At 54.3% G+C, this 42667-nt stretch carries 33 protein-coding genes; 11 read left to right on the top strand and 22 right to left on the bottom strand.

Annotated elements, in window-relative coordinates; genetic code table 11:
* The 21 genes from RCH93_RS10215 to tssB all read right to left on the bottom strand — a co-directional run.
* A partial coding sequence (locus RCH93_RS10215) for a type VI secretion system ImpA family N-terminal domain-containing protein (RefSeq protein ID WP_306548288.1) occupies positions 1–795 on the bottom strand: 795 nt, incomplete at its 3' end.
* A 10-nt stretch (positions 796–805) separates the two neighbouring features.
* Entirely contained in the window at positions 806–4393 is a 3588-nt protein-coding gene (locus RCH93_RS10210; RefSeq protein ID WP_306548287.1) for a type VI secretion protein IcmF/TssM N-terminal domain-containing protein, read from the bottom strand.
* 1 nt (position 4394) lies between these two features.
* Positions 4395–5075: a DotU family type IV/VI secretion system protein gene (locus tag RCH93_RS10205; protein WP_306548286.1), complete on the bottom strand. Its 681-nt coding sequence runs from the start codon at positions 5073–5075 to the stop codon at positions 4395–4397.
* Position 5076: 1 nt separating this feature from the next.
* On the bottom strand, positions 5077–6465 hold the full coding sequence (gene tssK, locus RCH93_RS10200) for a type VI secretion system baseplate subunit TssK (protein ID WP_306548285.1): 1389 nt from the start codon (positions 6463–6465) through the stop codon (positions 5077–5079).
* A 1-nt stretch (position 6466) separates the two neighbouring features.
* Complete coding sequence (tssJ, locus tag RCH93_RS10195) at positions 6467–7090, bottom strand: type VI secretion system lipoprotein TssJ (RefSeq protein ID WP_306548284.1); 624 nt, start codon at positions 7088–7090, stop codon at positions 6467–6469.
* A gap of 3 nt (positions 7091–7093) precedes the next feature.
* Positions 7094–7345, bottom strand: a complete 252-nt coding sequence (locus RCH93_RS10190) for a hypothetical protein (protein WP_306548283.1) — start codon at positions 7343–7345, stop codon at positions 7094–7096.
* Between the two features lie 217 nt (positions 7346–7562).
* Positions 7563–9794 (bottom strand): tetratricopeptide repeat protein, encoded by a 2232-nt coding sequence (locus RCH93_RS10185; protein WP_306548282.1) that lies wholly within the window; start codon positions 9792–9794, stop codon positions 7563–7565.
* A 109-nt stretch (positions 9795–9903) separates the two neighbouring features.
* The gene (locus tag RCH93_RS10180; protein ID WP_306548281.1) at positions 9904–11364 is read right to left on the bottom strand and encodes a type VI secretion system contractile sheath domain-containing protein; all 1461 of its coding nucleotides are present in this window, start codon (positions 11362–11364) and stop codon (positions 9904–9906) included.
* Positions 11364–12137, bottom strand: a complete 774-nt coding sequence (locus tag RCH93_RS10175) for a hypothetical protein (protein ID WP_306548280.1) — start codon at positions 12135–12137, stop codon at positions 11364–11366. The genes RCH93_RS10180 and RCH93_RS10175 overlap by 1 nt, the downstream gene beginning before the upstream one ends.
* 74 nt (positions 12138–12211) lie before the next feature.
* Entirely contained in the window at positions 12212–12613 is a 402-nt protein-coding gene (locus RCH93_RS10170; protein WP_306548279.1) for a DUF4150 domain-containing protein, read from the bottom strand.
* Positions 12614–12637: 24 nt separating this feature from the next.
* Positions 12638–13324 carry a DUF3540 domain-containing protein gene (locus RCH93_RS10165; protein ID WP_306548278.1) on the bottom strand — a complete coding sequence of 229 codons (687 nt, stop codon included), beginning with the start codon at positions 13322–13324 and terminating at the stop codon, positions 12638–12640.
* Positions 13324–14280, bottom strand: coding sequence for a pentapeptide repeat-containing protein (locus RCH93_RS10160; protein ID WP_306548277.1), 957 nt, complete (start codon positions 14278–14280; stop codon positions 13324–13326). Before RCH93_RS10160 ends, RCH93_RS10165 begins: the two co-directional genes overlap by 1 nt.
* A 48-nt stretch (positions 14281–14328) precedes the next feature.
* Entirely contained in the window at positions 14329–16998 is a 2670-nt protein-coding gene (locus RCH93_RS10155) for a type VI secretion system Vgr family protein (protein ID WP_306548276.1), read from the bottom strand.
* Between the two features lie 27 nt (positions 16999–17025).
* Positions 17026–19686: a DUF2169 domain-containing protein gene (locus tag RCH93_RS10150; protein ID WP_306548275.1), complete on the bottom strand. Its 2661-nt coding sequence runs from the start codon at positions 19684–19686 to the stop codon at positions 17026–17028.
* A gap of 19 nt (positions 19687–19705) precedes the next feature.
* A complete protein-coding gene (gene tssH / locus RCH93_RS10145) occupies positions 19706–22360 on the bottom strand; it encodes a type VI secretion system ATPase TssH (protein ID WP_306548274.1) in 2655 nt (884 codons plus the stop codon).
* A 17-nt stretch (positions 22361–22377) separates the two neighbouring features.
* Positions 22378–23427: a type VI secretion system baseplate subunit TssG gene (gene tssG, locus RCH93_RS10140; protein ID WP_306548273.1), complete on the bottom strand. Its 1050-nt coding sequence runs from the start codon at positions 23425–23427 to the stop codon at positions 22378–22380.
* On the bottom strand, positions 23391–25121 hold the full coding sequence (gene tssF / locus RCH93_RS10135; protein WP_306548272.1) for a type VI secretion system baseplate subunit TssF: 1731 nt from the start codon (positions 25119–25121) through the stop codon (positions 23391–23393). Before tssF ends, tssG begins: the two co-directional genes overlap by 37 nt.
* Positions 25122–25142: 21 nt before the next feature.
* Positions 25143–25568 (bottom strand): type VI secretion system baseplate subunit TssE, encoded by a 426-nt coding sequence (tssE, locus tag RCH93_RS10130; RefSeq protein WP_306548271.1) that lies wholly within the window; start codon positions 25566–25568, stop codon positions 25143–25145.
* Positions 25569–25663: 95 nt separating this feature from the next.
* The gene (gene tssD / locus RCH93_RS10125) at positions 25664–26164 is read right to left on the bottom strand and encodes a type VI secretion system tube protein TssD (RefSeq protein WP_306548270.1); all 501 of its coding nucleotides are present in this window, start codon (positions 26162–26164) and stop codon (positions 25664–25666) included.
* Between the two features lie 67 nt (positions 26165–26231).
* Positions 26232–27710 carry a type VI secretion system contractile sheath large subunit gene (gene tssC, locus RCH93_RS10120; protein ID WP_306548269.1) on the bottom strand — a complete coding sequence of 493 codons (1479 nt, stop codon included), beginning with the start codon at positions 27708–27710 and terminating at the stop codon, positions 26232–26234.
* A gap of 2 nt (positions 27711–27712) precedes the next feature.
* Complete coding sequence (gene tssB / locus RCH93_RS10115; protein WP_306548268.1) at positions 27713–28210, bottom strand: type VI secretion system contractile sheath small subunit; 498 nt, start codon at positions 28208–28210, stop codon at positions 27713–27715.
* A gap of 444 nt (positions 28211–28654) precedes the next feature.
* Between tssB and RCH93_RS10110 the strand changes: the two genes are divergently transcribed.
* From RCH93_RS10110 to RCH93_RS10060, 11 genes are all read left to right on the top strand, one after another.
* Positions 28655–28939 (top strand): hypothetical protein, encoded by a 285-nt coding sequence (locus RCH93_RS10110; RefSeq protein WP_306548267.1) that lies wholly within the window; start codon positions 28655–28657, stop codon positions 28937–28939.
* A 230-nt stretch (positions 28940–29169) separates the two neighbouring features.
* Positions 29170–30540 carry a response regulator gene (locus RCH93_RS10105; protein ID WP_306548266.1) on the top strand — a complete coding sequence of 457 codons (1371 nt, stop codon included), beginning with the start codon at positions 29170–29172 and terminating at the stop codon, positions 30538–30540.
* Positions 30541–30594: 54 nt separating this feature from the next.
* Positions 30595–30957: a response regulator transcription factor gene (locus RCH93_RS10100; RefSeq protein ID WP_306548265.1), complete on the top strand. Its 363-nt coding sequence runs from the start codon at positions 30595–30597 to the stop codon at positions 30955–30957.
* 61 nt (positions 30958–31018) lie between these two features.
* The gene (locus RCH93_RS10095; RefSeq protein WP_306548264.1) at positions 31019–31612 is read left to right on the top strand and encodes a chemotaxis protein CheW; all 594 of its coding nucleotides are present in this window, start codon (positions 31019–31021) and stop codon (positions 31610–31612) included.
* Positions 31613–31663: 51 nt separating this feature from the next.
* Positions 31664–35086: an Hpt domain-containing protein gene (locus tag RCH93_RS10090; RefSeq protein ID WP_306548263.1), complete on the top strand. Its 3423-nt coding sequence runs from the start codon at positions 31664–31666 to the stop codon at positions 35084–35086.
* Positions 35083–35577 (top strand): hypothetical protein, encoded by a 495-nt coding sequence (locus RCH93_RS10085; protein WP_306548262.1) that lies wholly within the window; start codon positions 35083–35085, stop codon positions 35575–35577. The genes RCH93_RS10090 and RCH93_RS10085 overlap by 4 nt, the downstream gene beginning before the upstream one ends.
* Entirely contained in the window at positions 35574–36107 is a 534-nt protein-coding gene (locus RCH93_RS10080) for a chemotaxis protein CheW (protein ID WP_306548261.1), read from the top strand. The genes RCH93_RS10085 and RCH93_RS10080 overlap by 4 nt, the downstream gene beginning before the upstream one ends.
* Positions 36107–37396, top strand: a complete 1290-nt coding sequence (locus tag RCH93_RS10075) for a pitrilysin family protein (RefSeq protein ID WP_306548260.1) — start codon at positions 36107–36109, stop codon at positions 37394–37396. The genes RCH93_RS10080 and RCH93_RS10075 overlap by 1 nt, the downstream gene beginning before the upstream one ends.
* Positions 37397–37423: 27 nt before the next feature.
* Positions 37424–37579 carry a hypothetical protein gene (locus RCH93_RS10070; protein ID WP_306548259.1) on the top strand — a complete coding sequence of 52 codons (156 nt, stop codon included), beginning with the start codon at positions 37424–37426 and terminating at the stop codon, positions 37577–37579.
* A gap of 210 nt (positions 37580–37789) precedes the next feature.
* A complete protein-coding gene (locus RCH93_RS10065) occupies positions 37790–39949 on the top strand; it encodes a methyl-accepting chemotaxis protein (RefSeq protein WP_306548258.1) in 2160 nt (719 codons plus the stop codon).
* A gap of 56 nt (positions 39950–40005) precedes the next feature.
* Complete coding sequence (locus RCH93_RS10060; RefSeq protein WP_306548257.1) at positions 40006–41178, top strand: ABC transporter substrate-binding protein; 1173 nt, start codon at positions 40006–40008, stop codon at positions 41176–41178.
* Positions 41179–41470: 292 nt separating this feature from the next.
* Here RCH93_RS10060 and RCH93_RS10055 read toward each other — a convergent pair.
* Positions 41471–42667 (bottom strand): tyrosine-type recombinase/integrase (locus RCH93_RS10055; protein ID WP_306548256.1); only part of this gene is annotated, 1197 nt, incomplete at its 5' end.

The following is a 42667-nucleotide window of genomic DNA, read 5'->3' as shown; positions in this document are numbered from 1 at the left end:
AAGGCGATACCATGCCGGTTCCGGAGTGGGCGCGGCAAGCATGAAATCCACAAGCAGGTAATTTTTTTCTATCACCGATGCGAGGAGACTGTTGACGTCATTTTGATTTGCAAGGGTTTGCGTCGAAAATGAAGCCGCAGTTTGCGTCTGCGGTCGCGTTGGTTGTTCAGGTTGCTGCGGCAGAGGCGGTTGCTCACTTTTTGCAGCGGGTTGCGCTGTCGGCTGAGGCTCGGCTTCGGGCGGTTCAGGTTGCGCCTCAGCTTCCACCGGAATGGCTCGAACAAATTCCAGTATCCGCCGCAGGGAAGGAGCGTCAGGGCACTTTTCAGAAACAAAATCGTAAAGCGTCTCAACCGTGGAGGAAAGCTGCTGTTGCGTTTCGGCTGAAACCGGAGCCAGATCGGTGATTTCCCCTAACAGAGCCTCGGTTCGTTCCACCCACCAGCCGATGGCTTGCGCGCGTCCACGCATGCGCTTTACAGGGGGAAACATGCCCTCCCAAAACGCATGCAGGAGGTCGTTGAGTATCACCATGCCGTTTAAAAGCCCCTGCGGCACCCCTTCGGTGCGCAGCAAGCCGACAGCCAGATAACTGGCAACAAGAATATCCTTGGATCTGGTTTCCAGGATATTGGCCGCCGTCTCAACTACTTTGTTCCAATTGACTCCACCGGTCCCGGCCGATGGCTTCGCGTCAATCTCCGCCTGTAGCGCCTCGAAGAGTGGGTCATAGCGGATGTCGTCTCCAGCGGCGTTGGCGCCGTCGATGGGGGTGCGCCCCAGTTCACGAAGCATCATAGCGGCCTCAATGCTGACATGTCGCAATATTGGGCGGAACAGCCACCGGGTCGTTTTCAGGCAGATTCAACAACTCGTCGTGTCCCTCGAAAAGATAGTGAATCCGTATCTGCCGAACGTTCATCGCCCGGAGGTCGCTTTCATGTTTAGGGAAATCATCGGGAGAAAAATTGCGTTCGCCGTTTTGGAAATCAGAGAGGAAATTGATAAAGCTCAATCCTCCGCTGTACTTCCGTTCCAAAGTCAGAGCGCCGAATTTAATGTTCAAAACAGTTTCATCACAATTTTTAAAATTCCATTTGAAAAATTTCTGCACGGAGTAGTTCATGTTGTTGAGCGATTGAAGCTCATCCCCACATGCAAGGGTCAACACGACCGATTGAGGTTTCTGGGTTGCCTCCTGGTTGACGTGAATTGGATACGCTTTGATTTTGACGGTATAGTTTTCCTTGGTGTCGTCGCGACCAAGGTTCCCCTGGTTAAGAAAGTCGATGAACCGTGGATTGAATGCAATCCGCTGCCCTCTGACCGACGTCGGCTGGTAGCCTTGCGGCCCTCCCTTGACAAAAGGGGCTGCCGGGCCTTTGACATATTGCCAGACAATGCCCTGAGCGCCAAACAGCAGTTCCTGCAGCGAAGATTCGCCAACCGCGCTGGTCTCTGCCAACACCTGCGATTCCCACTGTTCCTGTAACGAACAGGCCGCCTCCTTGGCGGCAATCATGGTAATGAAATCAAGCGACGAGTTGATGATGTCCCAATAAATGTTATCGTCTCCGATGTGACGCATCTGCGCCTGAAACGATTTAAATGTTTCTTGAGCCTTGGCATATTGGGAGCTTGCCAAGCCACCCGCCTCTCCGTTCGGAGGCATTGCCGCCGCAGACGCAGAACCAGCGCTGGAAAAAATGTCCGCCGCCAGGCGGGTGGTGGCGGCATTGGTCGTTATCCCTTTGGCCATATCCTGGATGGATTTTCGAAATTCGACATAGGCATTGACTGCATCGAGGAAGGACAGGGTCTTGTCCTTGTTGGGCAGCTCAATTTTTTTCATCGAGAGTTCTTTAAGCAAGGTCTTGCTTCCTTCCATCACGTCATTTGCCGCCTTGCTAAAGCCGGCAGTCTGTTTGTTAAAATCGTCTTCATGCGCCCTTGCTCGAATTCGTTCATGCTCTATTGCCAGTTTCAACCAAGGCGGAAGCGTGTTTCCCTTTGAAAACGGCTCAAGTTCCTTAACCATTCTTTCGATAAACAGTTCGGAGGGAATTTTATTTATACCGATGGCGGCGGCTTGAGCATGCATCTCTTGCGTTGATGAAAAGGTGGCCTTCCCTTGCGGAAAATCCTTGGCAAAATTTTCCCACACCGTGATGTATTGGTTCTTGTAATCATCATTGAACAATTTGATTTGTTCATCGAGCGTCGCAGAATGAGAAGCCACTGAATAAATTTGGGCGATGAAATCATCCAGCTTCTCTTTTCCGGCTACCGTAAAACAGGGCTCGATAAAGATATCTTCAAGGTCTTCGCTTCCTTCCCAGAACGAACGCAAGGTGATGCGTTGATCCACTTCCGTGCTGTCGATCCACTCCAGAACCCAACCTAAGTCATATTGCCCGCCCTCTCCGGTCAGGATCTTGCTGAGCTGCAACGATAATTTTTGCTTGTTGATGGCGGCAGGGGTCAGGTCGTCCTGCCAAGCTGAATAGTACAGGTAAATGTCCTGATATTGTCGGGCTATTTCAGGGGTTATCCTGCTGTCGAGCAACACCAGAAAGGCTCCTGACGGCTCGGGCAGCTTTTTCATGTATTCCAGATTCTTTTTCTCCAGACGCGCGTTAACAAATTGCAATCGGCTGACGATATTGGCGACATAGGAGCCGCGTTCCCTGCCGGGCGTTTGGGGCGTGATTTTTGCGATATTTTCATCCAGTTTTTTAACGACTGTTTTATCGTAAAAATTGTCGCTAAACATGGTGCAGTAATTCTTTTTAAGCCGAGCGACCGCCACCTCGCTCTGGTTCAGTCCGAATCGGGGCACCCACCAATGTTTGTTGCTCTCCTCCATCTTCAGTATGATGGTCCGGAACCGATCCAAAATTAAAATATCCTCCAGCATGCTGCCGGTCAGATAGGTTGGCTCCTTAAATTCAGCGACATACTCGTTGATGACGTGCCGGTTGAGCATGTACGAGGTGCTTGCAAGCCCGAAACCGCCGCCCAGAATCGCCAACCAGGCGATCATCCCGATTCCCCAGTTGATGCGGAAATTTCGCACCGCTGCCCGGAGGGGCGTATGCATCCAGCGATCAGCCGCCAGTACTCCGTCAAAAAAATCGTACAAAAACAAGCTGCGTTTGGTTCCGGGAAGGACCTCCGTTAACAGCACGCCTGTGGAAGCGGCGTCGACGGCGGGTGTGAGAGGGGGGTCTTTTTCCTGCAGCGAAGCGTCGTCCGCATATTGCATGCTTTGAATGTAATGGGAGATCGAGGTTCCGCTCTGCTGGGCGCTGGAAAAAAATATCCCTCGCGCAATCGGCGATTCTTGATAGGGGTTGGCTCGAAACAATCCCTGCATAAAATGTTCAAGTCCCGACTGTACGTTGCGAATCTCCTCCGACAAGAGCAATAGACCGGTTTTGTCGCCCGGCGCCTTGTTCAGCAGCGTGAATCTCATCTCCCTCAGCCGTTCGCAGAGCGTATCCAGCGTAAGGCGAATCACATCGTTCACGGGTCGGGTGAAATCGTCATTGACGACTCCCATCGGCTGCTTGAAGAACGATTCGGGGAGATTCTTCGCCATCTGTCCCATGCCGTAAATCTGATCGCATTTGGTCACTAGGACATAGACCGGAAACTTGGCTCCCAACACCCGCATTAGTTCGTCAACCCGCAACCTGAGCGCCCGCCCCTCCTCCATCAGGGCGTCTTTGTCCGCATCTAAGAGCTGATCGGCTGCAATCGTGACCACCACGCCGTTGAGTGGTTCCTTGCGACGAGCGGCCAAAAGCAAGGTGAGCAGACGCTGCCACTCGTCATGATCAGCGACGTCTATGGATGGGGTGGCATATTTGCCGGCGGTGTCCAGGATGATGGCGTTATCGGTAAACCACCAGTCGCAAAAACGTGTTCCGGATTCGCCCGGACGCATGGCCTCTGGAAAGGGAGAGGAGAGCCGCGCGCTACGAAGGGCCGCAGTTTTGCCGCTGCCGCGCGCCCCAAGCATCATGTACCACGGCAGCGCATAGAGAGGATCGCCCTTTTTGGCCAAATGCGATGCTTTGAGAAACGATAGAGACTCGGCCCACTGTCTTTCAAGGCTTAAAAGATGCTCGGCGGAACCGCTGTCGGCAACATCCGCAAGCGATGTATCCTGTGCAACCACCTGTTTGACGAACTGCTTTTCCCGGTGCCGCACCAGCAACTTTTTCAGGCCATACCATCCAAGAACAAGCCCTAGGGCAAGCAGGATCAGCGAGGCCCCGCTCCAGAGAGGCCATTCTTTGACGTAGGTCATCCAAAACGCGCTGAAAAGCACACCGACAACGACGAGGAATATGAACAGAAACTTGAAGATTTTAAGCAGAAGTTTCATGCTATTTGGACTCCAGATGGATCATATTTTGAACCATGCCGTCAAGCAGAGCGCTGTAAGAAACATAGGACAGGGCGAGGAAAACAAGCGGAGCCAGAATCATACCCAAGGTGACGAAGGAGAAGGCGATGCGGGGCAGGCCGCGTCGACGGAGCGCGGGGGTTTTGGGATAGGATTCGGGGAAAAATCTTACCTGATCGTTGGCCGCAAGCAGGGTGTTTTCCATTTTGAATCGTGCAAACGCTTGTTTTTTGATCGCGTCCAGTTCACCGGCCGTCTCCGGCGCGAAGTAGCGGCCCTTGAAACCCAAGGCAAGGCAGTGGTGAAAAACGTCGCGCACCTGACCGTTGGCCTCAGTCAGACTATCCATCCTTGTGTAGAATTCTTCGCCCGCCTTGTTGGTGGAGTAAAACGTCCGCTGCAGCAACTCCCCCAGCCACGCCTCACGCTCCGGCAAGTTTGAGTTGAGGATGGCCTCGTCTATCCAGGCGCAGACCGCGAAACGGGCTTCGTTGTACTCCTGTTGAGCAAAACCTGCGTGATCAGCCATTTTTCCGCTCTCATCCAGCAATCTGTGGATGATGCTCGTTGCCTGCGAAATGGGGACAGGTTCGGCGCCGCCAGCGCCGACAATGTATGCCGTGTATGCAAGAGGTTTTAAGAAACAGTCAATGAGTCGCATACTATCTCCTGATGACCATGAGTTCTGCTTTGAGATCTTGGGGAGCGCCCTCCCAGTGCATGGCAAGGCACTGCTCGTTGACGATCAGCTCCCATTGTTTGTCGGTGTCGTTCAGCCTGAAGAAATAGCTGCTGGAGTTGCTCAGCGCCTCGCGTGGGGGCTGGGCCAGAAAACTGAGTTCGATCCCGGCCAGCGCCCGCTTGGTAATGGTCGGCAAATAGGACAGTGAAGTGACTCTGGCAAGGTGCGCAAGTGATTCCAAAATCTGTTTGAGATCCAGGGCCGTCCACAGCACCAGATAGTAGTGATTGCGCGGTTGGAAGACATCCGGGCTCAGATTTTCGGCGCTGAAAACGTCCCCGTCTCGTTTCAGCGGGATAATGTACTCAGGGCCGGTGATAAAATCCGCTAACGCTGTCTCTATTGAGTTTTGCACACGGCTGAAACATTCCCACAGCGCCGTGTGGTTGTAGGGCGGCACCGTCTCCCCATCCAAGGTTTCTCCCATGACGTCAACCGTCGTGGAAAAGGTGGAAAGTTCCGCCACCAATTGTCTCAGCGCCAGATAGGCGTTATAGGGGTTGGCGGCCCCGGTTTCGCACATCTGCACGAGCGTCGGGATGTGACGGTTCAGGCAGGAAAGCGCCATGATATAAGATATATATCGGGACTCTGAATCGCCTGTCTCCAGATTTTTCAGCCGTTTATATCCTTCCAGTTGTCGTCCCCGCGCGGCAATCCGGTCGCGAATGTCCCGCACCATGGCGAACAGGCGGTCTGAAGAACGTAACGACAAAACAGGAGGAATAAAACCGGGCAGCAACCGCACCCGCTCGGTTACTCTTTCCAGCCTGGCGATCGGAATGATTTCGTAATTGTCCAGCAGGGCCTTTTCGGTTTCCCAGAACAGCCTGAGTTGATATTGCATCCCCTGGACCTGCCCCGTCTGTCCGTCGAGATAGAGATCCCGCACCTCTTCCGGGGCTGAGGCGGCGACGAAACGGGTCCTGATGTCGGCAAGTCCCTTCAGTTCGTCAACGACGGTCACATTGGGCTCCATCTGGCTCATGGCGCGCAGGCCAAGATAGATCGTGACTGGCTTGTCCCAGTTTTCCCAGGCGTCAACAAACGAGCGCGGCTCTATTGCCGCGTTGCCGGGGAAGAGCGCATAAACCCCACTCGGGAAAAGGAATTTTCCACTCAAGATTTCAAACGACATCGTGGAAAGCGCCGACTCCTGAATGGTCATTTCGGCAACACCCCAGAAATAGGGCTGCAAGAACTCCCACACAGGAGCAAGGCGCGATTCCAGGAAAAGATCATTCAACTGCAAGTGCTGCGGCTGCAGGAAAAGCCCGTGTCGCCAAAAGAGTGGCCGAGTGAATTCCATATCAATTGCTCCCGTACTGTTGGATCATATTCCGTCCAGCAAAGATGTTAATATTCAATGTGCCAGGCGCAGCGAGCACCTCCTGCTTGCCGGGGGTAACCAACACAGGCACCTCAAACATCCGCGTGACCTGATCTGGATCGGATTGAAAGTACCCGGCCACAATGCCCACAAAACGGCTGTTTTCAGCTCGGTCAATCCTGATCACCCGTTCTTCTCCCGGTTGGAGGAACAACTGGTCAAACGAGGTCACGGAAGGGTCAAAGCGATGCGCCTCCATGATTTCAGACAGTTTGTCGCGATTGGCGCCATAGCTCAGGTAGACGCTGGGGTCGCTCATCTGATACACCGCAATCGCCAGGGTGTGGGGTTCGTCGTCATACGAGTTAAGGGCGGCATCCGCCTTGAAACGAATCTCAATAGCTTTGGCTGCAAAGGTCCATTTAACTTGAGGCACGGGATAATTTTTTTTGAGCTCCTCATTGGCTATTCTTGCTTTTTCATTCGCCTCCTTGGCCGCCTCCAAAGGCGTGAGCGGCGGCGGGGGAGGTTTGGAGGCAAACCAAGAGCAGCCTGACGCAACCAGGGTCAGCAAAAGAATGACGATGAAGAATATCGTCCGCATGAATTACTTGTTGTACCCCTCAGTGCAGAAGGTGCTGTAGATAAAATAGTTGTGAACGGTATATTGAATGGTGTCCGGCTTCTGCTTCAACGACGAGTCTCCAAAAGGACCGATTCCGAGGAAATACGCTGCGCATTGCTCTTCCACTTTGCGCATGACGGAGGTGTCGATCGGCCCAGGCCCGGTTATCTTTTGTGCGCATCCGGATGCAAGCAGGGGGATAAACAACACGGCTACAAGACAAATATTTTTCATTCCACTCTCCTATGGAACTCGGGCGTCAGACAAGCTACCCCTTGTGCAGATTCATGCGGGCAGCGTCTTGTCTGTCTGTCGTTCTCGGGCAGACAGGTTTGCTCTGCACTCACCGCAAACATGATCAGACTGAGCCTAAAGAAAATTGGGCGTGATGTCTATGAATTTTGGGGGGTTGGCAATTGTCGCAGAAAAATTGTCGGCCTGTTGGCCAGGCTCACCAATCCGCGCCCCTGGTCAGGAGATAATCTTTTGCCTGCTCCAGGTTCATGCGCGCGGCGCCTTTGATGTCTGTCGTTCCCGCGTCGACAAGATTCATCTGCACTCGCAGTAAACCCCGATTGAAATAGGCCTGGGCGAAATCGGGCATAATGTCGATGGCTTTGGTGTAGTCGGCAATCGCCGCAGAAGCGTTGCCGACCTGCTCCTTCAAGGCGCCGCGCCCAAAATAGGCCTCGGCTAGGCGAGGATCCAGTTCTATCGAGTGATTGAAGTCGGCCAATGCCCCATCCATATCGCCGATCAGCTGGCTTGCCGCGCCGCGTTTTGCAAAGGCCTCGGCGCTCTGGGGCTTCAATTCGATTGCCGCGCTGAAATCTTCTATCGCCGCTCGGTTGTTGCCAGACGCCATGTAGGATACGCCGCGATTGTAAGAGATGAAGAAAGGGTGAAACGCCTCCGTCGCCTCCGTCAATTTCGGATCAGGGTATTGATGACGATAGGAGGATTGGCTCTTTTCCGACTTGAGCGTCAGGGCGCGGCTGTAATCGTCGATGGCCTGAGGATAGTTGCCCATATTTTGGTACGCGTACCCCCGATTGCTGAATGTTGGCGCATAGCTGGGATCAAGCTTGGCGGCCTTGTTAAAATCGTCTATTGCCTGGGGGTATCCTCCGTTCTGCATACTGGAATAGCCCCGGTTGAAATAATCCTGCGGGTTGTCTGCCCGTAACTCGAGAGATTGGCTGAAATCCAACGCGGCGTCACGATAGCTGCCCATCATCTGCAGCGCCTTTCCCCGGTTGGAATACACGACGCCATCCTTGCCGGCGGTTTCGATGGCTTTGTTGAAATTGGTGACCGCTTCCCGGTATTGCCCTTGCTTTGTCTGAAAAATTCCGGCCTCCAGATAGGCAGTGCCGGACGCGACGGTCCCGGACGAAAGCACCGTGTTGAAATCCTTAGCCGCGCAAGTGTCGTCTCCTTTGGCGGCGCAACTGACCGCACGGCCAAGAAACGCCTGGTAATAGGTTGGGTTGGCGGCAATGGCGGCGGAATAATCCTTGATGGCGCGGTCGTACTCCCCTGCTTGGAAAAAGGCGGCGCCTCTGCCGGTCAGGTATTCCACATTGCCAGGGTCGTACTCGAGGGCCTGGGTGTAATCTTTGATTGCGTCCGCCGGGTTGCCAAGCTTCAGATTCGCTCTGCCGCGGGCCGCCAAGGCCTGCGGATACCGGTGGTCGAGGCTGATTGCCTTTGAAAAATCCTTCGAGGCATTCAGTGTGTTGACCTCTTCAAGAACGAGCCCGCGCTGGTAGTAAAAATCAGCCCGGGTTGGTTCGGCCTTGATGGCTTTCCCATACTCGACGAGCGAGTTGTTCAGCTCTTTCAGTTTGAAATGGGCATTGCCGAGATTGGCGTGAATGGTTGCCGGGTCATACCCCGCAGCCAGCGCTTGGGTGAAGTCGGCGACTGCCGCCGCCGGCTTTCCCGATTGAATCAGCACAATGCCCCTGCCAAACAGCAATCCCGCTCTTTCCGACTGTTCCTCCTGGGTGGATGGTGAAAACGACCCCGGAGCGGCGCCTTCTTTTTCCGCAAGCACCGCCAAGGCCTGGTCGTAGTCCGCCAGCGCTTTCTTATAGTCGCCGGTTTTCAAATACGAGGCCCCACGGTTATGGTACGCCTCAATCCGTTTAGGATCCATGGCGATCAGTGTGCTGAAGCGGGTAATGGCTTCGGCATAGTTTTTCTGGTTGTAACTGTCGATTCCTTTGCGGAACAGGTCCCGCATGGCGTTGCTGCGGATCACCAAAGCCAAAGCGCGGGTCGCCGGGGTGACGCCATCTGCGTGGGTGCTGGCGGAGATCAGCGTCTCCCCGCTCTCGGTGTCCAAAAACCGAGCGGAAAGTACAGCAATGGCCTCTTCGCTGTCTGCGGTGGCGTTCTGGAGGCAACTGTACGTGCCCACAACAATAATACGAATACCGAGGCTTTTTCCCAGGCTGGCAAGTTGGGCATCAGAGGGAATGTTCAACAGGTTAATCTTCGCCTTTGCCGCAGCCTGTTTTACTTTCTCCGGGCTCAGTACCGAAAAACCGATTGAGGTCAGATTGGCGGCAAAACGGCTGGTGATAAGATCATTTACGCTCTTTCGTTCGGAATTGACCAAAGGGAGCAGGGCCACAGCCTGACCCGGCTGGTAGGTGTAATGCAGGCCGAATGTCACCAGAGAACCGTGGCCGCGCAAGGTGCTGTCGCGGGCGCAGGAAGTCAGCAGAAGTACTGTGAATATAAGGAGAAAAAGCCTGATCATATGGACTGGCACAGTTACCACATCACCACATGAAAGTAAATTCAATGTTCTTGCCGCAAAACTCCCTGTGTTTCAGCGTTACGCCGAGAAGAACGCGACCCTGGGCGTCGTTGCCGACCGCCTCGATAGTGACGGCGCCTGCGGGCAGCACCCCCTTGAAGCGGGGATGCCGGGAAAACGCCTCGTTCAAAGTGTTCGCCAGGTCGTTCGGATCGTCGCTGGGGCCGGAGCTTTGGCGCAAACCGATAAGGGTGTGGATGATCGTTGAGAGGATCAACGGCGCCAGAATGGACTCTCCATTGATGGTCACGGCTTCCGCCAAGTGAATGCCTTTGCCGCGCGACTGCACCAACGGGAGTAAACCACTCTCCGCCATCTGAAGGGTGCGGTCGCCGGTGATGGCGGTTTCAAGCGGTGTCCAGCCTGCAAGGTCAGTGTCCTGGACGCGCAGCAGTTGGGAAGCAATGCCCAGCGGGCTGCCGGTTCTCGCCTGCGATTGCACCAGCAGGGCGGCAACGCCCCAGACAGGGGCCAGGAAGTTCGGTTTGCGGAGCCTAAACAAATCGGATGACGCGTCGCCATGCCTGGAAGGCGTCAAGGAGAAACGGTTGCACGCGGCTATCGTCCAGGAGGCGGCGGGCTGGGCACGGAGCGCCTTCCATCGGGCAAAGGAAAAGCCCTCCAAATGATTGGGCAGATAGGGGAGACGCTCCAGGCCGGACCAGGCGTCCAGGTGTAAAAAATCCGGGCCAAACCAGCAGACTGCCGGCGACATCTGCCGTTCGGCCAAGTTGGCGGCAGCCTCCAGCAGCAGCATGCCGACCGGGGTCGCATCAAACGGCGCATCCAGCACAATAAGATCCGGCGGGTCATCGTCCAACAGTGGTCCGCTTGATGCCAGCACTTCAGCCGCATTTTCCCGGGTCACCGGAACCAGGGCAAGGCGAAGTTGCTCCGCATCGGCCGCCTCGAACAGCAGGGCAACGCCCTGCCACGCCGCTTCCATCCGCCGGAAATCGTCATCAGCAGAAATCCGGGTCAGCACCCCAGAGACAATCGCATCAGCCTCATTCCCCTCTGTATCAGCCCGCCTGGCGCCTTCCTCCTGCTTTCCGGGAAGATCGACCATGTCGAGGATGCTGTCGAGGGTGGTTGCCGCTGCAGTTGGCTGCGCCGGTGCAGATACGCGGCTTCCATCCCTCAGCGCCTTGAGCCACGGGGTGCGCGCCACCATGGCGTCAGGGGCGAAATCTGCCAAGGAGGTGAATTCCAGCAGTATCCCCGCTTCCGGGGCGAGTGATTGGGGCAGTGGAATATACAGCGAAGGGCGGAGCAGGGCCAATCCGTGATCGGCGGATTGAATCGGGAGAGGTTGCGTGACGGCCGTGTTTGCAGCTGTTTCCGCAGGAAGAAACGGCGCAAAGGCGACAAGGGAAAAAGGTTGCTCAGGTATCTGCATGGCGCGGATTTCCAGGGACGGCATCAGACCAACCGCACCGTAAACAATTCCGGCTCATCACCCTCCGGAAACGATCCGAACACCAATGCCTCCGGCATCCCTTTGACCTTGGCATAATAGGACGTCCCGTCCGGCACTTCATTTTGCACCCCCCAGGCGAGACATTCCCGCTTGCCGAGCATGAGCTGAATACCCTGCATCGGATAGTTGAGCACCGTATTCTTCGGCAGTGTGCTCGCCGGACCCACCGCCTGAAAGCTGATTTCGCCGCCACAGGTCCCAAAGATGACCCCTTTCCACGCTCCCTGCGCCGGCCCTATCTCAAACCATTGCCCCACCTGCTGATCCCCTGCAATATCAATCCGGTAGTCAAGTCGGCGGGGAGGGGCGGGCACACTGGTTTTGGCGACAATTTTGGCGCACAGGGCCGGCTCGTCAATCGTCAGCAGATGGGCGCCGGCAAGGGGAGTGGGGAGGTCGGCACTTTTTGCTGCGGCTCCGCAAGAGATGAGGAAAAGAGGAAGGCCAGGGCGGCGAGCAGCAACGGAGAGCGCGAGCAGCGACAGGCCATAACGCACGGAAGGCTTGGCCAGCTCTTCAGGCGGCGCCACCACCAACCAGCCTGCCAGCGCCGGATTGATCAGCATGTCGCGGGAATCCTGCCAGCCCATACGTTCGACGTCGTCATTCCAGAGAGAACCGGCGACGTCGAAGCCATACGGCCCAAGCTTGGCGCTGACAGCCGAGGGTATGCTCCGATCAGAGCTCAGAGAAGTAAGCCAGAGCTGTTTTTTCATCCAGGTATCCTCTTTCTTTTCGTAGGTGGGTTTATCTCGGGCAAAGCATGGGTTATCCGGAGCTCTAAAAAACATCAACTCATGATCATTACCTTGGTTTGGCTGGGGGCGCAGTTGAGGCCGACCGTGTTGCCTTCGTTCAGCTTCATGGTGTCGGTCAGGCGCACCGCCGGATTGCCTTCGATCTTGACTTTCATGCTGGACATAATGTATTCCGCCGCCCCCATGATCTTGGCGGAGACCACGCCGCCACCGCCGGAAGCGCCGGGCTGGTCGCCGTTGGTAGGCTCTGTCTTGGAGGCCTTGGTCAGCGCAAGCGCCCCGACAACAAACACCTTGGTCGCCGTTGGCGTGGCGGAGGAAGGCACACCGAGATCCGGATAAGGGATTGGCGACACCGCAGGGCCGACGACGGTATTACAGACGTCCGGGGCGGTAATGCTCTGCATTCCGCCAGCAATGGTTGTGGCAAACATTCGGTCCTCCTGATTTTGGTTCCATCATCCCAGATGGATTTTGTCGCCGTCAATCTTGACTCCATGCCGGGCCACCAGCGAGGCGTCGCCGGCCTTCAGGTCAAGGCGGTGGTCCGCGCTGATGTTGACCTGACCGGCCTTGGTGCTGTCCGTCCGCGCCACCCAGCGGAAACAGTCTTTGACTCTCTGGGTAATCCGCTCCGCAACGGTGTCGATGGTTGCAGCCACCAACGACAGTTTCCCGGCTTTGAGGGCTGCAACGCAGGCCGTCAGCGACAGATCGGCAAAGGACGCCTCGCCCCGCAGCCCTTGCAGCTTGATCGCCGGGGCTGCAATGCATGCCGCTGCTGTTCCGACAACCTCGACCGTCTCACCGGCAAGCCGCAAGGCCCCGTCCGAGGCGCAGAGGGTTGTGTCGTCAGGCAGCATGACGCGACCGGCATGGCCGCAACGCTCGAGAACGGTCAGGATGTACACCCCTGCCGCTAGGTTGCGGACAATCAGCACGGTGTCGTTCACCTCCGGCTCCAACAGACATCCGGCGGCTTTTTTCCCCCGCAATGTTCGGGCGCCGGTGGTCACCAGCAGGAATTCGGTGTTGTCCCTTCGGATGACCCGGGCGGTGTCGATGGTTGCTCCGCTTGACGCCATATCAGGCATACCCGGCGTCTCGGGATGCCTGAACATGAGTACATTGTGCCTGTCAGCCATTATGTTGTCTCCTGTTGGATTTTCAGCGGCGACACCCAGGTCTCCCCTTCGGCCAACTCCTTGTCGGTTTCTCTGACGTCCTGCATCTTGGCGCCGGCAAGTCTGGCTTCAGAGAAATTGGCCCGGTGGAGGTTGGCTACAGACAGGTCGGCTTCGGAAAAATCGGCACCGGTGACGATTGCCTGGGAAAAATTCGCATAGGCCAGCTTGGCGCCAATTAAAACCGCTTTTTTCAACGAGGCGCCGACAAAGAGCGATTTTTCCAGGCAGGCGCGCCCAAAACCGGCCCCATCGAGAACGGCCCCCGAGAAATTGGCCATTTGCAGATCAGCTCCGGAAAAATCGGCCTTCTCTGCCCGAACATCGATAAACCCCGCAAAGCTCCCTGTTGCTCCAGTAAATTTTGCCCCGCTCAGGTTGGCGCCCGTAAAGCGGCACTTGGTCAGATCTGTAGCCGAGAAATCCGCCCCTTGCAGCGAGGCCTGCTCGAAGACAGCGAGTGTCAGCCTGCATCCTGGGAATTTCACCCCATCCAGTGCGGTAGCGGTAAAAATGGCGCTGGTGAGATTGGTGTCATTGAAGAGGGCGCCGAGCAGGGGGGTGGCAATCACCGTGAATCGTTCCAGATTGGCTTGGCTGAAATCGAGCTTCCCGGTCTCGCATTGCACCAAGGTCGCATTGTAAAGGCTTGCACCTACAAACAAGGCGTCGGCTAGACGGCACGAGGTGAAAGAGGCGTTGGTGCAGTCCGCGCCGTTGAGCAGTGCGTCGCTGAAGTCACATTCCCGGAACTGGCTAGCAACCAATCTGGATCCAGTCAAGTTCGCTCCACGCAGAGAAACCCTGGCGAATTGTTTAGCGGACAGATCGAGACCAGTTAGGGAGAGTCCGGACAGATCCACACCATCGACGACTTGTTCCGTGAGCATGATGCGGCGAGCTTCGTCACAGTTCATCCATCCTCCTGTTGCCAGTTCTAATTCAAATCCAGAGAATCTCTTTTCTTATCCGAGTTTGACAAGAGCCCCATTAATACATACGCCTGTTGCTCCATTGATATCAACATCGCCCCATGCCTCAATCGTTGTTTTACTTGAGTTCATTGTTATGCTGGCTGCTGCATCGACTGTGATTGCTCCAGTCTCAGATTTTAACGACAGCGCATTCGTAGCCGTCAGATTGTTGGTGGCACCCTTATTGGTGATGTTCACGATACCCTCGTTTACCAGGTTCACGCTAGCCTTGTTAGTAAGATTTCCAGCTGTTGATTCGTTCAATAAATCAAGACCGGCCGTGTTCGATATTTTTCCTAAAGCTGTGCATAATAAATTTTTCCCAGCATCGAGCATAACGTCGTTGGTAACTGACTTCATGTTAAGCCCTAACAGCCCAGTAATATTGACATCACTTGTGCCTTTAATGGTGACATCATCTAGAATGCTCTTTATCTCCACTCCTGGAGATTTTATCTCAATTTCCGTTAAATCCAACTCAATGGTTGATGCGTAGGTTAGCTTTTCAGCCGCCTTAAACACTGAAGAGTTTGCACACCTGCAAAGCAGAGTGTTGATCGCCAGGATGGTTTCATTGACAACGGTAATTTCAGTAGCCGATGCCTTCGAAGCCTTGCCCATGGCCGTCGCAAGTGCGCTTGAAGCCGCAGTCAGCACAAGGATGGCTGCCACCGAACCTGCAATCGCGGGTGACGCCCCTCCTGCCTTGATCAGCACCGACTTCTGTCCGGTCAACTCATTCTCCGCACAGATGGTACAAACATCACCGTTATAGTATTCAACGGTGTTGCCAGAAGTTAAGTCCATCTTGGTGCCGAGAAAGATTTCCATCGCTGCGCCTGCCGTGATCGATGTTTCCGTTCCCAGCAATATCTCGTTAGCCGCGCCGATAGTGACTTCCGTACATTCCCCAAAGGTCAACGAATTCTCCCAGGCGCTGGTTATTTCTATCCCTGCTCCGGTATAGATAGAAACGCCGGAGTTAGCTTCTTCCTCTTCCTGCTTAGCGTCTTCCTCCTCCTGCTTAGTTTTTTCCGTCTCCAGCTCAGTGTTGATCTCGTTAATTTGGTCTTGCAGTTCCTGGTTTGTTGGCGGTTCCGCCTCGCTGGTCGCACTGACAAGGCCCAACCGGAACGAGGTGTTGCTTTTCGGCGTCTGCAGCAGCATCCCTTCGCTGCCTTGCTGATCCTCCAGGTGCAGCTTGTTGCCCCCGGCCGTGGTGATTCGGCTCTGGGTGGCATTTGCCGAATTTATCGGGCTGGGGGTAATCGGATTCGGCACGGCAGCGGCGATGATAGGCCGGTCCGGATCGCCGTCGATAAAGGTCAGCAGCACCTCGGTTCCTTTATGTAGCGGAAAGTGCATGCCGTGGTTTTCTCCGGCATAGGGCTGCGCCATCCGCAGCCAGGAGGAGGCCTTGCCGCCCATGGCGCTGTTCAGGTCAAAGGGCAGGGTCACTTTGTACCGTCCCTGATTATCCACCTCGGCGTATTGCCCGCTTCCGGCCGCATCAATATGGGCGTTCATCGTTCCAGGAATCCGGGGTTTTTCGGTGATCCGCTCAGGTCGGAACTGGCTGCTGGAACTGATCGCGGTGAAACTGTTGTGGTAAGACGAGGAGCGTTCGCGGGTGGAGCCGGCTACGCCCATCCCGGAGGTAAAGAGGAAGGTCTGGTCGCCACTGTGGGTCAGGTCGGTAGTCAGATAGGTGTCGTTAAAATCCGCGCGATTATGGCCAACCAATTGAAAAAGGTATCCCGGCCGCAGGTAGGGAATTAGGCTCTCTCCCTGAAAGAGCCGCGCCCTGCAGGTGAGCGCCTCGGCGCGCATCTTCGCCAGCTGGGCGCCTTCCTCGGGTGTGGAGAAATGCTCGCCGTAAATGAAGACGTCGCCAAAACCCCGTTCGGAAACCACATGCTCCACGGACAGTTCCAGCGAGGGCTTGCGGTAGTTGTAATCCTTCAACAGCACCTTTGCCGGCAGCATCTTCTGGCTGCAGACCAGTGATTTGACAACCTCCTCTCGAGAGGCTTCATCCAACCCCGATGTCTGGGTGTAATAGACCTTCTTCCCCTCGGCCATGACCGAGTGCAGCAGGGCCGTATCGGTTATAATGAGCTTTTCGCTCTCCGCGCCCTGCTCAAAATAATAATAGATGCCCTCCCGTTCCATCAGGCGGGAGATGAAGCTGTGGTGGCTTTCGTTGTACTGGCAGATATATTCATGCGGCTGGTATTGGCCGGTCAGCCGCAATTCATAGTCAAGGCTGGTGAGACCGCCGTCTTGCAGGGCCGCCTCGATAATCTGCGGGATGGTTTTGTCGAGAAAGATCTGGTTGTGGTAGGTCAGGGACAGGCGCCAGAACGCCGGAGTCAGGACGGCACGGTACTGGGTGAGCCCCTGGGCGGTTTCCATCTGTTCAAAGGCCGACAGCATGCCGTTGAAAACGATGTTGCCGTCGTCGCGCAGAATCGAGAGAGCGGCGCGGGATTGGATCACGCTTTCAAGATCAATCACATCGTTGTCCGACACCAGGGTCACGTCAAAATGATAGAGCTTTGAAAGCCCTTCCGCTCCGGTAAAACTAACCACGTCAAAGGTGTCTGCGGGCAGCGTCCCTGCCATTGAGGCAAAGCTGAATTTTTTTCCGATTGACGTCATAGAACTGCTCCTTGGTATTCGGGCACGTTATTCGGCGGACCGTGCCTGTGCTCGCCTGAAATCCGTTCCCTGGATGTCGCTTTCCACTATCTTTGCGCCATACAGGTCCACGCCAAACATGTTTGCCTGTTTCAGGTCACAGTGTTTCAGTTGCGCATGACGGAAAGAGGACTTGAAAAAATTGACCCCACGCAGATCGCAGCTGGTCATCACAGCCTTCATAAAGTTTGCTCTCCGCGCGGTGGCGTTCACCAGGTACACCCGCTCAAGCGCAACCCTGCTGAAATCGGCGTCATCCAGCACGGCCCCGGCCATACGGGCCCCGGATAGGCTGGCGCGTTCCCAGCAGGAACGGGTTAGGTCGGCCCCGGAAAAAATGGCGCCGGCAAGGTTGGTCTCCTTGCTGGCCCGTGAGGCGACCAGGACTGCGTTGCTAAAATCCGTGCCCGTGCCCTGGACCCCGTCAAAGGTTGCCTGACAACCGTCTGTTTCGCTAAAGCAGGCGCGATCAAGGGTTGCATCTGAGAAATCAGCCGCCGTGATCACTGCCCGGTGCAGGTTGGCGCCTTTCAGGTCGGCCTTGGAAAAATTGGTTCTGACGGCGTTTGATCCGACAGCCTTGCATTCTTTGAGGGTGGCTTTGGCAAACAGCGCTCCGGAAAGACAGGCTGTGGAAAGATCGGCGTCGGCAAAATTGCACCCGGTAAAATCGCCCCCGGAAAGATTGGCCCCTTTGAGCTCCACCAGGGAAAAGCTGGCGCCAACGGCCTGAACCTGCGTCAGGTTGGCCTGGGCCATGTGCGCCCCGTTGAAATCGGCATCCGCCAACACCGCATCAGTAAACACCGCTCCGGTGAGAATCGCAGCGGCAAAGGTGGTGTTGGCTAGAATTGCTCCTGAAAAATCTGCCTGGGCAAGCTCTCGGCCGCTGAAATCCATGCCGCTCAGATCGAGCCCGCACAGCTTTTTGCCCTGGGCGTGCCGTTTCATGACCGCATCAACGGAATCAAGGGTTTCTTCAGCTTGATCAGCTTGATCAGCTGCGGGCGGCGCAATCGGCTCCGTTTTCTCTTCCGGCGGCACCGGAGCTGCCGCTTCGCCTGCGGGTGCCAGATCGGCAGCCAGGCTCGTCAACCCGGCAATGATCGTGCCGAAGTCCAGCGTGGAAGGGTCAATGTGTGGAAGCATTTTGGCTGCTGCTTCCTGGGTGTTGACGCCGGATTGTTTCAGTCGTGCTTCCGCGTTCTGAAGTGCATCCATCAAGGCTTTGATCTCTTGTTGAGGATCTTTGGGGGCCGCCAGTGAAGACAGGTATTTATCCAGCGCCTCCTCCTTGGAAATGCCCAGTTTTGCGAAAACAGCGTCGGCCTGCTGGTGGGCATCCGCAATCATCTTGTCCAATTCAAGCTGGCTTGGCGCAACCGTCGGTTCCGGCTTTGGCATGACTTTTGCCATGGCCTGCTCGCGGGTCATCCCCAATCTGGCGAAGACGGCATCGGCCTGGGCATTGGCCTGGGCAATTTTGTCATTCAGATCCGCCGTCATTTTTTCGGCTTCAGGAGACAACGGCGGCGGTTCGGGCGGTTGCGGCAGCTTTAAGGGCGCAGCGGGCGGCGCTGCCGGCGGAGGCGGTTCCGGCGCGGCAACTGGAGACGGCTCGAGCGGTTCCGCCTCGACCGGGGCTGTCGTGGCGATGAATTTATGGTAATAAAAATCAAGCGATTCCGGCGGCGCGTTCATTGGTTCCCACTCGGCCATCAGGTGCGCCACATCGTCCAGAGTCTCGTCGGTGACCTTTGCTGTCCCCCGGAAGAGCAGAACGCCGCAATCCGCCCCTGGGAAAAGCCAGACCGTCTCCGGCCTCGTCTCTATTTCGGTGAATGTTTCCTTGCCGTCAACCACGCGGTTCACGAAAAGGCGGGCGCGCAGTCCCGGCAAGGCCGAGGTGATCTCCGCCTTTTCCGGATGCATGTTCACAATCCGGAGCAACTCGTCGCCTCTGAAAAACCCGGCAAGCCGTTGATCCGCAGGCGCGGTGTTGAAATATTCCGGATCAGTATCGGTGGGATAATGGGGCCAGCGTTTTTTCAGCCAGGCGTCGTCAAAGGTTCCCAGTAATCGTTTTCGTTGCGGCCAGAAGGGGTTGAGGGCGTTGAATCCCGCCGGTTCCGGACGATCTTTGGGGGAGGTCACCAGGTGACGGGGATCCTGCACCTGCGGCAGCGGCAGCCTCCCGTCTTGATCGGGCAGCATGCCGACCCCTGTGGGGTTATGCTCCCACCCCTCGCCGCCAAAAGCCTTGGCCCAACTGACGCGCGTCTCCGTAAACGGCTCTGGGGCAGACGGCAGCCCAGCCGCGTTCCAATATCTGGCGCCGCTCACATGCAGGGTCTTGGTCAAACCGGCAACCGTCACGCTGACCTGGAGACCGGTGACCGCCTGAGGCGAGTGGCCCGCCCCATACACCAGAAATTCCCCCCGTTTTTTGGGATACCCCAGATCAAGCGCCTCTTCCTCGCCCAATTCCCCCGCCACGACCTGCCACATTTGCGCTTCCTCAAGCAGGCGGTCGTCACGCGTCGTTTCCAGAGAAAAACAGGCCATGGCGGCAATAGAGAGGCAGCTGTTTTCCCCCAGCATGCAAGGGGAAAACAGCAGGCCAAGATTATCGGGCTTGATGATCTTCACGAAATTTTCAGCCCTGTTCTCAGGAGAATTTCATGCTGAAGCAGCCGTCTGCGCCAATATCAAGCTGGACGGCCGAGGGCATGCCGCCGGTGGTCATATGGGCCAGGATCTCCTGCGAAAGCTGCGGCATGATGGTGCCGCGAACAATGTAGTCGATGTTGCGGGCCCCGGTTTCCACCTCGGTGCAGCGGGCGGCAATCGTCTCCACCACCGCTTCTGAATAGCTGAATTTCATCTTGTTGTTGTTCATCAGTTGCTTGGCCATCTTATTCAGTTTCAGCCGCACGATGCCGCTCATTGCCGATGCGTCCAGCGTCATGAACGGGACGATGTTCATCCGCGCCAGCAAAGCCGGTTTGAACCAATTGGACAGGATCGGGCGGATAGCCGGGACCAGCACGTCCATGCCGGGGCGTTGGCCGTCGCGGGTCATCTCGGTGATGATGTCGGTCGCCAGATTGCTGGTCAGGAAGAGGATCGTGTTGCGGAAATTGATTTCACGTCCCTCGCCGTCGCCCATGACCCCCTTGTCGAACACCTGATAAAAGAGGTTGAGCACATCGGGATGGGCCTTTTCCACCTCATCGAGCAGAACCACGCAGTAGGGGCGATTGCGCACCGCCTCGGTGAGCATGCCTCCTTCCCCATAACCCACATAGCCGGGAGGCGAGCCGATCAGACGGCTGACGGTATGTTTTTCCTGGAACTCGCTCATGTTGACGGTGACGGTGTACTGTTCGCCGCCAAACATCATGTCGGCCACGGTCAGGGCGGTTTCGGTTTTGCCGACGCCACTGGGGCCGACAAACAAGAATACCCCCATCGGCTGATTGGGATCGGCTATGCCCGATTTAGTTGATTTCATCACTTCGCTGACAATGGAAAGGGCATGATCCTGGCCTTTGATGCGGGCCTGCAGTTCCTCCTCCATCCGCAGAACGCTCTGCGCCTGATCACGCAGCACCTTGCCCAGCGGAATGCCGGTCCAGTCGGAAATAACCAGGGCAACCACATCCGGGTCCACCTCGAACTTGACCATCGGCTCATCCTTTTGGATGTCGGCCAATACAGCCATGGCGGCAACCAGTTCTTTCTCCAACTCTTCCGGTGAAATCGGTGTTTCACCTTCTGCCGTTGGCGCCTCTTTTTTCTTCAGTTCCGCTAGGCTGTTGCGCAGGGAGACGACCTTATCGACCGCTTCTTTTTCGCGCTTCCAGCGTGTTGTGATCTCGGCAAGTTCACCGCCGAGTTTGGTAAGCTCCACCTCAATCTCGGCCAGCCGCCCTTCATCAAGCACAACCCCATGTTCCTGGTCGCGCAGGCGCGCCGTCTTTTCCCTTTCCAGAGCTTGGATGGCATGCTCGCAATCCTCCAGCCGGGCGGGCTTGGAGGCCATGCTGATTTTGACCCGGGCGCAACAGGTGTCGATCAGGTCAATCGCCTTGTCCGGCAGGAAGCGTCCGGTGATGTAGCGGTTGGAAAGCTCTGCGGCCGCGATGACCGCGTCATCCCGCACATTGACGTTGTGGGATTTTTCGTAGGCAAGTTTGCATCCGCGCAGAATCAGAATGGAGGTTTCAACGGTCGGTTCGTCAAGTTTGACCGGCTGGAAGCGCCGCGCCAGGGCCGGGTCTTTTTCGATATATTTTTTGTATTCGGAATAGGTGGTGGCGGCCAGGGTTTTCAATTCGCCGCGCGCCATGGCCGGCTTCAGCAGATTGGCGGCATCGCCGCTTCCGGCCGCGCCGCCGGCGCCGATCAGGGTGTGCGCCTCATCGATGAACAGGATGATCGGTTTTGGGGACGCCTTCACCTCGTTGATGACCGATTTAAGGCGATTCTCAAACTCTCCTTTTACCCCGGCTCCGGCCTGCAGCAGCGCCATGTCCAGTCCCAAGATCGACACATCCTTCAGGCTGTCCGGCACATCGCCCAAAGCAATTTTCAGCGCCAGCCCTTCTATCACCGCCGTCTTGCCCACACCGGCCTCACCGACGGCGATCGGGTTGTTTTTCCGGCGTCGCCCCAGGATGTCGATGATCTGGCGGATCTCGTTGTCACGGCCAAAAACGGTGTCGACCTTGCCGTCACGGGCCTTCTGGGTGAAATCCTCGCAGTATTTGCCCAGGGCGCCGCTGGCCAGGGGGCCGGCTGCTGTGCCTGAACCCGCTTCTGCGCCTGCAGGTGCGGTGTCCGCTGTCTCGATCGAGTTGGCCAGGATCTTGAAAAACTGCCCTTCCAACCCCTCCCGGCTGATGGTTTCCAACAGGTCGGTGTAGTTGCCCCCCGCATAGATGGAAGACTTTGCCAGCAGCGCCAGCAGCAAGGCGCCGGAACGAATGCTGGCCTCACCCAGATTAACCGAGGCCAGCAGCCAAGCTTCCTGAATCCATTGCAGCAGAAGCGGCGAGAAAGCAGGCTTGCCGGCGTTGCCGGAACGCATCTCTTCCAGGGTCCGGTCAAGGCTTTTGCGCAAGGCGGCGCTGTTAATCCCGAACTGTTTCAAAATCAAATACCAGTCGGCTCCGGTTTCATCCAGCAGGCGGGAGACAAGGTGTTCAACCGTCACCTCATAATGCGAACGGGAAACGCAGAGTCCGGCAGCTCCTTCGAGCGACCGGGTGCAAAACGGGTTGAGACGTTTGAGCAATGGTTTTATTTCTACACTCAGCATGCATTTCTCCTGAAATTTCAATGATGATAGGGAGCAGAGACGCTGGCCTCGCACCGTGTTGTGACATACCCTTCGGAACCGTCGTCGGCCAGCCAGCTGTTTACCCCTAAAAGAGCGCCCGACTGTTCGCCCAGGCTGATGGCCGGTATTTCCGCGCGGTCAAAAAGCACCTCGAAATCGTAGGCAAGCGGGGAGGTGAGATACTGATTCACCAGAAAAACAGCTCGGTTCAAAACCGTTCCCCCAGGCAAACAGGCCGAAAACTGTTCCGCCGGAACCGGCCCGAGAATAATGCTGAATTTCCCCATGCAGTCAGCAATTTCGCTTCCCACGTACATGTCCGTGCCCAAGGTGGCGTTCGTTGCGCCCAGGGCATTCCGCTGGTCTGCAGGTATGGGAACCATTTGCGGAATACACTGCCTGATATGCACCGCTATGCCCTGCAACGCGTCGCTTAATATGGTTTTTAAACCGAGTGCGGAGCGCGGGTGCTGGCTCATGAGGCCGGCGTACCGTAAAAGCGATCTTCGCGCCTCTTCCTCGGCCGGCGTTCGGTCGCTTGAGTCGCCCATTCCCATCAGGCAATAAATGCGTTGCAGATACTCGCGGTCTTTCTCTTCGCATATTTGCAGGAAGAGATTGTATTTGAGCAAAGATCGGACAAAGAGCGGGTAAATCGAGGAGTTGATAATGTCTATGAAGTCGCGCGTGACGCTTTTGTCGTCTCCTGCCTCGATAAGGAGATCCTCTGTATAAAAAGACGGCAGAGGCGAGGAGGTGCCATAGAGGCCGAGAAACGTCGTGTTGACGACGAAACGATGTTCGCCGTCTGCAAGGGGAATCGCCTCAATGCCGGCAATATCCGCCGAGGGAAATCCGAGCGTCAGTTCCGGCCGGATGCGGAGAAAACGACCCTCCAGGGACGCTGCGTCCTTGAGGCCGCACGCCTCCCTTCGCCTGAGGATAAGCCGGAGGAGACGGATCGCCTGAAAGAAGGAGTATGCAGGGCCTTCCCTGAGCAGGTTTTGTTCTAAATCAGAAAATGTTTCCTGTTCCTTGCTGGCCATGTATACGTTTCCCCGGTGCTGACTTCTCTGATGGTAAGAGAAGTGAAGGAGTTTATAGGTGAGTACCAACTCAGAAAACGGTCGAGCACCGATCCGAACAGATACATGTCGCCGATGCCGGCAAAATTTTCCCTCTTGAGATGCAAGGTAATGGCGATGCCGCGTGCCATGATGCCCTGCATCAGACGATTGACGCTTTGGATGTCCACGCTTTCTATGCCTGCCACGCGCTTCTTGTTGGCAAGAATGGATGCCTTGTCCCGTCCTTCAGTAAAAATGTACAGATCGAGTAATGTTTTGAGCGCTTCAGGTCGGTCGATGGTGAGCAGGTTGATGGAGACATTGGAAAGAAGCCGCCACAGAATGCTGGCGCCAAGCGGTGGCTGGACATTCATGGTCGCAGGACGGATATTGCTGAATTCCAACAACTCGGGGGAGGTGGAAGTGTGGCGGCAGATGTCCCCCAGGCCCAGGTCCTCCGGCAACGAGGCATTGGTGCACAGCAGCTTGAGCGACAGCACTTCCTCGGCCGGAGCGATTGCCGCGCCCGGATAGGCCACCGAAATGTAGGTTTCGAGGCTGTCGTCAATAACCGATTTGGCAATGCTTACGTTGTAAACCGCCTGCGCTTCATATTGGGGGGAGAATTGTTGGAAGGAAATATATGCTTTTTCCTTCGAAGTCCCCTGCATGAACCCGGAAACTTTTTCAACAGAGATAATCTGATAATCCTTCTGTTTTGCCCCGGATGGGCGGATGAGATAGCGGCTTTTGCGATGATCGTAGCGGATCGGTTCCGCGTCATGATGAAACAAATTGATAATCGGGGTGGCAAAGAGGAGAAATGAATCCTGTTTTATCGGAACCGGAACAGTCGGCTCCTGTTTCAGTTGCAAGGAAAGCGAGAAGCTGGAACCGCGGCCCCTGTTGGTCCAGCGCTCGATCCCCTCGATATCCACGAAGAGAAATTTTTCCGGCAGCATGAAATATTCCTGCAGGAGGCGGTACGCTGGAAACGACTGCGAAGGATAATGGAGCAGCGCATCCCCTTGACCAAATCCGACAGGTTGGATGGTTGATGCGGGAAGAATGCAGGGTTTGCCATCCGGGGATGACAATTCCACCTGGGCGACATTGGTCATCAGGTGATAATAGAGGTCGCTTCCCTGGGGGATTCCCCCTGCAAGATAGAGTCGGATCCGTTTCTGATTCCAGGCGGCAAGGGGAATGCCGGCAAGTTCAAACTGCAGGGTTATTCTCGGGGGCAGGCCGGCCCGTTGTTCCATCGCCGCATTTTTGATCCTGAGCGGCAGCGCTTCGACGTCAAAACAGGTTCTGAATACGCACGAGGCGCCGTCAACCGGGACAGACGCAACCTCGGTGCCGGCGGGAACCAGCAGGGGCTCGCGCAAGGTCGGACGGGGGGTAAACACCAGAATGGAGGCGGAGGGAATCGGCCGCAGATAGTGGGGAGCCAGCAGGTTCATAACGCCATGCAAAAGCTCGGGAAATTCATCGTCCAGCTTGTGGCGGACAAGACCCGTCAGGAAGGCGGTTCCCTCAAGGAGGCGCTCGACATCGGGATCCGAAGTCTGGCCGCTCAACATGGGGGCAAGGGCGGGATGGGCTTTGGAAAACTCCGCACCCAGCTCTTTCAACAGCGTCAACTCTTCCTGGTAGTAACGATTAAACATGGAGATTGCCCCTGTCTCAGACTATGAGGTGACTTTTACCTGCCCATCGGAGTCAACGATGGTTTCAAAAACTATAGGTGTCCCTTTATCATCGAGAACCAGTTTGGCGGAGATGGAAAACCGGAGCGCCAACAGGTCGTCCTGCTGTGTCCTGAAATGAACGGCTACATCCTTGAGGCGGGGTTCATATTGAACAATGACGCTTTTTATTGCCGTTTCCAGTTCCGGGATGGACTCTGAGGAGAAGGAGCTTGAGATGTTGGTCAGATCCGGAACACCGTATTCCGGATCAATTTCCACCGATCCTTTTTTGGTGTTCAGCACCCGGATCAGGTGTTCCAACACAGAATGGACAATGGCGCCGGAATCGGCGTCAAGGCGCCTTTCCGGATTTTCCTCCATTATGCGTATCCGCTCCAGCAGCCGCTCTTTTTTTATTAGTTGCATAAAGTACGTCGTTTCTCTGTCAAACCGGCAGCGTCAGCAGTGCTGGAAAGGTTGCCCTCTCCACAGGCGTGGAGAGGGCAGGGGGTCATGGCAGCTTAGGATTTGGGTTTTGTCCAGTCATCATCGGTCTGAGCCAGGGTCGAGCCTTTTTCATCAAGGGAGATCCAGGTGATCTTGCCGTAGGTGAACATGACTTCTTCCATGTCGTGATACGGTTCATTCTCTTTGAGAAAGGTCATCGGTTTGTACGCCTTGATCGAAACGATAATCGCCTTTTCAAGCTGAACCTTGGCATAGATATATTCGTTGCCGCTGGTGCCGATGGCGGTGTAACTCAGTTCCCATTTGGTGATCTGTTCGCCTGACGTCAGCGCCTGATACAGTTTGGGTGAAGCCAGATCTTTGTGCTTGGTGATGGAGAAAGGGCCATGGACGCGCTGGCCGGTTGCAAGACCCGTATGGGTGTCGCGCGGGATGTGGACTTCATGCTCCATGGCGTAGACCAAAATCGAATCCTTGTACGCCTCCTGGGTGCAATCGCCCTTGATGTCGCTTTGTTTGGCTCCGGTCAAAGTCAAATAACTGGTGTTTGCCATCTGCTCGTTCTCCTTGTGTTGGTAGTTGAGAAACATGGTCCCTTGGGACCGGATTGATTACGCGTGCTTACTTGTCGAGTTTGCCAACCAGAGAGAGGGTGAAGGAGGATCCCATGTACTTGAAATGGGGCCTGACCATCATGGAGACCCGGTACCACCCCGGTTCTCCATCAACATCCTCTACCTTGATCTGGGCGGAACGGAGCGGTTTTTTCGCGCGGGTGCTCGCCGTCGGATTATCCATTTCAACAACATACTGCCCAATCCACTTGTTCAGTTCGTCCTCCAGTTCTCCCCGTTCCTTAAAAGAACCGATGTTTTCCCGCTGAATCACCTTGATATAGTGCGCCAAGCGGTTGACGACGAACATGTAGGGGAGTTGGGTGCCCAGCTTGTAGTTGAGTTCCGCCTCTTTTCCTTCCTTGCTGATGCCGAAATTTTTCGGTTTCTGGCATGATTGAGCCGAGAAGAAGGCGGCGTTGTTGCTCCCTTTCCGCATAGTCAAGGCGATGAATCCCTCTTCTGCCAGTTCGAATTCCTTGCGGTCGGTAATGACGATTTCGGTCGGAATCTTTGTTTGAATGGCCCCCATGGATTCGTACTGGTACAGTTCCAGGTTCTCGACCGTTCCCCCGCCCTGCGGGCCAATGATGTTGGCGCACCAACGGTAGTTGGCAAAACTTTCGGTCAGCCGGGTGGCAAAGGCGAAGGCTGCATTGCCCCATAGAAAACGATCATTTCCTGCGGAGACGCTTTCTTCGTAGGTGAAGCTTTTCGTCGGGTTGGAAGACGGACCATACGGGAGGCGGAGAAGAAAATGCGGCACGGTAAGGCCCACATAATGGGAATCTTCAGAATTCCTGAATGCCTGCCATCTGGCGTATTGAGGGCCTTCAAAGATAGATTTGAGATCCTTCAAATCCGGAAGCTTGGAAAAATCATCGATGCCAAACATCTCTGCACTGGTGGCCGCAATGAATGGGGCATGCGACATGGCGGAAACCGCAGCCAGATCCTGGAGCAATTTAATATCTTGCGGTCCTGGGCCAAATTCGTAGTTGCCGATTATGGCAGCGTAGGGCTGGCCGCCGAACTGTCCGTATTCGCGAGAGTACGCAACCTTGTACAGTCCGGACTGCACCACCTCGGGAGCGTCGGAAAAATCGTCGAGCATGTCCTGCTTGCTGAGGTTCATGATCTCGAGTTTGATGTTTTCCCTGAAATTGGTCCGGTCAACAATGAATTTCAGCGAACGCCAGGAGGATTCCATTTTTTGAAAATCCGAGTGATGCAGGATTTCATCCAGCTGGCGGCTCATTTTCTTGTCCAGCTCGGCAATCATTTCGTCGCAGATCAGGGCGTTGATCTTCTCCACTGATTTACCCGGCTGAAAAATCTGCGCAATCAGCGCTTCCACGCCTTTTTTGGCGACCGAATAGGACTCGTTCTCTGGAGTCAATTTGGTTGCCGAAAGTATGTCGTCTATCAGCGATAAACTTTCAGTGGTTTCAGCACCCTTTTCTTCAACTTTCAGTTCTTCAGCCATTGTTACGCCTCTCCCTTTTTATCGCCGATACCCATCTCGTTGAGAATTTTGTCTCTCAACGCAGGGTCATCAATAATAGACTGAATTTTTTTCCTGAATTCCGGCACATTCCCCAATGGCCCTTTCATGCCCTTGATCGCTTCACGCAATTCCATCATCTGCTTGAGCTCGGGAACCTGCTGAACGATGGAGTCAGGATCGAAATCCTTCAACGAGTTGAACTTCAGATTCAACGTCATCTTTTCGTCAGGCTGGTCGGTAAGCGTATTGGCTACGCTCAAATCCACCGCTAAATTCTGCGCTTTGAGGACGTCGTTAAAGTTATCTTTATCAATGTTAATGGGATCGCGTTCTTCAACACTCCTGTCGTCCTTCGCCAGGGTGAAATCACCAACTATTAACATTTTTAACGGAAGTTCGACCTCTTCCTTGGCGTCGCCGGTTGCTGGGCGATAGGTTATGTTGACTCGTTCCTTGGGTGCTACCGATTCTTCCTGCATGTGTGCTACCTCTCCGTTGAGATATGATAAAACATTGTGACCCCGGTCATCCGCCGTCCGTCTTCTACGCCACAACTGGAATTGTAGGGGAAACCGATTTTGAAAGTAAAGGAAATTTCCCGAAATACTCCCAGCTGTTAAAGCTGTCCTCACTGTAAATTTTTGACGAACTGCCTGCCGTTACAACCAAATCCAAGCGCTGCAGTCATCCTCAAAAAATAATAGCCCCCCTTGAGAGGAGACCTTTCACATTGCATTCATTGTGTGAGTCTGTCCATTGCCCGGTCTTTGCCGCTTTCCGCGGTGTGCGCAGGACTGTTGCCAGCCTGGCAAATAGCTCCTGCCGTACCGTGATGTGGCAATCCGGTTTGCAGCGGCACTGCTTCAGCTTCAAGTTGTCTGCGCGGGAAGGTCAATATTAAACGCTGAATCGGGGAGAAAAACTTGGACGATGGACAACGGTCCGTTCTGTTTGCCAATGCATGCCTTGCTCATGCGCCCATCAGGATCGCTGCGCCTCATGCGCAGGGCCACGGAGATATTTCCCCGAAGTTATCTTTTTTCTTTTTGCTTTTTCTTTTTTTTCCCCCACAATCAATTCTGGGGCACACAACGAACTGGGCGCTCTTGGTCACGTTTGAGGTCGTTCTTGGCGCGCCTCGACATGTCCTGCCTGGTACGGTCGCGCGAAATCAATGGGTTGTTTTTATGGGGCTCATTCTTGCTTGAGAACTGTTGCCGACAGCGCAATCTGCACTTTGTTGCAGAAAGTTCCTGTTGTCCTGGATCGTCCGATGGGGAAAGATTTCTTCGGGCAACTGTATTTCTAATATCTGATGTTGTGGTGGCTTGCAATCAAGAGAAAGTCTGTTCCGGTCTGTATTCGTCGGATACTTTGATTAAAATGCAAAAAATTATTTTTGCATTGCAATATTCTTTGGTATGAGAATGCAGTTTATATGAAATATGCGATGACAAAAACAACAAAAAAAATCGATGGATTTTCTATTGATAATATTTTGCAAATTTTTTCACTGGAGAAAAAATCGCAGACCCTTCATGTTCGCAAGGAAGATAAGCAGGGGTTTCTTGACATTGACCACGGAGATCTGATTAACGCCCAACTCGGCAACCAGCAAGGGATAGACGCCGCTATAGAGATTCTCTCCTGGGATGATGTGCAAATTGAACTTTTCCAGCTTCGTCCATGCAGCCAAACGATTACCAACTCGTTGATCAATATTTTGCTGGAAGTTTCAAAACTCAAGGACGAAAGGAAAAGTTTATTTGATGAATCTGGCGAAGGATTGCTGGCATCGGCCATCGAAAAAGCAGAGATGCAGCAGTACAAGGAGTCGTATAAGGATCTTGTTCAGTACCTGAAGATAAATAAAAACAATGCGGTTGCCTGGGTGTGGTATTCCAGGATTCAAGGCAATGTCGGCATCATGAAGAAGGCCTTGAACATGGCCGGCAGTCTCGATCCCGAAAATCCTCTGGTCAAGGAAGAACAGCAGAAATTCAGGGCGGTATCCTCGCGTCTGACTGAAGACGTCGCGCGGAAATGCTATTTTTGTTGGGCGCCCCTCAATAAAAATACGACGACCTGCCACTACTGTCGGGGGCATCTGATCATCTCTCGGGAAGCCTTGATCCATTCAGGCGAGGCTGATGCAACGTACCTAGAACAATCCAAAAATCGCTATAGCCGAATTCTAAAAAAATTTCCCCGCAGTTTGACCTCCATCTATTGTCTCGGCTTGGTGAGCGTCAACAGCCTCAATTTTCAAGAGGCCCTTGGTTATCTTGATAAAGCGGCAAAGATGGCGCCCGAAAAGGCGTTGTTTGCCAACCAATTGAAACTGTTGCTCGATCATCTGGCGCAGAATTCTACTGAAGTAAAGGCGGCGGCCGCAAGCCCATCCGCAACCGTTGTCCCGATGGAAACCACAGGGGAGGCGGCGGATGATCAGAAATTGATTCTTGTTGTGGAGGACAGTTCCACCACCAGGAAGGTGATCGCTATTACCCTGAGTCGCCAGGGGTACCGGGTGATCGAGGCCGCAGACGGCCTTGAGGCGCTGAGCAAGATTAGCGAGGAGCGTCCCGATTTGATCATGCTTGATGTCATCCTTCCGAAAATGGATGGGTATAAGATTTTGTCGATTATTAAAGGCAACAAAGAATTCAGGGACATCCCGGTTATCATGCTGACCAGCAAAGACGGGTTTATCAATAAAATGAAAGGAAAAATGGCGGGATCATCCGCCTATTTGACCAAACCATTCGATCCTGACAAGATGATTGCCGAGATCGAAAAACATATTTAATCCATCCCAAGAGTGGTCGCCGCTAGGGCGACAAACTGAACAAGGAGAAGCGCCATGGCTAAAGGAAAAATACTCGTTGTCGACGACAGTCCCACCCAACTTAACATGATGCGCGCGCCGTTTGAGCAGAATGGGTATCAGGTGGTCACCGCCGCCGACGGTGAAGAGGCCGTGGCCATGGTGGAGACGGAAAATCCAATCTTGGTGGTGTTGGACGTCATCATGCCCAAGCTGAATGGGTTTCAGGCCTGCCGTAAAATCAAGACGATGCGCCAGGATCTCCCCATTATCCTGCTGACCTCGAAAAATCAGAAGAGCGATGAATTTTGGGGGAAGAAACAGGGGGCCGACGTCTATATGACCAAACCCTTTGACGCGGCTGAGCTGTTCGCAAACGCGGTCAAGCTGCTCTCTTGACGCCTATCCTCTCGATATTTAATAGCTTTTGTAATAATTTTCCAGGCCAATTGTGAGCAACATGTCCCCACTGCAGGTTTCCGACGAGCAGGGAAAATCCCTGCAAGCGCTTCTTGATGCCGTTGATTGCGATACAGCGCCTGCACTGGCGCAGGACATGGCGGTCCTGAAAGAGCAGGCTGCGCGCAGTCTCCGCAAGAAAAGGCCGTACATCTCTTTCATTCTGGGCAATGATGAGATGGCCCTGCCCACTGACTCCATTCAGGAGATTGGCGAGTTGCCCCAGGTCACGCCTTTGCCAAACATTGCTCCTTGGATCGCCGGGATTGTGCAGATTCGGGGAGAGATCCTCTCTGTCGTCGATTTCATTGCGCTTTTTAAAATCAAGTGTGATCGCGGCCGCAGTTTTAAGCGCTCCTACGTGCTGTTCAAGCAGCAGGACTTCAAATTTTGCCTGGTGGTCGACAGGATCACCGGCGTTGTCAATATCGATGAACAGCGCGACCACCTCGGAGCATACGTCTGCTCAGAAGGCGACCCCCTGGCTGCTTTATCCCCGTTTTTCAAAGGGGTGTTGGTTGTCGGCAGCCGCACGGTGCACATCTTGGAGAGCGACAAGCTGGGGAATGCGCCTCAATTGAGAAAATGGCGGTAATGGCGGCCAATATGATTGATGTGAGGCTGTTTTTTTCACGGGAGAGGATTGATGGCGCAGGACGATAACGATTTCTTCTTGGGATATATTGATGAAGTGCAGTCCTATATCCCGATTATCAAGAAAGGGGTCGAGGAGTTGCAGACGGCTTCCGCCAAGGCGGAAATTTTTGACGAGGTGTACCGATTGGTGCACATCATCAAGGGCGCGTCTTCCATGGTTGGCGTCAAGGGCATGAGTCAGATTGCCGGCTGTATGGAGAGCGCGTTGGACCGTATCCGGGAAGGCAAACTGGCTCTTTCGTCGGAGGCGTTTGCCGCCATGGGGGCAACGGCGGATCGGTTTGATCAGTATTGTCTGCAATTGCGTCAGGGGTTGCCCGTGGAAGAAGAGGCGCTGCTCAACCAAACCGTGGCGGATTTTGGCAAGATAGGTTCTGGCCCCGGTGAGCCGATAATGCCGATGCTTGACGGGGATTTCCTGGAGGAAGTGGAGGGCTTGACGGCCGACCCGATGGGTTTCGTTGCCGACGATGAATTGCTTGGAGAATTTCGCGCCGAAGCCGAGGAGCATCTAGAAGAACTCAGTCAGGCGATGCAGTATCTGGAGTCGCATATTGCTGGTCCGACTCCGATATCCGGCCAGTTGCGCGAGGTTGTGCAGAAAATTCGTCGATCCGTGCACACCGTCAAGGGCGCCGCCGCGGTCATCGGGCTGTCTGATCTTGCTGCGTATGGACACCTGGTTGAGGATGTTCTGGACTGGTTGTATGAGTCGGCCGCCTCGGTGGATCAGCGCATGGTGACGCTGCTCTCGGAATCACTCGAGTTGCTGGCAACCCTCATTTATACCCCGGATCATTTTGACGAGCAGCGTGCCGAACAGTTGCTCGAGCAACTCAATGGCTGCATGCACGAATCGGGGGAAGGGGGACTGTTCGGGGGGAGTTCGGACGTCGCACGCGAGCAGAGCACGGCGAAGACTGCGCCGCCTCGAGCAACTCCGGCGGCTCCGGCAGGCAAGCAAAGCGGGGGATCGTTGCAGGGCGATCTCTTCAGCGAAGAAGAAAAACAGTTGCTCCAGGAAGGTTTTCTGGAGGAGGCGGAGGAGCATTTCCAGCAATTGCATCAATCGCTGCAGATTTTGGAGTCGGAAGTAGACAGCGAAACGCAGTTGTCTCCCGAACACCGGGAGGAAATTCGCAAGATCCGGCGGGCGGTGCATACCATCAAAGGCGCCTCTGCCGTCATTGGCTTGAACGACATCGCCTCGTTCGCCCATGGAGTGGAGGATTTCCTTGATTGGCTGTACGAGAGGGCGCAGCGGCTCGATCCGGGCATGGTCAACGCCTTGGCGGAATCGGTGGATATGCTCGGCATGCTGGTTGAGTCGTCGGAAACCGTGACCGCAGACAGACAGGCGGACATGCATCGGCGGTTGTCAAGTTTCTTCCTGGAGAGCAATCCGCTGGAGTTGACGGAGGAGCTGCAGAGCCTTGCAGAACTGCCAGAGGCCGAAGAATTGGCTTTGGCGGATCCCGTGTGGATGGAAAAGGTGGAAGACGAGGCCGATGCGGCGCTGTCGCAGGCGACTGTTGCTGAAGCGGCGAAAACCATCCGCATCAATCAGTCGCAACTGGATACGCTGATCAACTGGACCAACGAATTGCTGGTGGGCGTTAGTGGCTTTGATCAGAACATGGGGTCGTTCAAAAACGCCTTGAATGAGCTGGAATTGACGACGCGCAGATTAAAGGACATCGCCTTGGAATTGGAGACAAAATTCGAGGTAAAGGCCCTGGATCGCCTGTCCGAGCATTTTGTCCATCTCGACGCCTCCGTTGCGGACGTTAAAACCAGCCAAAGCTTTGCCGAATTTGACGCCCTGGAATTGGACCGCTATACGCAATTGAATCTGATCATCCGGTCCTTGAACGAGTCGGCGATCGACGTAGCCGCCATCAACACCAACCTTGGCGGCATCTACAGCGGCATTGGCGGCGACGTCAGCCGTCAGCACCGCGTCATCCGCGAGCTGCAGGTGCAGATGATGCGGACTCGAATGAGTCCCATGACCACCTTAACCTCGCGCCTGAGCCGCACCATGCGCGACGTTGCCTCCCGACTCGGCAAGCGGGTGCGCCTGGTGGTTGAGGGCGAGCGGGTCGAGCTCGACAGGGTGGTTTGGGAAAAACTTGCCGATCCCTTTATGCACTTGATCCGCAACGCTGTTCATCACGGGGTGGAGTCGGAAGCAGATCGTCTGGCGCGTAACAAGCCGGCCATCGCCACCATCACCCTTGCCGGACGACGCGAGGGCAACCACATCGTTCTTCGCTTCAGCGACGACGGGCAAGGATTGGATTTCACGGCGATTAAGGAAAAGGCCCGCCTTTTTGGCCTGCACGACACTGTTGATCAAATGGATGAGCGCCAACTCACCGATTTGATCTTTTATCCAGGGTTCAGCACCAAAACGATCAGCGAGATCTCCGGTCGCGGCGTTGGCATGGACGTTGTCAAAGAAAACGTCAAGGAATTGCAAGGTTCAATTTCTGTGGAAACCGAACGGGGCGTCGGGACAACCTTTGTTATCCGGGCGCCCTTGACCCTGGGGGTTGTACGGGCGCTTTTGGTGCGCATTGGCGAGGTGACCTACGGCATTCCCCTGAACGACATTCGCGACATTCACCGGATCGAGCAAAACGCGATTTCGCGGGAAGAGGGGAGCTGCCAACTTGCCGGAGCCACTCTCCCCTGGTATTCGCTCCCGTCCCTTTTGGGGTTGGGGGAAGAGCAGGGGGGCGACCCTCGGCCCCTCGTGCTCGTCTTGGCCACGGAAGGGCGGGCCATCGCCCTGTCGATTCCTTCGGTCAGCGGCCAGAAAGAAGTTGTCCTCAAGGGGTTGGGGTCCCATCTGCGGACTGTTCCGGGTGTTTCCGGGGCCGCGGTTATGGGCGACGGCAGCATCGTGCCCATTCTTGACGTTCCTGGCCTTGTCGAGGAGGCGGAACGAGCCGAACATGCCGATGCAATGATGTTCCAGCTCGAGATTCCGAAAACGTTTACCGTCATGATCGTTGACGACTCCATCTCCATTCGTCGCGTCATGAGTCGCCTCGTTACCGCAAACGGGTGGTCGCCGGTTGAGGCAAAGGACGGCTTGGATGCCGTCGAACAGTTGGAAATGGACGAATTCCGGCCAGACTGCATTGTCCTGGACATTGAGATGCCGCGTATGAACGGTTTTGAATTTTTAGCTAAACTGCCAAACCTTCCAGGCGGAAAAGATATTCCGGTGATTATGCTTACCTCCCGAACTTCCAGCAAGCATCAGGAAAAGGCGTTCCAGTTAGGAGCCAAGGCTTTCCTCAATAAACCTTGCAAGGATGAGGAATTCGTTGAGGCGGTGTTGCGGCTTACCGGAGAATCCTCGGCCTCGGCGTGGATGAGACAGGGTGAGGTGGTTTCGTGAATACTTTTTTTCTCGCGCAGATTGGCGGAAATTTGTTTGGGTTGAAGAAAGAGTGCGTTGTCGGCGTCGGCGTGCGCGACGATGAGAGGGTCAAGCCGGTCGAGGTGGACGGGCTCCGATGTCTCCCCTTGCCTAACGGGGATCAGGCGGTGGTCTGCAACTTGCAGGAAATATTCCCGCATGGAGAAGGCAGTCGACATGCGGCGCAGGGGTATTATCTCATTGTCACCCACCAGGGGCGGTTCATGGCCATGCCCATGACCGGAAAAGGTAGGCTTGTCATGGCCCAGGAAACGGATGCGCATCCTTTGCCGCCGGCTTTTGCCGGACAGGCGAGAAGGTTGACCTCGGGAGTGTTGGTTAACTGCAATGATCTCATTTTGTTGATGAATATGGACGTCCTACTGAGCCTTCCGCAAGAAGCGCGCGGAAAGGACGCGGACGCCAAGTCGGCAGAGAGAAAGCTGCTGGGCGACGGTGGGAGGCGATGACTGTGCAGGAAAGGCAACCGTCGGAAGTCCGGATCTTTTTGCTGCCGCTGACGCTTGCCGACAGCGAAAAAAATGTTTTTTGTTTGTTTAGCCAGAATCAAGTGGTTGAAATTATTGGCAGGCGACCAGTTCAGCACATTCCTTTTAGTCCCGCGTATCTAAAAGGCGTGGTGAGTTATCAGGGGGCTCTCCTGCCGGTTGTCAATTTGGATGAACTCTGCAGCGGACCGCAGAAAAGCGGTCAGGCGCAATTTAAACAGTTGGTTGTCCTGCGTACAGGCGCGGTGGACCCCGCAACCGGCGAGCCCTTGAAGATTGTCGTTGTCGCGAGCACGGGCGTGCGCACCGTCAAGCTTTCCGCACAGATGTTGGCTGATGGATTTGATCCCCAGGAACCGCCCCTGTCGCTTGCCGCTTCCGGCATTATGCGTGGTTTTTTTCAGCAGCAGGCGACGTATGTGGCTCTGGTGAATCTTGATCAGATAGTTTTAGGCGATTACGCCCAAGAGGTCCATGAGGTGGTTGGTTGATGGTCGAGCAAAGCGTGCTGGACAACCGGATTCGAGTCGTCACCAAGAAAATGGAAGGGGTGCGTTCCATCGCGCTCGGCTTTCTTGTTGCCGCCGGTCCTATGGATGAACCGGCGGATCGGAGCGGTGTTGCCCATTTAACTGAACACTTGATGTTTGCCGGCACCAAAGGACGGGACAATGATGAAATTGCGCGGATGATGGACACGACCGGCGGTCAGGTTGGCGGGTTCACTTCTCGGGATTACACCTGTTTCACCACCACGGTCCTTGATGATTATCGCACCTACTTAATCGACTTGATGGGCGATATTCTAATGCATTCTCAGTTCGCCGATTTTGCCGTTCATCAAGAGAAAGAGACGGTTATTCAAGAGTTGAGCGCCCAGCTTGATCGTCCCGATATTTGCGCTCATGAACGACTCAAGGCCCATGTTTGGCAAGGGCATCCTCTGGGAAGACCGATTGGCGGGACTATCGCCTCAGTGGCTGGTTTAGAGCGACATGACGTGGTCGATTTTTTCAGTGCGAATTATCAACCGCGGCGACTGATCGTTGCGGCTGCTGGAAACGTCAACCATCAGGATTTGGCAAGCAATGTAACCGACGCCTTGTGGATGATGAAGGATGACGGAAAAATTGACATGCAACCGGTTCGCCCGGTTTTTCGCGGCGGCGTTACAGTGGAGTGCAAGGGGGTTTCCCATGTGTATTTTTCCATTGGCTTCAAGGCGGCCCCCTATGCTGCGGCGGAACGCTATCTTATCCATCTGTTCACGGTAGTGCTGGGCGGTGGGATGAGTTCCCGTTTGTTCCGCAAGCTCAGGCATGAATTGGGGATGGTCTATGACGTGAGCGCAGAGTATCAGGCCTATCGGGATGACGGCGTCATCGTTGTCGAGGGGTCGACTACTCCTGAGTTGCTGCATTCGGTTCTCTCGCAAATATTGCTTGAGATAAAGGGGATGGCGCTGGGAATGTTGCCGCTTACTGAAGAAGAGTTGTGGATTGCCAAAATGCAACTCAAGGGCCAGCATATTATTGCTCAGGAGAATTCTCATACCTGCATGAGCAGTTTGGCGACACAGGCTTTTTATTTTAACCGGTTTATTGATTCGGATGAGATTTGTTCCCAGATTCAGGGGGTTGATCTGGGGCGAATGAATGATATTACGACAAAAGTTCTCAGCGATGGACTGATGGATTCAGCAATATCTTTAGTCGGTCCTTCTTGTGAACCAGTCTGTAACACGGCGACTCTTGAGAAAATGCTCCGAGAGTTCAGGTAAACTTTATTCATAGGAACGGAGGAAAAAATGGCCCTGGACAGCATCATTAAGAAAAACTGGATAGAAATTCAAAAGAAAAACACGGCGCCAGTCAATGCTATTGGCATAAAGATTAATCCCAAAGACGAAAAAACGCTGAAGGTTTGGAAAGAAGAAGGCATCGACCAGTTTATAAAAAAATAAAGCAAACAGTGACTGGAGCGAACCGCATCTTTCCTGAGTTCGCAATTGTAATAGGGGGCTCGCGAAGCCCCCTTAAGAGTGTGGCACGGTATGTGCCATGCGATATGGCGGTTTCCTTGTGTCCCATTTTCCGCAAGCGGTCAGTGGCGATATAAGTAATTGGCTTGAGCGATGTGCTTAACACGTTGAGTGAGGAGTCTCGGAGGCAGAATGGAAGAACAAGGCAAACAGTCAGGAGGGTTTCGTAACCCTTTCTCCACATTGACCGAAAATTTTACTATTCGCGGCAAGTTGATGCTGGCGTTTTCGGTCATGATTGTATTGACGCTTGCAGTTGTCGTTATTGCAAGTATTTCACAGCGTTTTGCCAAGAGCACTATTGACGAATTGGTGTTGGTGCACGGTAAGATTGCCCGGTTGAGTCTCGATACCGATAAAACGCTGAAGATCATGAGCGGCCATGAAAAAGACTTGTTGCTCAATTATAGCCAAATTGGCATCCAGGAAGCCAAGGTGCAATATTTGAGTAGGTTCATTGCCGCCGGCGGTGAGACCTATCAGAAATTATTCGAGATTCAGCAGCTGGCCCCCAGCGAGCAAGAAAAGAGCGCTGCGCAGCAAGCTATGGACGCTATAAACAATTATTTGGCGGCGTTTATCGCCACCGTGAATATTCTCGAGTTGCGGGTTGACCCTGAGTTTGGCGAGCTAACCAAATTACAGCAGACAGTTGACGCTTTGCGGAAATCAACAAGCGTGATCGAATCCTCGAAAGTGCAGGTTCGCTTTCAAGATCTTTTGTATCGCTTGCAGCAGTACATGTTGCAGCCGGAGAAAAGGATCGGCGATCAAGTGCTTGCTGATGCAAAAGCGTTGAGCGAGAGCGTGAAAGCGTCCATTGAAAACGCCTCGGCCCAGACCGGGTTGTTGGCTCAGGTGGCCGACTTCTCGAAGTGGTTCACGGAGGTGGCGGCAACCGACGTCACGATTAAAACTCGGATTGCCGCCTATCAAGAGGCTGTCGCGCAAGCCGACCCTGTTATTGCCTCCTTTCTTAAAGGCGCCGTGGCCAACGAAACAAAGGCCGTGAACCGTATGGAGAGCACCGCCGGCTTGGTTGAGAAAATCGTCATCGGCGCAGGTGTCGCGGCTGTTCTGCTGGGCGTGTTGATTGCCTTTGGTCTGGCAAGGGGGTTGACCGGGCAGGTTAATCACATCATGGACCTGCTTGGCGCCATGGGTATGGGCGACTTTAGCGCCCGCACCGAGGTGGTGAGCAATGACGAGCTAGGCCAGATGGCCACGGCCCTGAATGCCATGCTCGACAATATTACGCTTCTGATTCAGAGTCAGGAAGAGCGCGACTCCATTCAGGAAGCGATTATGAAGCTGATGGGCGAGATCAGTGATCTTACTCAGGGCGATCTGACGGCCCGTGCTGAAGTGACTGAAGATATGACCGGGGCTATTGCCGACTCCTTCAACACTATGGCCGAGCAGTTTGGCGACATTGTGCGTCAGGTTAAGAATGCAACACTGGCGGTAGACGGGACCGCGTCCGATGTTTCGAAATTGACGGTCGATCTGGCGACAAAAAATATTGATCAGACAAAGCAGGTCGACGCGGCTATTCAATCTATTAACGAAATAGCCGAATCAATCCGGCAGGTTTCCCAGAACGCGGCCAAGTCGGCTGACGTATCCTTGGCCTCGCGCGCCAACGCCCGTGAAGGCGCTGAGGCGGTAGAGAAAACAAACCTTGCAATGGATGAAATCAGGGAACAGATCAACGAAACTGCACGATCCATTAAGCGACTGGGCGAGAGTTCGATGGAGATCGGCAACGTCGTCGAAATCATCAATAACATTGCCGACAGAACTTCTATTCTGGCCCTGAACGCTTCCATTCAGGCCGCCATGGCCGGCGATGCAGGGCATGGTTTCGCGGTTGTTGCTGAGGAGGTCCAGCGACTCGCGGAGAGTTCGAGTAACTCGACGAAGCAGATTGAAATGCTGGTGAAGAGTATCCAGTCTGAAATTAAAGACGTAAGTAATCGTATGGATGAAAGTATCCGCAGGGTTGTGCAAGGTTCGCAGCTTGCTGACGGCGCTTACGGTAAACTGCAGGAAATTGAAGCGGTTTCCAATCAGTTGGCGGATCTTATTGCATCCATTACCCAAGCCGCAGCCAAACAGGTGCAGATGTCGGAGGGTGTTGTCGAGAGTATGGTGGCAGTGGGCGGCGTGAGTAATGAAACCTCCAAGATCTCGCAAGACACGGCCTTGTTGATGAACACCCTGAACAAGACGGCGCATGAGCTCCGTGAGGCTGTTGAAATCTTTAAGGTCGAGATCGCTCAGACGGCATAGGTCGCATGTCGTTTTTTACGTAGCAAACATTTATAGAATTGTGAGGTGAAATAAGCATGAAACAACAGACCCTGGCCAGTGTGCTGGCGCTATGTCTTTCGGTAGGCCCTGTTTCTGAAATTTTTGCAGCGGATGGCGTAATAAAATTGGGAGTTAGTGCAAGTATGAGCGGGAGCTTTGCCTCTGTGGGGGCAAGCGCTAAAAATGCGGTGGAGTTGGCAAAACAGGAAGTTGAAGCGACCGGAGGATTGAAGATCGGTGGGAAAAGCTATTTGATCGAGGCCATTTATACAGACAACTCGTCCAACAGATCGGCGGCCACGACCAATATCCTTAACATGATAGGACAAAAGCAAATCATGGCGATTGTTGGGCCTTTGAGCAGCGACCGGGCCATACCCGTGGGGGAGGTCGCAAATTCTTTCAAGACTCCCATGGTGACGCCATGGTCAACGTCCCCGTTGACGACCCAGAATCGGCCGTATGTTTTTCGGATGCCGGTCATGTACGATATCCAGGCAGAGGCTATGACAAAATTTTCCGCCAAGGAGTGGAAGGCCGCTAAAGCTGCGGTGCTTTACGACGAGGTGAGCCCTTATCCTACTGGAATGGCTAAAGCCTTTAAGGAAAAATTCGAAGCTGCAAATGGTGCAGGCTCGGTGGTTGTTTTTGAAACATTCCGAACCGGTGAGACGGATTTTAGCAAACAATTGGGCGCTGTCGTCAGCTCCGGCGCTGATTTTCTTTATACGCCGCAGCACTACGAAGAGGTGCCGTTGATTGTGCGTCAAGCTAGGAAGATGGGATGGAAAAAACCCATTTCCGGGTCAAATTCCTGGGCTGGAGGGGATCTGATGGGAAAGTGCGGGGATGATTGCAAGGGGTTGATCTTTACTGGCAATTTTGCTCCTGGAGGAACGACGGGCAAAGCCAAGACCTTCGTCGACACTTATCAAAAGGTCTACAATAAACTGCCCGACGAGCCGGCTGCTTTGACCTATGATGCCGTCAAGCTTATCTTTTTGGCGCTGCAAAAGACTGGCGGATTGTCAGGGAATCTGGTGGAGGATCGGACAAAGCTCAAAGATCAGCTCGCTGCAACCAAGAACTTTGAAGGTGTGAGTGGAACCATGAGTTACCAGGGCAATGGCGACCCTGCAAAATGCACTGCCATTATCAAAATTGATGAAAGCGGCGTATTCACTAATATTGATAAAACATGCCCTTGAAATTGTGAGATTGAATAGGCCGGATTTTTGTCTGTATGGCCCCAAGGGCACTCTCCTGTGCAGAGTCTGTGTAGAAGGGTGCTCCAGTCTGAGTAATCGGATCAGCAGCGCCACTGCAAGCCATGCGCAATGTTCCAAACAAAAAACCCTGCAATCAATTAAGATTGCAGGGCTTTTTTATACATGGCGGAGAAGGAGAGATTCGAAATGTCTGTTTTGGCTCTAGTTAATTGATTTTATGTCGTTTTTTTAAGCGTTTTTTGGTTTTGGAAACAAATTGGAAACGCCATATTCATTTAACCTTCCGCAAATGTTCAACCTGCTCCAAAATAACCGTCTCCATCAGCTGCCGTTTCCTCGCCAGTGTCGTTTGCTCGTAGGCCTTGAGCGATTCAATCCGGGCATGATCAGTAACAACCTGAATGTCACTCAACGGCATGCCCTTTTCGTTGATCATGATACAAACGCCGCTATGCTTTGTTCCTGGATAAAGGGTAATAGTCTCCCCTACCTGCTCGCAAGCAGCTTTCCAAATCGTTGATAACGCCTTGTTAGTATACCTTTTTCCGTCTTTTCTTGCTCGTTTGTTCACAAAGAGATACGGACTGTTATTGTCCAAGTCGACCAACCTTTCAACCTCTTCAATCATGGCGCTATGGCACGGAATAACGTGGTCAGCGCCGGTCTTGGTGCTGTTTACAAGCTGGTCAAAACTAATGCTCCGGCGGATTAGGAACGCCTGGTTGAACCGGTCATAGTCGACCTTGTGAAGTGCGCAGGCTTCGGCAGGCCGGCGAAGATGGTATTTGAGGAAAAGGAAAATGGGTCGATCCGCTTCCGGTATGGCCTCGATAATCCGCATCTGCCGAGCTTCAGGAATCCAATCAATGGCCCGCTTGGCGATCCCGTATTCGTCACGCTTGGGGAATGGCGGCACATCAGGTATTCGTCGAGAACGCCAAGCGTAGTCCATGAATCCATGAAAGCACATCATCACATCGTAGGCGCTTTTCCCACTCAGTTTCAATGACCGACGCAACTGGTTGAGCGTGTCGAGTTGGATTTCATGAATCTGCACCGGGTTTGCCTCAAAAAATGGCTTGATCCAGTTTCGAAAATATCCCCGATAACTCTTCAACGTGGCAGGTTTTCTGTTGTCCTTTTGCTCAAGCCAATGCTCGAAATACGGGATAACATCGGTATACCGTTGTCCGGTGTACTTCTCGATCCGGAACACGCCGTTTTCGACGTCGCCCTGCATCTGTGCCAAGAGGCGGCAGGCGTCAATATATCCTTGGTCTTTCTTCTGGCTCGGGTGCGTCTGCACCATCAACCGGCCCTTGTACCGGCTAATTTGATACCGCTTACCCTGCCAATTCCACGCAACACCCCACTGCGCACGGTCCCGCTTGAAGTACACCGACCCAGACATGCACACCTCCCCAAAATTCAGATGGGTGGCATTCTGCCCATGTTTTGGAGATAGTGT

Source organism: Desulfobulbus sp. (assembly GCF_030824455.1).
In the GTDB taxonomy this organism is placed as follows: Bacteria; Desulfobacterota; Desulfobulbia; order Desulfobulbales; family Desulfobulbaceae; genus Desulfobulbus.
This window is presented reverse-complemented; position numbering and strand designations above follow the sequence as displayed.

What these genes read in the sequence shown, in the direction of transcription:
- RCH93_RS10080 (WP_306548261.1), top strand. Translation starts at nt 35,574, where the DNA reads ATGACTGTGCAGGAAAGGCAACCGTCGGAAGTCCGGATCTTTTTGCTG.
- RCH93_RS10205 (WP_306548286.1), bottom strand. Translation starts at nt 5,075, where the DNA reads ATGCGACTCATTGACTGTTTCTTAAAACCTCTTGCATACACGGCATAC.
- RCH93_RS10155 (WP_306548276.1), bottom strand. Translation starts at nt 16,998, where the DNA reads ATGACGTCAATCGGAAAAAAATTCAGCTTTGCCTCAATGGCAGGGACG.
- RCH93_RS10090 (WP_306548263.1), top strand. Translation starts at nt 31,664, where the DNA reads ATGGCGCAGGACGATAACGATTTCTTCTTGGGATATATTGATGAAGTG.
- RCH93_RS10065 (WP_306548258.1), top strand. Translation starts at nt 37,790, where the DNA reads ATGGAAGAACAAGGCAAACAGTCAGGAGGGTTTCGTAACCCTTTCTCC.
- RCH93_RS10170 (WP_306548279.1), bottom strand. Translation starts at nt 12,613, where the DNA reads ATGTTTGCCACAACCATTGCTGGCGGAATGCAGAGCATTACCGCCCCG.
- tssJ (WP_306548284.1), bottom strand. Translation starts at nt 7,090, where the DNA reads ATGCGGACGATATTCTTCATCGTCATTCTTTTGCTGACCCTGGTTGCG.
- tssH (WP_306548274.1), bottom strand. Translation starts at nt 22,360, where the DNA reads ATGCTGAGTGTAGAAATAAAACCATTGCTCAAACGTCTCAACCCGTTT.
- RCH93_RS10095 (WP_306548264.1), top strand. Translation starts at nt 31,019, where the DNA reads ATGTCCCCACTGCAGGTTTCCGACGAGCAGGGAAAATCCCTGCAAGCG.
- tssG (WP_306548273.1), bottom strand. Translation starts at nt 23,427, where the DNA reads ATGGCCAGCAAGGAACAGGAAACATTTTCTGATTTAGAACAAAACCTG.
- RCH93_RS10180 (WP_306548281.1), bottom strand. Translation starts at nt 11,364, where the DNA reads ATGCCGTCCCTGGAAATCCGCGCCATGCAGATACCTGAGCAACCTTTT.
- RCH93_RS10190 (WP_306548283.1), bottom strand. Translation starts at nt 7,345, where the DNA reads ATGAAAAATATTTGTCTTGTAGCCGTGTTGTTTATCCCCCTGCTTGCA.
- RCH93_RS10210 (WP_306548287.1), bottom strand. Translation starts at nt 4,393, where the DNA reads ATGAAACTTCTGCTTAAAATCTTCAAGTTTCTGTTCATATTCCTCGTC.
- RCH93_RS10060 (WP_306548257.1), top strand. Translation starts at nt 40,006, where the DNA reads ATGAAACAACAGACCCTGGCCAGTGTGCTGGCGCTATGTCTTTCGGTA.
- tssE (WP_306548271.1), bottom strand. Translation starts at nt 25,568, where the DNA reads ATGCAACTAATAAAAAAAGAGCGGCTGCTGGAGCGGATACGCATAATG.
- tssD (WP_306548270.1), bottom strand. Translation starts at nt 26,164, where the DNA reads ATGGCAAACACCAGTTATTTGACTTTGACCGGAGCCAAACAAAGCGAC.
- tssB (WP_306548268.1), bottom strand. Translation starts at nt 28,210, where the DNA reads ATGCAGGAAGAATCGGTAGCACCCAAGGAACGAGTCAACATAACCTAT.
- RCH93_RS10070 (WP_306548259.1), top strand. Translation starts at nt 37,424, where the DNA reads ATGGCCCTGGACAGCATCATTAAGAAAAACTGGATAGAAATTCAAAAG.
- RCH93_RS10175 (WP_306548280.1), bottom strand. Translation starts at nt 12,137, where the DNA reads ATGAAAAAACAGCTCTGGCTTACTTCTCTGAGCTCTGATCGGAGCATA.
- RCH93_RS10075 (WP_306548260.1), top strand. Translation starts at nt 36,107, where the DNA reads ATGGTCGAGCAAAGCGTGCTGGACAACCGGATTCGAGTCGTCACCAAG.
- RCH93_RS10160 (WP_306548277.1), bottom strand. Translation starts at nt 14,280, where the DNA reads ATGAACTGTGACGAAGCTCGCCGCATCATGCTCACGGAACAAGTCGTC.
- tssC (WP_306548269.1), bottom strand. Translation starts at nt 27,710, where the DNA reads ATGGCTGAAGAACTGAAAGTTGAAGAAAAGGGTGCTGAAACCACTGAA.
- RCH93_RS10165 (WP_306548278.1), bottom strand. Translation starts at nt 13,324, where the DNA reads ATGGCTGACAGGCACAATGTACTCATGTTCAGGCATCCCGAGACGCCG.
- tssF (WP_306548272.1), bottom strand. Translation starts at nt 25,121, where the DNA reads ATGTTTAATCGTTACTACCAGGAAGAGTTGACGCTGTTGAAAGAGCTG.
- RCH93_RS10105 (WP_306548266.1), top strand. Translation starts at nt 29,170, where the DNA reads ATGAAATATGCGATGACAAAAACAACAAAAAAAATCGATGGATTTTCT.
- RCH93_RS10100 (WP_306548265.1), top strand. Translation starts at nt 30,595, where the DNA reads ATGGCTAAAGGAAAAATACTCGTTGTCGACGACAGTCCCACCCAACTT.
- tssK (WP_306548285.1), bottom strand. Translation starts at nt 6,465, where the DNA reads ATGGAATTCACTCGGCCACTCTTTTGGCGACACGGGCTTTTCCTGCAG.